Origin of the sequence: Streptomyces sp. NPDC007896 (assembly GCF_042959425.1) — a bacterium.
GTDB lineage: Bacteria > Actinomycetota > Actinomycetes > Streptomycetales > Streptomycetaceae > Streptomyces.
Genome location: NZ_JBIBKX010000013.1, coordinates 114011 through 170787 on the forward strand (window position 1 = coordinate 114011; position 56777 = coordinate 170787).

The 56777-nt window shown below is 71.2% G+C and carries 51 protein-coding genes and 1 pseudogene (2 of these 52 running past the window's edge); 26 read left to right on the forward strand and 26 right to left on the reverse strand.

Features of this window, described 5'->3' with window-relative positions; all coding sequences use genetic code 11:
* The 4 genes in view from ACFZDJ_RS35410 to ACFZDJ_RS35425 are tightly spaced (at most 7 nt apart) and all read right to left on the reverse strand, a layout consistent with a single transcriptional unit that may run on beyond the window.
* Positions 1-1073, reverse strand: the 5' portion of a protein-coding gene (locus ACFZDJ_RS35410) for a biotin carboxylase N-terminal domain-containing protein (RefSeq protein WP_391065122.1). 775 nt of this gene lie to the left of the window's left edge; 1073 of the gene's 1848 nt are visible here — the first part of the coding sequence; the start codon lies at positions 1071-1073; its stop codon lies off the left edge, out of view.
* A gap of 7 nt (positions 1074-1080) precedes the next feature.
* A complete protein-coding gene (locus ACFZDJ_RS35415) occupies positions 1081-2679 on the reverse strand; it encodes an acyl-CoA carboxylase subunit beta (protein WP_101404405.1) in 1599 nt (532 codons plus the stop codon).
* Positions 2676-4373, reverse strand: coding sequence for an acyclic terpene utilization AtuA family protein (locus ACFZDJ_RS35420; RefSeq protein WP_391065126.1), 1698 nt, complete (start codon positions 4371-4373; stop codon positions 2676-2678). Before ACFZDJ_RS35420 ends, ACFZDJ_RS35415 begins: the two co-directional genes overlap by 4 nt.
* Positions 4370-5164, reverse strand: a complete 795-nt coding sequence (locus ACFZDJ_RS35425) for a TIGR03084 family metal-binding protein (RefSeq protein WP_391065129.1) — start codon at positions 5162-5164, stop codon at positions 4370-4372. The genes ACFZDJ_RS35420 and ACFZDJ_RS35425 overlap by 4 nt, the downstream gene beginning before the upstream one ends.
* 181 nt (positions 5165-5345) lie before the next feature.
* Here ACFZDJ_RS35425 and ACFZDJ_RS35430 point away from each other — a divergent pair.
* The 5 genes and pseudogenes from ACFZDJ_RS35430 (at position 5346) to ACFZDJ_RS35450 (ending at position 9548) form a co-directional block, all read left to right on the forward strand.
* Positions 5346-5703 (forward strand): annotated as a pseudogene (locus ACFZDJ_RS35430) (helix-turn-helix domain-containing protein).
* On the forward strand, positions 5663-5872 hold the full coding sequence (locus ACFZDJ_RS35435; RefSeq protein ID WP_391065132.1) for a DUF397 domain-containing protein: 210 nt from the start codon (positions 5663-5665) through the stop codon (positions 5870-5872). Before ACFZDJ_RS35430 ends, ACFZDJ_RS35435 begins: the two are co-directional and overlap by 41 nt.
* Before the next feature lie 67 nt (positions 5873-5939).
* Complete coding sequence (locus tag ACFZDJ_RS35440; protein WP_168509312.1) at positions 5940-6083, forward strand: hypothetical protein; 144 nt, start codon at positions 5940-5942, stop codon at positions 6081-6083.
* A 1067-nt stretch (positions 6084-7150) separates the two neighbouring features.
* Positions 7151-8560, forward strand: a complete 1410-nt coding sequence (locus ACFZDJ_RS35445) for a YncE family protein (protein WP_391065135.1) — start codon at positions 7151-7153, stop codon at positions 8558-8560.
* A 271-nt stretch (positions 8561-8831) separates the two neighbouring features.
* Positions 8832-9548 carry a peptidase gene (locus tag ACFZDJ_RS35450; protein ID WP_391065138.1) on the forward strand — a complete coding sequence of 239 codons (717 nt, stop codon included), beginning with the start codon at positions 8832-8834 and terminating at the stop codon, positions 9546-9548.
* Here ACFZDJ_RS35450 and ACFZDJ_RS35455 read toward each other — a convergent pair.
* Genes ACFZDJ_RS35455 through ACFZDJ_RS35465 form a run of 3 tightly spaced genes read right to left on the reverse strand, consistent with a single transcriptional unit; the run spans position 9473 to position 10862 of the window.
* Positions 9473-10051 (reverse strand): DUF6245 family protein, encoded by a 579-nt coding sequence (locus ACFZDJ_RS35455; RefSeq protein WP_391065415.1) that lies wholly within the window; start codon positions 10049-10051, stop codon positions 9473-9475. The two genes, ACFZDJ_RS35450 and ACFZDJ_RS35455, sit on opposite strands and share 76 nt — an antisense overlap.
* Positions 9937-10740: an SDR family NAD(P)-dependent oxidoreductase gene (locus ACFZDJ_RS35460; RefSeq protein WP_391065140.1), complete on the reverse strand. Its 804-nt coding sequence runs from the start codon at positions 10738-10740 to the stop codon at positions 9937-9939. The genes ACFZDJ_RS35455 and ACFZDJ_RS35460 overlap by 115 nt, the downstream gene beginning before the upstream one ends.
* Positions 10725-10862, reverse strand: a complete 138-nt coding sequence (locus ACFZDJ_RS35465; RefSeq protein WP_391065143.1) for a hypothetical protein — start codon at positions 10860-10862, stop codon at positions 10725-10727. The genes ACFZDJ_RS35460 and ACFZDJ_RS35465 overlap by 16 nt, the downstream gene beginning before the upstream one ends.
* A gap of 131 nt (positions 10863-10993) precedes the next feature.
* On the opposite strand from ACFZDJ_RS35465, the gene ACFZDJ_RS35470 reads away from it, so the two are divergent.
* Positions 10994-11575, forward strand: coding sequence for a TetR family transcriptional regulator (locus ACFZDJ_RS35470; protein ID WP_390930574.1), 582 nt, complete (start codon positions 10994-10996; stop codon positions 11573-11575).
* On the opposite strand, the gene ACFZDJ_RS35475 is transcribed toward ACFZDJ_RS35470, so the two are convergent.
* The 4 genes from ACFZDJ_RS35475 to ACFZDJ_RS35490 form a co-directional block, all read right to left on the reverse strand.
* Complete coding sequence (locus ACFZDJ_RS35475) at positions 11561-12586, reverse strand: EamA family transporter (RefSeq protein ID WP_391065146.1); 1026 nt, start codon at positions 12584-12586, stop codon at positions 11561-11563. The two genes, ACFZDJ_RS35470 and ACFZDJ_RS35475, sit on opposite strands and share 15 nt — an antisense overlap.
* An 89-nt stretch (positions 12587-12675) precedes the next feature.
* The gene (locus tag ACFZDJ_RS35480; protein ID WP_391065149.1) at positions 12676-14814 is read right to left on the reverse strand and encodes an ABC transporter transmembrane domain-containing protein; all 2139 of its coding nucleotides are present in this window, start codon (positions 14812-14814) and stop codon (positions 12676-12678) included.
* Between the two features lie 125 nt (positions 14815-14939).
* Positions 14940-15071, reverse strand: coding sequence for a hypothetical protein (locus ACFZDJ_RS35485; protein WP_256258009.1), 132 nt, complete (start codon positions 15069-15071; stop codon positions 14940-14942).
* Between the two features lie 242 nt (positions 15072-15313).
* Positions 15314-18364, reverse strand: coding sequence for an FAD-linked oxidase C-terminal domain-containing protein (locus ACFZDJ_RS35490; RefSeq protein ID WP_391065153.1), 3051 nt, complete (start codon positions 18362-18364; stop codon positions 15314-15316).
* Between the two features lie 329 nt (positions 18365-18693).
* Here ACFZDJ_RS35490 and ACFZDJ_RS35495 point away from each other — a divergent pair, with 329 nt between their 5' ends.
* The 7 genes from ACFZDJ_RS35495 to serC all read left to right on the forward strand — a co-directional run bounded on the left by ACFZDJ_RS35495 (position 18694) and on the right by serC (position 26102).
* Positions 18694-20517, forward strand: coding sequence for an ATP-binding protein (locus tag ACFZDJ_RS35495; protein ID WP_390930583.1), 1824 nt, complete (start codon positions 18694-18696; stop codon positions 20515-20517).
* Positions 20514-20921, forward strand: coding sequence for a roadblock/LC7 domain-containing protein (locus ACFZDJ_RS35500; protein ID WP_391065156.1), 408 nt, complete (start codon positions 20514-20516; stop codon positions 20919-20921). Before ACFZDJ_RS35495 ends, ACFZDJ_RS35500 begins: the two co-directional genes overlap by 4 nt.
* Complete coding sequence (locus ACFZDJ_RS35505; protein WP_101404396.1) at positions 20918-21265, forward strand: DUF742 domain-containing protein; 348 nt, start codon at positions 20918-20920, stop codon at positions 21263-21265. Before ACFZDJ_RS35500 ends, ACFZDJ_RS35505 begins: the two co-directional genes overlap by 4 nt.
* Positions 21246-21890 (forward strand): ATP/GTP-binding protein, encoded by a 645-nt coding sequence (locus tag ACFZDJ_RS35510; RefSeq protein WP_390930586.1) that lies wholly within the window; start codon positions 21246-21248, stop codon positions 21888-21890. The genes ACFZDJ_RS35505 and ACFZDJ_RS35510 overlap by 20 nt, the downstream gene beginning before the upstream one ends.
* Positions 21887-23110: a cytochrome P450 gene (locus tag ACFZDJ_RS35515; RefSeq protein WP_390930588.1), complete on the forward strand. Its 1224-nt coding sequence runs from the start codon at positions 21887-21889 to the stop codon at positions 23108-23110. Before ACFZDJ_RS35510 ends, ACFZDJ_RS35515 begins: the two co-directional genes overlap by 4 nt.
* Positions 23107-24327 (forward strand): cytochrome P450, encoded by a 1221-nt coding sequence (locus tag ACFZDJ_RS35520; RefSeq protein WP_390930590.1) that lies wholly within the window; start codon positions 23107-23109, stop codon positions 24325-24327. Before ACFZDJ_RS35515 ends, ACFZDJ_RS35520 begins: the two co-directional genes overlap by 4 nt.
* Positions 24328-24983: 656 nt before the next feature.
* On the forward strand, positions 24984-26102 hold the full coding sequence (gene serC / locus ACFZDJ_RS35525) for a phosphoserine transaminase (protein WP_384917257.1): 1119 nt from the start codon (positions 24984-24986) through the stop codon (positions 26100-26102).
* Between the two features lie 55 nt (positions 26103-26157).
* On the opposite strand, the gene ACFZDJ_RS35530 is transcribed toward serC, so the two are convergent.
* Positions 26158-26352, reverse strand: a complete 195-nt coding sequence (locus tag ACFZDJ_RS35530; RefSeq protein WP_391065159.1) for a cellulose binding domain-containing protein — start codon at positions 26350-26352, stop codon at positions 26158-26160.
* Between the two features lie 29 nt (positions 26353-26381).
* Positions 26382-27371 carry a WD40 repeat domain-containing protein gene (locus tag ACFZDJ_RS35535; RefSeq protein ID WP_391065162.1) on the reverse strand — a complete coding sequence of 330 codons (990 nt, stop codon included), beginning with the start codon at positions 27369-27371 and terminating at the stop codon, positions 26382-26384.
* Between the two features lie 138 nt (positions 27372-27509).
* Here ACFZDJ_RS35535 and ACFZDJ_RS35540 point away from each other — a divergent pair, with 138 nt between their 5' ends.
* Positions 27510-28184 carry an SGNH/GDSL hydrolase family protein gene (locus ACFZDJ_RS35540; RefSeq protein ID WP_168509326.1) on the forward strand — a complete coding sequence of 225 codons (675 nt, stop codon included), beginning with the start codon at positions 27510-27512 and terminating at the stop codon, positions 28182-28184.
* On the opposite strand, the gene ACFZDJ_RS35545 is transcribed toward ACFZDJ_RS35540, so the two are convergent.
* Positions 28172-28321 (reverse strand): hypothetical protein, encoded by a 150-nt coding sequence (locus ACFZDJ_RS35545; protein WP_391065166.1) that lies wholly within the window; start codon positions 28319-28321, stop codon positions 28172-28174. The two genes, ACFZDJ_RS35540 and ACFZDJ_RS35545, sit on opposite strands and share 13 nt — an antisense overlap.
* 84 nt (positions 28322-28405) lie before the next feature.
* Between ACFZDJ_RS35545 and ACFZDJ_RS35550 the strand changes: the two genes are divergently transcribed.
* Both ACFZDJ_RS35550 and ACFZDJ_RS35555 read left to right on the forward strand, forming a co-directional pair.
* Positions 28406-28984 carry a Uma2 family endonuclease gene (locus ACFZDJ_RS35550; protein ID WP_390930599.1) on the forward strand — a complete coding sequence of 193 codons (579 nt, stop codon included), beginning with the start codon at positions 28406-28408 and terminating at the stop codon, positions 28982-28984.
* Positions 28985-29044: 60 nt separating this feature from the next.
* Positions 29045-30037, forward strand: coding sequence for an aldo/keto reductase (locus tag ACFZDJ_RS35555; RefSeq protein ID WP_390930601.1), 993 nt, complete (start codon positions 29045-29047; stop codon positions 30035-30037).
* A 253-nt stretch (positions 30038-30290) separates the two neighbouring features.
* Here ACFZDJ_RS35555 and thpR read toward each other — a convergent pair whose 3' ends face one another.
* The 3 genes from thpR to ACFZDJ_RS35570 all read right to left on the reverse strand — a co-directional run bounded on the left by thpR (position 30291) and on the right by ACFZDJ_RS35570 (position 33413).
* Positions 30291-30863, reverse strand: coding sequence for an RNA 2',3'-cyclic phosphodiesterase (gene thpR, locus ACFZDJ_RS35560; protein WP_391065169.1), 573 nt, complete (start codon positions 30861-30863; stop codon positions 30291-30293).
* A gap of 484 nt (positions 30864-31347) precedes the next feature.
* On the reverse strand, positions 31348-32631 hold the full coding sequence (locus ACFZDJ_RS35565; protein WP_385370935.1) for an MFS transporter: 1284 nt from the start codon (positions 32629-32631) through the stop codon (positions 31348-31350).
* Between the two features lie 344 nt (positions 32632-32975).
* Positions 32976-33413 (reverse strand): MarR family winged helix-turn-helix transcriptional regulator, encoded by a 438-nt coding sequence (locus ACFZDJ_RS35570; RefSeq protein ID WP_054235179.1) that lies wholly within the window; start codon positions 33411-33413, stop codon positions 32976-32978.
* Between the two features lie 143 nt (positions 33414-33556).
* Here ACFZDJ_RS35570 and ACFZDJ_RS35575 point away from each other — a divergent pair, with 143 nt between their 5' ends.
* Positions 33557-33739 carry a ribbon-helix-helix protein, CopG family gene (locus ACFZDJ_RS35575; protein WP_168509331.1) on the forward strand — a complete coding sequence of 61 codons (183 nt, stop codon included), beginning with the start codon at positions 33557-33559 and terminating at the stop codon, positions 33737-33739.
* Positions 33740-33778: 39 nt separating this feature from the next.
* Here the strand turns inward: ACFZDJ_RS35575 and ACFZDJ_RS35580 are convergent, their stop codons facing one another.
* Positions 33779-35230, reverse strand: coding sequence for a solute carrier family 23 protein (locus ACFZDJ_RS35580; RefSeq protein ID WP_390930606.1), 1452 nt, complete (start codon positions 35228-35230; stop codon positions 33779-33781).
* 321 nt (positions 35231-35551) lie between these two features.
* On the opposite strand from ACFZDJ_RS35580, the gene ACFZDJ_RS35585 reads away from it, so the two are divergent.
* Complete coding sequence (locus ACFZDJ_RS35585; protein ID WP_101404378.1) at positions 35552-35830, forward strand: DUF2530 domain-containing protein; 279 nt, start codon at positions 35552-35554, stop codon at positions 35828-35830.
* Positions 35831-35942: 112 nt separating this feature from the next.
* Positions 35943-38342, forward strand: a complete 2400-nt coding sequence (locus tag ACFZDJ_RS35590) for an HAD-IC family P-type ATPase (protein WP_390930608.1) — start codon at positions 35943-35945, stop codon at positions 38340-38342.
* A 25-nt stretch (positions 38343-38367) separates the two neighbouring features.
* Here the strand turns inward: ACFZDJ_RS35590 and ACFZDJ_RS35595 are convergent, their stop codons facing one another.
* The 4 genes from ACFZDJ_RS35595 to ACFZDJ_RS35610 form a co-directional block, all read right to left on the reverse strand.
* Entirely contained in the window at positions 38368-39132 is a 765-nt protein-coding gene (locus ACFZDJ_RS35595; protein WP_390930610.1) for a calcium-binding protein, read from the reverse strand.
* A gap of 110 nt (positions 39133-39242) precedes the next feature.
* Positions 39243-40022: a calcium-binding protein gene (locus ACFZDJ_RS35600; protein WP_391065173.1), complete on the reverse strand. Its 780-nt coding sequence runs from the start codon at positions 40020-40022 to the stop codon at positions 39243-39245.
* Between the two features lie 232 nt (positions 40023-40254).
* Positions 40255-43488: a sacsin N-terminal ATP-binding-like domain-containing protein gene (locus ACFZDJ_RS35605; protein WP_391065176.1), complete on the reverse strand. Its 3234-nt coding sequence runs from the start codon at positions 43486-43488 to the stop codon at positions 40255-40257.
* A gap of 575 nt (positions 43489-44063) precedes the next feature.
* A complete protein-coding gene (locus ACFZDJ_RS35610; RefSeq protein WP_391065179.1) occupies positions 44064-44990 on the reverse strand; it encodes a DUF3027 domain-containing protein in 927 nt (308 codons plus the stop codon).
* Positions 44991-45466: 476 nt separating this feature from the next.
* On the opposite strand from ACFZDJ_RS35610, the gene ACFZDJ_RS35615 reads away from it, so the two are divergent.
* From ACFZDJ_RS35615 to ACFZDJ_RS35630, 4 genes are read left to right on the forward strand one after another with little or no spacing between them, the layout of a single operon-like run.
* Positions 45467-46897, forward strand: coding sequence for an MFS transporter (locus ACFZDJ_RS35615; protein ID WP_390930618.1), 1431 nt, complete (start codon positions 45467-45469; stop codon positions 46895-46897).
* A gap of 59 nt (positions 46898-46956) precedes the next feature.
* Positions 46957-47442 carry a DUF2771 domain-containing protein gene (locus ACFZDJ_RS35620; RefSeq protein WP_390930620.1) on the forward strand — a complete coding sequence of 162 codons (486 nt, stop codon included), beginning with the start codon at positions 46957-46959 and terminating at the stop codon, positions 47440-47442.
* A gap of 26 nt (positions 47443-47468) precedes the next feature.
* Positions 47469-48206, forward strand: coding sequence for a futalosine hydrolase (locus tag ACFZDJ_RS35625; protein WP_248296758.1), 738 nt, complete (start codon positions 47469-47471; stop codon positions 48204-48206).
* Positions 48184-49047 carry an MqnA/MqnD/SBP family protein gene (locus ACFZDJ_RS35630; RefSeq protein WP_390930625.1) on the forward strand — a complete coding sequence of 288 codons (864 nt, stop codon included), beginning with the start codon at positions 48184-48186 and terminating at the stop codon, positions 49045-49047. The genes ACFZDJ_RS35625 and ACFZDJ_RS35630 overlap by 23 nt, the downstream gene beginning before the upstream one ends.
* A gap of 91 nt (positions 49048-49138) precedes the next feature.
* On the opposite strand, the gene ACFZDJ_RS35635 is transcribed toward ACFZDJ_RS35630, so the two are convergent.
* Positions 49139-49522: a cold-shock protein gene (locus ACFZDJ_RS35635; RefSeq protein WP_067371847.1), complete on the reverse strand. Its 384-nt coding sequence runs from the start codon at positions 49520-49522 to the stop codon at positions 49139-49141.
* Positions 49523-49729: 207 nt separating this feature from the next.
* On the opposite strand from ACFZDJ_RS35635, the gene ACFZDJ_RS35640 reads away from it, so the two are divergent.
* Positions 49730-49996, forward strand: coding sequence for a hypothetical protein (locus ACFZDJ_RS35640; protein ID WP_384917199.1), 267 nt, complete (start codon positions 49730-49732; stop codon positions 49994-49996).
* On the opposite strand, the gene ACFZDJ_RS35645 is transcribed toward ACFZDJ_RS35640, so the two are convergent.
* Together ACFZDJ_RS35645 and ACFZDJ_RS35650 are read right to left on the reverse strand one after the other, a co-directional pair.
* Complete coding sequence (locus ACFZDJ_RS35645) at positions 49972-50643, reverse strand: HAD family hydrolase (RefSeq protein ID WP_384917197.1); 672 nt, start codon at positions 50641-50643, stop codon at positions 49972-49974. The genes ACFZDJ_RS35640 and ACFZDJ_RS35645 overlap by 25 nt on opposite strands.
* A gap of 55 nt (positions 50644-50698) precedes the next feature.
* Complete coding sequence (locus ACFZDJ_RS35650) at positions 50699-51736, reverse strand: hypothetical protein (protein ID WP_390930630.1); 1038 nt, start codon at positions 51734-51736, stop codon at positions 50699-50701.
* 196 nt (positions 51737-51932) lie between these two features.
* Between ACFZDJ_RS35650 and ACFZDJ_RS35655 the strand changes: the two genes are divergently transcribed.
* Entirely contained in the window at positions 51933-54521 is a 2589-nt protein-coding gene (locus ACFZDJ_RS35655; protein WP_390930632.1) for a helicase-associated domain-containing protein, read from the forward strand.
* A gap of 75 nt (positions 54522-54596) precedes the next feature.
* Entirely contained in the window at positions 54597-56240 is a 1644-nt protein-coding gene (locus tag ACFZDJ_RS35660; RefSeq protein WP_384917190.1) for a DNA repair helicase XPB, read from the forward strand.
* Here ACFZDJ_RS35660 and ACFZDJ_RS35665 read toward each other — a convergent pair.
* Positions 56198-56777, reverse strand: the 3' portion of a protein-coding gene (locus tag ACFZDJ_RS35665; RefSeq protein ID WP_391065417.1) for a glycosyltransferase 87 family protein. It continues 509 nt past the right edge of the window; the window shows 580 of its 1089 coding nt (coding positions 510-1089); the start codon falls outside the window, past its right edge; it ends in the stop codon at positions 56198-56200. The genes ACFZDJ_RS35660 and ACFZDJ_RS35665 overlap by 43 nt on opposite strands.

The window sequence follows — 56777 nt, forward strand, 5'->3', positions numbered from 1 at the left end:
TGGACGCCGATCGGGTCGCCGTCGGTGTAACCGGTGTCCAGGCGGACGCCCTCCGGGACGGCGAGGCGGTGCAGGGTGCCGGTCTGCGGCGCCCAGGCCCGCGCCGGGTCCTCGGCGTACAGGCGGGCCTCGATCGCGTGCCCACGCGCGCGTGGCGGGTCGTTCGCGAGCGCCGTGCCCTGCGCCACCTGGATCTGGAGCGCGACGAGATCGACGCCGAAGACCGCCTCCGTCACCGGGTGTTCGACCTGGAGTCGGGTGTTCATCTCCAGGAAGTGGGCCTTGCCGTCGGCGACCAGGAACTCGACCGTTCCCGCGCCCACGTAGTCCACGGCTCGGGCGGCCCGCACGGACAGGTCGTAGAGGGTTTCCGTCAGGCCTCCGAGACCGGGGGCCGGGGCCTCCTCGACGACCTTCTGATGGCGGCGCTGGAGGGAGCAGTCGCGGGTGCCGAGCGCCCAGACCGTGCCGTGCGCGTCGGCGAGGATCTGCACTTCCACATGCCGGCCGCCCTCTACGTAGGGCTCGACGAAGACCTCACCGTCACCGAAGGCGCTGAGGGCCTCGGCGCGGGCGGCGGTCAGTTCGGCGTCGAGGGCGTCGAGTTCGCGTACGACGCGCATGCCGCGTCCGCCGCCGCCCGCGGCCGCCTTGACGAGCACCGGGAGATCGGCGGCGGTGACCGTCTCCAGCGGTTCGAGTCCCATCAGTTTCTTGGCGCGCGTCTTGGAGGCCATCGCCTCGATGGCCTCGGGCGGCGGCCCGATCCAGACGAGGCCCGCGTCGAGGACGGACCGCGCGAAGTCTGCGTTCTCGGAGAGGAAGCCGTACCCGGGGTGCACAGCGTCCGCGCCGGCGCTCAGGGCCGCCTTCACGATCAGGTCGCCGCGCAGATACGTGTCCGAGGGCGCCGCCCCCGGCAGCCGTACCGCCTCGTCGGCCACACGCGTGTGGAGGGCGTTCTCATCGGCGTCCGAGTACACGGCGACCGTCCGGATCCCCGCCTCACGGCAGGTGCGGAAGACCCGGCAGGCGATCTCGCCCCGGTTGGCCACGAGGACAGAAGTAATCACTGGGACCTCACATCCGGAAGACGCCGAAGCCACCGCGCGCACCCTCATAGGGGGCCGTGTGGATCGCGGACAGGCACAGGCCGAGGACGGTGCGCGTGTCTCGGGGGTCGATGACCCCGTCGTCGTACAGCCGCCCGGACAGGAACATCGGCAGGGACTCCGACTCGATCTGCTGCTCCACCATGGCGCGCAGGGCCGCGTCGGCGTCCTCGTCGTAGGGCTGCCCCTTGGCCGCGGCCGACTGCCGGGCGACGATCGAGAGGACGCCCGCGAGCTGCTGGGGGCCCATGACGGCGGACTTGGCGCTGGGCCAGGCGAACAGGAAGCGCGGGTCGTAGGCGCGCCCGCACATGCCGTAGTGACCGGCTCCGTAGGACGCCCCCATCAGGACGGACAGATGGGGGACCTTCGAATTGGAGACGGCGTTGATCATCATCGCGCCGTGCTTGATGATCCCGCCCTGCTCGTACTCCTTGCCGACCATGTAGCCGGTGGTGTTGTGCAGGAAGAGGAGGGGGATGTCGCGCTGGTTGGCGAGCTGGATGAACTGGGCGGCCTTCTGTGACTCGGCGCTGAACAGCACTCCCTGGGCGTTGGCCAGGATGCCGACGGGATAGCCGTGGAGGGTCGCCCAACCGGTCGTGAGGCTCGTCCCGTAGAGGGGCTTGAACTCGTCGAAGTCGGAGCCGTCGACGACGCGGGCGATGACCTCGCGCGGGTCGAAGGGGTGTCGGAGGTCGCCGGGGACGATCCCCAGGAGCTCGTCCTCGTCGTACTTGGGGGGCGCGGCCGGACCGGGATCGCCGAACGCCTTGCGGTGGTTGAGCCGGGCGACCACGCGCCTGGCCTGACGGAGGGCGTCCTGTTCGTCGACGGCGAAGTAGTCCGCGAGACCCGACACGCGCGCGTGCATCTCGGCGCCGCCCAGGGACTCGTCGTCGCTCTCCTCGCCGGTCGCCATCTTCACCAGCGGCGGCCCGCCCAGGAAGACCTTCGCCCGCTCCTTGACCATGATCACGTGGTCGGACATGCCGGGGATGTACGCGCCTCCGGCGGTGGAGTTCCCGAAGACGACGGCGACGGTCGGGATCCCCGCCGCCGACAATCTGGTGAGGTCGCGGAAAATCGCTCCCCCGGGGATGAAGATCTCCTTCTGCGACGGCAGATCGGCGCCGCCCGACTCCACCAGGCTGATGCAGGGCAGCCGGTTGGCGAGGGCGATGTCGTTGGCCCGCAGGGCCTTCTTCAGGCTCCAGGGGTTGCTGGCGCCGCCCCGTACGGTCGGGTCGTTCGCGGTGATCAGGCACTCCACGCCCTCGACGACCCCGATCCCGGTCACCAGCGACGCGCCGACCGCGTACTCGCTCCCCCAGGCCGCGAGCGGCGACAGCTCCAGGAACGGAGTGTCGGGGTCGAGCAGCAACTCGATGCGTTCACGGGCGAGCAGCTTGCCGCGCTTGCGGTGCCGGGCCACGTACTTCTCGCCGCCGCCCGCGAGCGCCTTGGCGTGCTCGGCGTCCAGCTCGGCGAGCTTGGCGAGCATGGTCTCGCGGTGGGCGGTGTAGTCGGGGGCGGCGGTGTCCAGGGCGGACGCCAGGACCGTCACAGCAGGGCCTCCGGGATGTCGAGGTGGCGGGAGCGGAGCCATTCGCCCAGGGCCTTGGCCTGGGGGTCGAAGCGGTGCTGGGAGGCGACGCCTTCGCCGAGGATTCCTTCGACGACGAAGTTGAGGGCGCGGAGGTTCGGCAGAGTGTGACGGACAACTTTCAGATGACAGCTTTCAGTTATCAGATTCTGAAATCTGTCAGCTGTCAGCTGATGAACCAACCAGCGCCACGCGTCATCCGATCGCACCCACACCCCGACATTCGCGTTCCCGCCCTTGTCCCCACTGCGCGCACCCGCGACCACGCCCAGAGGAGCGCGTCTCGTCGGCCCCGGAGGGAGCGGTTCGGGCAGGACGGGCTCGGACGCGGGTTCGAGTACGAGGGTGTCGATGGCCGGAGCGAGCGGCACCCGGCGCCCGTCATGGAGGACAGCCACATGCTCCACGGAGTCTTGGGGGACGTACACGTCCTCGAAGACCCCGTACGGGGAGCCCTTTCCCGGCGGCGCGATCACGTGGAAGCCGGGGTAGCTGGCCAGCGCGAGTTCGATGGCGGCGCCGCTGAGGGTGCGACCCACCGCGTCCTGGTCCCGGTCGCGTACGACGAGGCGCAGGAGGGCGCTCGCGGTCTCCTCCGTGGGGGCGTCGGGGTGGTCGGTGCGGGCGAGGTCCCAGCGGACCTCGGAGGGACGGGACTTCGCGGCATCCAGCGCGGCTTCCATCTGGTCCCGGACGAGGGCGGCCTTCGCCTCGATGTCGAGGCCGGTGAGGACGAAGACGACTTCGTTGCGGTAGCCGCCGAGGCGGTTGAGGCCGACCTTGAGGGTGGGGGGCGGGGCCTCGCCGCGTACACCGGAGATGCGGACGCGGTCGGGGGCCTCCTGGGTGAGGCGGACCGAGTCGAGGCGGGCGGTGACGTCGGGGCCCGCGTACCGGGCGCCGGATGTCTCGTACAGGAGTTGCGCGGTGACCGTGCCGATGTCCACGAGGCCGCCGGTGCCGTCGTGTTTGGTGATGACGCTGGTGCCGTCCTCGTGGAGTTCGGCGAGCGGGAAGCCGGGGTGGCGAAGGCGTGCCGGGTCGTGGTCGGTGAAGAAGGCGTAGTTGCCGCCGGTGGCCTGGGTGCCGCATTCCAGGACGTGCCCGGCGACGACGGCGCCGGCGAGGCGGTCGTACGCGTCCGGCGCCCAGCCGAAGTGGGCGACGGCGGGCCCGGTGACCAGCGCCGCGTCCGTGACCCGCCCGGTCACCACGATGTCCGCGCCCTCGCGCAGACAGGCGGCGATCCCGGCACCGCCGAGGTAGGCGTGCGCGGCGAGGCTCCTGGGGTGGCCGGCGGTCAGGTCGTCGCCCTCGACGTGGGCGACGCGCGCCGGTATGCCGAGGCGGTCGGACAACTGCCGTACGGCGTCGGCGAGTCCGGCGGGGTTGAGACCGCCCGCGTTCGCCACGATCCGCACGCCCCGCTCGTGCGCGAGGCCGAGGCATTCCTCCAACTGGCCCAGGAAGGTGCGGGCGTACCCGCCGGAGGGGTTCTTGAGGCGGTCGCGGCCGAGGATGAGCATGGTCAGTTCGGCGAGATAGTCGCCGGTGAGAACGTCCAGGGGGCCGCCGGTGAGCATCTCGCGCATCGCGTCGAAGCGGTCGCCGTAGAAGCCGGAGGCGTTGCCTATACGGAGGGGCGCGACGGTCACTTGGCGTCTCCCTTGGACTCGCGCCCCTGTCCCGGTGGCCCCGCGAAGGCCTGCGCGATGTCCAGCCAGCGGTCGGCGTCGGGGCCGTCCGCCCGTACGGCGAGGTCGTCGCGGTGGGCCCGTTGGGTGACCAGGAGACAGAAGTCCAGGGCGGGGCCGGTGACGCGCTGGGGTGCCTCTTCGGGCCCATACGCCCACAACTCGCCCTTGGGGCCGACCAGTTCGACGCGGAACTCGGTGGCGGGCGGAGTGAGCCCCCGTACGTGGAAGGCGAAGTCGCGGGCCCGTACGCCGATGCGTGCCACGTGGCGGAGGCGGTCGGTGGGAGTGCGCGCCACGCCCAGCGCGTCCGCCACGTCCTGGCCGTGGGACCAGGTCTCCATCAGGCGGCCGGTGGCCATGGAGGCGACCGACATGGGCGGGCCGTACCAGGGGAATCGGGTGCCGACGGGGGCCGCGCGGAGGGCGTCTTCCAGCTCCGTTCGCCCCGCCCGCCAGTCGGCGACCAGCGTGGCGGGCGGCAGCCCGGCCCCCTCCTCCGCGCCCTCGTCCACGAATCCGCCGGGCGAGGCCATCGCCTTCTCGACCAACTTGGCGAAGGCCTCGGCGTCCGTCACGGCGAGCAGGGCGGAACGGTCCGTCCAGGCCAGGTGGGCGATCTGGTGAGCGACGGTCCAGCCGGCGGCGGGGGTGGCGAGTGCCCAGCGGCTCTCCGCCAAGTCCCTCACCAGCAGGTCGAGTTCTTCGCTCTCCCGGTGCAGATCGTCGATCACTGACGACGGGTCGGACACGATGGAGCTCCCCTCGGGGCACGGCGGTGTGCGGGGTCTTTCCGGGTGCGTTCTGGAGCATGGCAGCGGGCGCAGAAACAAGCAAGCATGCTTGCATTATTGATTCTCATACCTGAGAGCACTCAAATCGCTACTCTCGGCTACGGCACGTGTGTTGTTCCCACCGAGAGGTGACCGCCTCATGGTCCATATCCGCACACTCGATCCCAGCGCCTCGCCGTTGGACTACTTCGGTGCGGAGTTGCGCCGCAAGAGGGAGGAAGCAGGGCTCAAACAGAGCGAGTTGGGTGCATGCATCTTCTGCACGGGGTCTCTGGTCGGGCAGATCGAGACGGCGAAGAAGGTTCATCGTCTACACGGAGGACTTCGTACAGGGCCACATGACGGCCAATCCGGAAGCTGTCAGGGAAGGGGCGCTCCCTTACGATCAACTGCAGGCCATCGCGCTCTCCGTGGAGAACTCGGCGGCCCTGATCGCCCGCGTGATGGAGGAGCGTTATGGCAACGAACCGGGACCTGACCAGCGCGACGTGGCGTAAGTCGTCGTACAGCGGCGACACCGGCGGTGATTGTGTCGAGGTCGCCGATCTCACCCCCCACATAGCCGTCCGCGACTCCAAAAACCCCGGTCACGGCGCCCTCACTCTCACACCGGAGGCCTTCTCCGCGTTCGTGGCGGGGCTCCGGCGTGAGGGTCGCGTCCGATAATTGACCTTGTGGCGGGTCGGGGCGGCTGACGTCGGAACTCCCCGGCCCCCGTCGGGGTCACGCCGGGGTGGAACCGCTCCTGCGGCGCCGCGCCGTGATCACCGCGCCCGTACCGGCCGCCAAGGCCAAGCCGCCGACTGCGGCGATCGTCGGCAGTGCGGGGGACGAACCCGTTTCCGACCTCCGGCCCGGGCGGACGAAGAGCGGCTGACCGCGTGGCCGGCCGCCGAGATTTGTGGGTCGAGCCGACCGAGGTCCAGTGCCGGACAGACCGCACTGAGCCCCCAGGCCGAGCTGGAGGAGCCGACTCCACCATCAGGTCACTTAAAGTGTGAATGATTAGCTATTGCCTCATATCGTGCATATATGACATGTCGTAATAGAAGTGGAATATCGCTGGCGAGAGGTGTCATCGTCGCGGCAGGGGTGGTTGCCGCGCTGGGTGCTGTGCCGGCCCACGCCGATGAGAGCTCGGACAGCGCGGACACCCGGGTGAGGTTTGAGGTGGTCGCGCCGGGGGGCCTGTACATCTCTGCCCCCTGCGCGGCTGCGCTGTCCGGTGCGCCTCCAGGGGGTACTGCCTCCGGTCGCCTCGGCGAGGTCCGCGTCACCGACGAGCGGGCCGCACGGGATGCCACGTGGGTAGCCGCCGTCACCGTGAGCCGGGACTTCACGACCGCCGGTTCACATGGCCCCGAGGCGGCGATCTCCGGAGGTCATGTGGTTTACCGTCCCGGAGCGGCGATCGATTCGTTCAACGGTCCGTTCACCCCCGGCCGTCCCGGGCCCGTCGCCACTTTCCGTATGGCGTTCAGCCATCCGAGTGGTTCCGGCAGCAACTCCGTCGCCTGGAACCCCGCATTGAGCGTCCACGTGCCTGCCGCCGGGGTGGCCGGCGTCTACCGAGGAGTCGTGGTGCATTCAGTGGCGTGAGCCCCACCCAGGAGGCCGCCCCCCGCCTCCCGCCTCCCACGGATCACGGGATTTCATCTCCAGGTCGGCGAGGAGCGTCGGAACTTATTAGGCATATACGAAAAAGGCGACACACGCCATTTCAGTTAGGAATAGCGCAGTAGCAACGTTCATAAAGTGATCTTCGAGTTCATCTCAGATGATCTCGGCGTCTTGGCGTATGCCGGCGTCTTCATCGTGAACGCGGAGGTCTCCGTGCTCGGACGTTGGGTTTGTCGGCCGGAAGTGGGTGACCGCTCAGTAGAGCGGCCCGGCAGATGGTTCGGACGGCGAAGGGGGAAGCCCGTATCAGCCGGGCGGCGGTCCGTGCTGGGTTTGCTGGCGCTGGCCTCACTGGTCCTGCCCATGGTCGCTGCACCTCCCGCAGCCGCCGCCCCGTCGGACTTTCTCTATGTGGCCAATACCGCCGATGGCACCGTTTCGGTGATCAACACCACCAACGACACCGTCGGTGCCACGCCCATCACCGTCGGCACGAATCCGACATGGGTGGCGATCGTTCCAAACGGCACCAAGGCCTACGTCACGAACAACGGCTCCAACAACGTGTCGGTGATCAACACCGCCAACAACACGGTGAGCGCCACCATCACCGTCGGCACTGCCCCCCAGGGGGTGGCCGTCACCCCTGACGGCACGAAAGCGTACGTGGCCAACTCCGGCGATGGCACCCTCTCGGTGATCAACACCGCCACCGACACCGTCAGCACCACCATCAACGTCGGCAATACTCCCATCGGAGTGGCCGTCACCCCCAACGGCGCCAAGGCCTACGTTGCCAACCTCAACGCCGGCACCGTGTCGGTGATCGATACCGCCGCCGACACTGTCAGCTCCACCATCACGGTCGGCACCAATCCCGCCTCGGTGGCCGTCACCCCCAACGGCGCCAAGGCCTACGTCACGAACAACGGCTCCAACAACGTGTCGGTGATCAACACCACCACCGACGCTGTCAGCTCCACCATCACCGTCGGCACCGCCCCCCGAGGGGTGGCCGTCACCCGCAACGGCGCCAAGGCCTACGTCACGAACTTCGGTTCCAACAATGTGTCGGTGATCAACACCACCACCGACGCTGTCTCCTCCACCATCACCACCAACATCGGTACCGGCCCGAACGATGTCGTCACCACCGCGGATGGCGACAAGGCCTATGTCACGAACTTCACCACCAACAACGTGTCAGTGATCGACACCACCACCGACACGGCCAGCGCCACCCTCCTCACCGTCGGCGGCGGCCCGGCAGGAGCAGCCCCCTCCCCGGACCAGGGGGATATGGTGACCACCTTCCAGGTCACCGCCACGGGCGGCCTGACCATCGCCGTTCCCGCGTCGGCCACCCTGAGCGGGGTCGCTCCGGGCGGGACCGCCACCGGCCAGCTCGGCAACGTCACGGTGACTGACGAGCGCTCGCTTGCCGATGCCAGCTGGGTGGCCACCGCCTCCCTCACCGATCCCTTCACCACCCCCGGTGGCAGTCCCATCACCGGCAGCGCCGTGACCTACACACCCGGAGCCGCGATCAACCCGGTCAACGGGCCGTTCACCGCGGGCACGGCGGGAACGCTCGCCTCCGCCCGGACCGCGTTCAGCAAGACGAGTGGTTCGGGTGACAACTCAGTCGAGTGGAACCCCACCGTGGACGTCGCTGTGCCCGCCTCCGCGGTCGCCGGCACCTACACCGGGACGGTGACCCATTCCGTGGCGTAAACCGTCGCGCCCACACCGGGTCTTCACCCTGATCGCCGCCGCGGCTTTTTCCGCGGCGGCGATCGCCCTGGGCTGCCCTGCTTCGGCCGGCATCACCTCGGCGGCAGCAGCCGACACGGATCCGGGATCCATCGGTATCCGGCTCCTCGAAGCCCCTGTAGCACGGCGAAACGACCCACGCGCGCGGACGTATATCGTCGACCACCTCAAGCCGGGTACGACGATCAAGCGCAAGATCGAGATTTCCAACAAGTCGTCCGCCCCGCGTCGCATGGGCTTGTATGCGGCCGCCGCCTCCATCGAGAACAACGGGTTCACCTTCGCCTCGAAGCGCACAGCCAACGAACTGACCCGGTGGACCCGGGTCGAACCCCCTACAGCGAACCTGAAGCCGCACTCAACAGCCAAAGCCGAGATCACGATCAACGTGCCACGGACCGCCCAAGCCGGAGAGCGCTACGCCGTGGCATGGGCCGAAAGCGCCGCGGCAGCGGACGCCACCCACAACATCGCCAGCATCACTCGCGTCGGGGTACGGATCTACCTGGACATCGGGCCCGGTGGAGAGCCCCTCTCCGACTTCACGATCGAGAAGATGAACGGCACACGCGACAAACAGGGCCGTCCCAGCGCCACCGCCACCGTCCACAACCTCGGCAGGCGATCAGTGGACCTGAACGGGACACTCGACCTTCACCACGGCCCCGGCGGCATCAGCGCAGGCCCCTTCCACATGGCCTCCGGCATCACACTCGCCCCACACGAAACGGGCACCATCACTGTCCCTCTTGATCCAGGACTGCCCGACGGCCCTTGGAAAGCCACACTGAAACTACGGAGCGGGACAGTGGAGCGGACGCGCACAGCAACCGTGACGCTCACCGGCGAGAAGACCACATCTCACACACTCCTCTACGCCGGAGCCGCTGCCCTGGCCACTGCGGCACTCGCCCTGGCAGCCGTCCGACGCCATCGGCGAAGCCGGTAGGCCGGCCACCGCCACCAGAAACAACGACCAGTCAGGAGGCGGCCGTCGGGCGCGGAGCACGCCGCCGCGCCCGGCACGAGGGGGTACAGCGAGGTGCCGGCCAAGGTCTGTCGAGACAGGAACCCGGGGCCGTCCTGAGCCGCAGGTCGGCCTTCACCTCGGCGCACACCTCGCTCTTCCCCACCGCCGGCGGCGAGTCGGTTCTGCGCCACCAAGTTCTGCGCCATCAACCTCAGCGGGGTGCCGGCCCGCAGCACCTGCCGGCGGATGAACCCCACCCGCCGCACCGGATCATCCAGCCCGGCGTCGGCAGCCTTGAGCTGTTCCTCCCACGCCACGTGCCGCGCGTCACCTCGCGTCGAGTACGCCTTCCGTCGAGTACGCCTTCCTAGGAGTTGTCGCCGTGCGCGGACGCGCCCCGGCTCATCGCCAGGACCGCGTCGCGTCGGCTGAGCGCGCCGAACGGGGAACCGCCGGTCGGGGTGTCGCTGCCGTAGATCCAGGTGGGGCCGTCGGCGAGGTGGTCGAGGGCCTCCGCCGCGACGTCGTCGGGGTCGGCGAGCTCCCCGTACGCCCTGCCCTCGGCGTCGAACGCCCGGCGCATGGACGGGGTGTCGGTCTTGCCGAGGACGAGCCCCAGTACGTCGACCCCGCGGGTGCGCCACTCCGCCCACAGGCTCTCCGCGAGGATGAGGTCGAACGCCTTCGTGGCGCCGTAGGCGGCGAGCGTCGCACCGCCCGCCCAGGCCGCACCCGACGTCACCAGCACCACGGCCCCGCGCCCGCGCGCCACCATCGGACCGCCGAAGCGGTACGCCGCTTCGAGCGGTCCGACGCAGTTGCGGTGGACCAGTTCCAGGTGGGTGCCGAGGTCCTTGTCGAGGAAGGCGACGCTGCGGTCGTCGCCGCCCGCGTTGTAGACGAACAGGCCGACTTCCAGGTCGGAGGTGGCCCGCGTCAGTTCCGACAACGCGTCCGGGGCGCTGAGGTCGAGCGCGACCGTGCGGGTCTCGACGTCGTACTTCGCCCGGATCTCGGCGGCGGACGCCTCCAGTACGGGTACGCGCCTCGCCACCAGGACCACGTTCATGCCGCGGGCGGCCATCGCATGGGCGAACGCGGCACCGACGCCGTCGGATCCACCGGCGACGACGCCCCAGGGGCCGTACGTACCGGTCAGGGTTTCAGCCACTCCGCACACCTCATCCACTCGGCCTGCTTACCCTGCTGCGTGATCTCGACCCGGTCCTCCCGGGCGTGGACCTTGGCCACCAGTAACTCGACGGCGGCGCGCAGTTCTTCGGTCCCCGCCATCGGTCACAGCCCTTCCCCACGCGGACCCCTGCCCGGATCCCCACTCGGACTGTAGCGACGCCACGGCATTTACAGAAGAGGTCCTCCTATAATTGGCCTGCCGTGAACGGCCGCTCATTACGATGTCCGCCATGACAGAGCCGCGCCGTCGCCCCGGTCGTCCCCGGGACACGAGCATCGACGAACGGGCCCTCGCGGCGGCGCGCGAACTGCTCGTCCAGCGCGGCTTCGACGCGACGACGATCCAGGCGGTCGCCGAACACTCGGGCGTGCACGCCTCCGCGATCTACCGCCGCTGGCCGTCCCGGATCGAGCTGATCGAGGAGGCCACGTTCCCCGGGCTCAGCCCGCTGAGCGTGCGGCCGACGGGGGATCTCCGCCGCGATCTGGGCCGGTTCGTCCGCGCCTACTTGGCGGCCTTCAGCACTCCCGCGGCCCGCGCGGCCGCCGCCGGCCTGCTCGCGCACCACCAGACGTCGGACCGGACCGGCCCGCCGGAGGTGTATGTGCGGATGTCGGCGCGACCGCACTTCCTGGACATCCTGCGCGCCGCGCCACCCGGGACCGTCGACCCCACCGTGGACCCTGACGACGTGTTCGACATGCTGCTGGGCGCCGTCCTGACCCGCACCCTGCTGTTCGGCGCCACGGCACGCGCCCGCCCCGTCGAGCGGACGGTGGAGATGATCCTCCGGCTGCTACGACCCGCCTGAACCAGCCGAACCGCCGGACCCGATCGAACTTCCAGAACCGCCCGAACCGACGTTCTTCGCCCTGCCCCGCCCCACCTGCGTCCGTACCGCCCCCATGCTCGCGGCGATGACCAGGGCGATCGCGAGGGCCTCGGTGGTGGAGAGGGCCTGGTCCAGGACGAGGAAGCCGGCGGTCGCGGCAACGGCGGGCTCTAGGCTCATCAGGATGGCGAAGGTGGCGGCGGGCAGGCGGCGCAACGCGAGCAGTTCGAGGGTGTACGGCAGTACGGAGGACATCACGGCGACCGCGCCGCCCAGGGCCACGGTCGTCGGATTGATCAGCCGGGTCCCGGACTCGGCGATCCCCAGCGGCAGGAACGCCACCGCCGCGACCACCATGGCGAGCGCGAGCCCGTCCGCCTGGGGGAAGCGTCGGCCCGTACGCGCGCTGAAGACGATGTACGCCGCCCACATCGCGCCCGCGGACAGGGCGAACGCGACGCCGACCGGGTCGAGGGAGCCGAAGCCTCCACCGCCGAGCAGGAAGACGCCGCCGAGGGCGAGGCCCGCCCAGAGGAGGTTCAGGGCGCGGCGGGAGGTGAGGACCGAGAGGACGAGCGGGCCGAGGACCTCGAGGGTGACGGCGGGGCCCAGCGGGATACGGGCGACCGACTGGTAGAAGAGGCCGTTCATCGCGGCCATGGTGAGACCGAAGATCACGACCGTGCCCCAGTCCGCCCGCGAGTGCCCGCGCACCTTGGGCCGGCAGACGGCCATCAGCACGATCGCGGCCACCAGGAGGCGCAGGGTGACGACCCCGAGCGCGCCCGCACGCGGCATCAGGGCGACCGCCAGCGCGCCGCCGAACTGCACCGAGACGCCTCCGGCCAGGACCAGTCCCACGGGGCCGAGGGCACCCCTCCGACTCGGGGCGCCCCCACCCGGGGTGGGCGCGGGCGCCATCGCCGGGGCGGCTGAGGCCGGGGAGGACGGACCCGCCGGAAAGGACGGTGCGGCGCTGGGGGTGTTCACGGGGCCTTCCAGGGGCTCGACTCAAGAGTCGTGCATCAAGGTGCACTTCCCGGTCCACAGTAATGGACCAAGTCAGGCACGTGAACCCCTTATGCGCCTGTCCAGGGTGTCTCGTCGCGGAAGAGGGGCCGACCGTCGGGCAGATAGCCGTCAAGGGGGTCCCGCAGTGGATCGGGATCGGGGAGAGGGTCAGGGAGGGGGTCGGGGAGGGGGTCGGGAAACGCGCCGGGGTACCAGGCTCCCTCGGCCCCGTACTGCCCCGCGGCTCCGTAGTACGCGTACTGCGGAGCCGCTGCCGCCACAACGCCCCCCGCGTAATCCACCGGCACCGCGCCGCCCACCGGAACCTCCGCCTCCGTGAACAGCGGCAGCCGCAGCTCACCGGTGTCCATCAGCGCGTTGTTCTGCGATCCGTGCAGACGGGCGTACGCGCCGCCGCGGGCCAGGAGTTCGTCGTGGCGGCCGGTTTCGACCACACGGCCGCGGTCGACGACGAGGATGCGGTCGGCGTCGGGCGCCAGGTTGAGGTCGTGGGTGATCATGATCGTCGTACGGCCCTGCATCAGACGCCGCAGCGGCTTGATCACGCGGCGCGCGGCCATCGCGTCCAGGCCGGTCGTCGGCTCGTCGAGGACGAGGACCGGGGCGTCGCGCAGGATGGCGCGGGCGATGGCGAGCCGTTGGAGCTGGCCGCCGGAGAGGCGGGCCGAGTTGGGGTCGATCTTGGTGTCGTATCCGTCCGGCAGCTTCATGATGAAGTCGTGCGCGTCGGCTGCGCGCGCGGCCTCCACGAGCGCCTCGTCGCTCGCGCCGGGGCGCCCGCAGCCGATGTTGGCGCGGACGGTGTCGTGCAGGACGAGGGTCTCCTGCGGCAGCAGCGTGACGTACTCGCGCAGCCGGGCCAGCGGGAAGTCGCCCACCGGGACGCCGTCGAGGAGGACGGAGCCGGCGTCCGGGTCGTAGAAGCGCAGGAGGAGCTTGGACACGGTGGACTTGCCCGCGCCGCTCGGGCCGGTGACGATCACCAGCTCGCCGGGGCTGACCGTGAAGGACAGACCGCGCAGGGCGTCGCTCTCCGCACCGGGGTAGCGGAAGGTGGCGTCGCGGACCTCCACGGCGCCGTCGGGGCGGCCGAGCCGGCTCTCCGCCGAGCTCGTCGGGTCGGCGACCGCGGGCCGCACATCGAGAATCTCGATCAGCCGTTCGGCACCGGCGGTGGCGGCGGCGATGGTGAGACCGAGCTGGGCCAGGCCACGCACGGGCGGGTAGAGGTAGCCGAGGAACGCGGCGAAGGCGAGCAGTTGGCCGAGGGTCATCCGGCCGCCGGAGATCTCCCACACGCCGAGGCCGATGACCGCGAGCACGCAGATCGTCTCGATGACCTGGACGAGCTGCTCGTACAGCTCGTTGAGGCGCCCGGAGCGCACGGAGGCCCTGAACCAGGCGTTCGCCTCCTGGTTCAGCCGCCGCCGCTCGGCGTCGCGACGGTCGTACGCCTGGGTGAGGACGATGTTGCCGAGGGACTCCTCGACGACGGAGGTGATCGCGCCGTCGGCGACCCGGCCGTCGCGCGAGACGGACTTGATGGAGCCGGAGAAGCGGCGGGCGGCCAGCCAGAACAGGGGCGCGAGCACGAAGGTCGCCGCGGCCAGGTCCCAGCGCAGCCAGAAGGCGGCCGCCGCGTAGAACAGCGCGCTGAACGCCGCCGACGCCGCGCCCACGAGCCCGGACACGACCATCGTCTCGATCGACTCGACATCGCTGGTCAGCCGGGACAACAGGTCGCCCTGGCGGTGGCGTTGGAAGAAGTGCGGCGGCAACTGCTGTACGTGGTCGAAGACGTGCTCGCGCAGCCGCATCACGAAGCGCTCGGTGACCCAGGTGGCGAGGGAGTTGCCCGCGTAGGCGACGGCGGCGCCGAGCACGGCGACGGCCAGCCATTCGGCGGCCGGGGCCCAGAACGCGGCCAGTGAGCCCTGTTGCAGGGCGTGGTCGGTCAGATCGCCGAAGAGGAGGATCGCGGCGGTTTCGGCGAGTGCGGCGAGCACCGTGCACAGCCAGATGGCCAGCAGCCAGCTCCGCAGCCCCTTGGTCAGCGGCCAGAAGCGCCGGAAGGCGGTACGGGCGGGGATGGTCGGCGTGTCGTGGTCGAGTTCGTCCTCGTCCTCGTACTCGTCGTCCGCGTCCGTGTATTCCTCGTACTCCTGATTCTGCCTTTGCCGGGTCATGGCCCTCCTCATTTAAATTGCAGGCCGTGCCGTGAATTTTCTGTTCGCCGCCGGAATCATTTATGGCAGCCCCACCAAAAGAGAGAGGCCGACGGCGCACCGTCGGCCTCTCTGCTACCGCCCGATCAGCGTTCGTCGTTGGGGAACGGCTTGGGGAGCGGCTTGTGCGCCTTCTTGCGCGGCTTCGGCGCCGGCGGGGGCGGGAGCTGCTTCGACTTGGGCTTGGGGGGCAGGGGGGCAAGCTTCTTGAAGCTCATGCCAACTCCTTGAGGTTTCTGGCTACGCAATAGCGAGCGCAATAGTGCGATGGTGCGAGAATTCTCTACGGAAACGGGCGGGAATTCCTGGTCGTCACCTCGGTTTTCCCTGCTGCCCGACATGAAGGAACCTACACGCCCCGCTCCCCAAGGCACAGCAAAATGCAGCACATGACGACTGTGAATCCCCTTATGAAACCTGAGAGTTGCCTAAAAAACCTGGGTATTACTTATCCACGCTGTCAGTCCGCACCTTGGTCGCCCTCCAGGTCCACCCCTTGGTCCACCCCTTGGTCCGCCCGTTGGTCCGCCCCTTGGTCCAGCGCCTCGGCCAGCGCCTCTGCCAGATGGCGCCCCTTGCGCCCCGCCAGCTGTTCCAGCTGTGTGCGGCAGGAGAAACCGTCCGCGAGAAGCAGGGTGTCGGGCGTGGCGGCCCGCACGGCCGGGAGCAGCTGTTCCTCCGCGCAGGCCTTCGACACCTCGTAATGGCCCTTCTCGAAGCCGAAGTCGCCCGCGAGTCCGCAGCAGCCGCCCGCGAGGGAGCCGGTGAGGCCCGCCGCCTCGCGCAGCCGGCGGTCGGCGGCGTCGCCGAGGACGGCGTGCTGGTGGCAGTGGGTCTGCCCGGTCACCGGACGGTCGAGGTTCGGGGGTGACCAGTCCGGGGCGAGGCGCTCCAGGGCCTCGGCGAACGTCAGCACCGCCGAGGCGAGGCGCGCCGCACGCGGGTCGTCGTGGAGGAGCTCCGGGAGGTCCGTGCGCAGGGCGGCGGCGCAGCTCGGTTCCAGGACGACGACGGCGGGTGGCCGCGGGTGGACGTCCGGGTCCAGGAACACGCCCATCAGGTCGAGCGTGCGGCGCATCACCGCGCGGGCTCGGTCGAGTTGGCCCGTGGAGACGTACGTCAGTCCGCAGCAGACGTGGCCCCGGGCGCCCACCGACCAGGGGAGGTGCGAGAGCGACAGGCTCTCCCCGGCCCGCGGCGTCCGCTTGCGCATCGCCACGGTCGGCGGGAGCATCACGTCCACCCCGGCCGCCTCCAGCACCCGTACGGCCGCCTTCCCCACGGAGGGCGACAGGTGCTCGGTGAAGGTGTCCGGCCAGAGGAACGCCACCTGCCTCGGGGCCCTGTCGAGCTCCGCCTCGGGGCCGTACACCCCCTCCCGCATCATCCGCCGCACCCGCTCCTTGAACCGCCGCCCCCACCACCGGCTGAACGTCTCCGGCGCCAGGCGCGGGATCTCCCGCTCGGGGGCGATCCCGCCGAGCCGTTTGGCGAGCGCCGCGAACGGCCTCACGGACGCGAGGGAGTTGAGCAGCGGCGCCGTTCTCGTGCGGTCGGCCAGGCGCAGCCACACCGGCAGCCGGCCCATCGTGTAGTGCGCGGCGGGGCGCCTCCTGCCTTCGTAGTGGTGGTACAGGAACTCCGCCTTGTACGTGGCCATGTCGACACCCACCGGGCAGTCGGACCGGCAGCCCTTGCAGGACAGGCACAGGTCGAGCGCGTCCCGGACCTCGGTCGAGCGCCAGCCGTCGGTGACCACCTCGCCGGCGAGCATCTCGTGCAGCAGCCGGGCCCGTCCCCGCGTGGAGTGCTCCTCCTCGCCCGTCGCCCGGAACGACGGGCACATGACGCCCGCGTCGGCGGTCGTCGTACGGCACTTGGCGACGCCCACGCATCTGCGCACCGCGGCCGAGAAGTCCCCGCCGTCCGCCGGATATCCGAACGCCACGTCCACCGGCTCGCGCGGCAGAACCGCGAACCGCAGGTTCTCGTCCAGCCGGTGCGGGCGCACCAGCATGCCGGGGTTGAGCAGGTCGTCCGGGTCCCAGAGGTCCTTGGCCCGCTCGAAGAGGCCGACCAGCTCCGTGCCGTACATCCTGGGGAGCAGTTCGGCCCGTGCCTGCCCGTCCCCGTGCTCGCCCGAGAGGGAGCCCCCGTGGGAGACCACCAGTTCGGCCAGTTCCTCGGAGAAGCGGCGGAAGCGGCCGATGCCCGCAGTGGTCAGCAGGTCGAAGTCGATGCGGACGTGGATGCAGCCGTCGCCGAAGTGCCCGTACGGGGTGCCGCGCAGGTCGTGGGCGCTCAGCAGGTGCCGGAAGTCACGCAGATACGCGCCGAGCCGGGCCGGCGGCACCGCGCAGTCCTCCCAGCCCGGCCATGCCTCGCTCCCGTCCGGCATCCGGGTCGCCGTGCCGCTCGCGTCCTCGCGCAGCCGCCACAGGGCGCGCTGCCCGGCCGGGTCGGTGACCACGAGGGAGTCCAGGACGTCGGCGGCCCGGACGATCGCGTCCGCACGCGCGCGTGCCTCCGCCGGCTCCGCGCCCCCCGTCTCCACGAACAGCCACGCGCCGCCGCGCGGCAGCCCCGCGTCCGGCGGTACGAGGTCCGCGGCCATCCCCTCCACGGTGAGCGGCCCCAGCGGCAGCAACCCGGCCGCCGCCTGGGCCGCCGCGCTCTCGTCCGCGTACGCCAGCACGGCCAGCGCCCGCGCGCGCGGTGCCTCGACCAGTCGCACGACCGCCTCCGTGAGCACCCCGAGCGTGCCCTCGGAGCCGCAGAAGGAGCGGGCGACGTCGGCGCCCTTCTCGGGGAGCAGCGCGTCGAGCGCGTAGCCGGAGATACGGCGGGGCAGCTCCGGGAAGCCCGTGCGCAGGCGGGCCAGCTCGCCCTCGACCAGTGCCCGGAGGCCGTCCGGGGCGCCCTGCCAGTTCTGTCCCAGCCGTACGACGGAGCCGTTCCCCTTGACCACCGACAGTTCGCGCACGCTGTCCGCCGTCGTGCCCCAGGCCACCGAGTGCGAGCCGCACGAGTTGTTCCCGATCATGCCGCCGAGGGTGCAGCGGCTGTGGGTGGAGGGGTCGGGTCCGAAGCGCAGGCCGTGCGGGGCCGCGGCCTCCTGGAGACGGTCGAGGACGACACCGGGCTGGACGACGGCCGTGCGCGCCTCGGGGTCGAGCGCGACGATCCGGTTCATGTGACGGGTGAGGTCGAGGACGACTCCGGTGCCGGTCGCCTGTCCCGCGATCGACGTGCCGCCGCCGCGCGGCACGACCGGCACCCCGTGGGCCCCGCACACGGACAGGGCGGCCGCCACGTCGTCGGCGTCGCGCGGGCGGACCACGCCGAGCGGGACCCTGCGGTAGTTGGACGCGTCCATGGTGGTCAGCGCCCGCGCGGTCACGTCGAAGGCGACCTCGCCGCGCATCTTTGCCGCGAGGGCGGCCCGCAGCCCGTCCACGTCGGGCGGGTCCGCCGCGCCGTTCGTGCCGTCCTTCGCGCCAAGATCCGTCATGTCTCCAGGATGACCCCGCGCACCGACAACGGTCCGTAACCGTGACGCATCGATCACCGGCCGACCGTCGGCCGATCACTGACCGATCACTGACCGATCACTGACCGATCACCGATCGAGCGCCGACCGAGCACCGACCGATCGCCATCGAGATCACAGAACGATCACCGGCGGATTATGAGCTCGGATCCAGAACCTTCCCAATGCGATCACGAACTCTCATATAGTGACGGGAAATTGAGCAATCGGTGTCGGCTCTCGCCCAGGAATCTCCCCCCAGGAACCTCGCCCCAGGAACTTCGCCCAGGACACGACCGAGGACACGATTCATGACCGCGCCCATCCCCCCCGGCGAACGACCCACCCTCCGCGCGACAGCCCCCGCGCCCCTGCTCACCGCCGTCGCGGCGGCGGTCGCGGTCGTCGTCGCCGTCTCCCTGGCACCCGACTCGGCACGCGTCCCCCTCGCCTGGGGCGCGGGCGCCGCCGCCGTGCTCCTGTGCGTCGCCGTCGCGGTCGCCGCGCGCGCCCTGGGGACCGCGAAGCTCGCCCGCCGCCGCCTCGACGCCGTGGCCCAGGACGCCGGACGGCTCCTGCAGGAACGGGCCCGCATGGCCGAGGAGTTCAACCAGGAGCGGTCCCGGCTCGCGGAGGAGTCCGCCCGCGACCGCGCACGCCTGGCCGACGCCGACGCCCGCGAACGCGCCCTGCTCACCCAGGGGTTCGAGGAGGAGCGGCACCGCCTCGCCACCGAGATCGCCGAGGAGCAGCGGCGGTTCGCCGAACTCTCCGAGAAGAACGCCCGGCTGACCGAGCGCATGCGGCGTGCCAACAGTGACCGGGCGGCCGCGGTCTCGGCCACCGCCAACGCGGCCGGGCGGATGCAGGCCCTGTCCACCGGCATGCTCGCCGACCTGCGCGCCATGGAGGAGAAGCACTCCGACGAGGAGGTCCTCGCCGACCTCCTCCACCTCGACCACCGCACCGCGCAGGCGGGCCGCCTCGCCGACTCCGTCGCCGTCCTCGCGGGCGCCCGCTCCGGCCGCCGCTGGGCGCGCCCCATCGTCATGGAGTCGATCCTGCGCGGCGCCATGGGCCGCATCGGCGGCTACCAGCGAGTGCGCGTCCACTCCGCGAGCGACGCCGCCGTCGCCGGGCACGCCGCCGAGGGCGTGATGCACGCGCTCGCCGAACTCCTCGACAACGCCGCGAACTTCTCGCCGCCGACCGCCGAGGTCCACGTCTACGTCGAGGAGGTCCCGGCCGGTGTCATCGTCTCCGTCGAGGACAGCGGCCTCGTCATGGGCGACGTCCAGCTGCGCCGCGCCGAACGCGCCGTCTCCGCGGACACCGAGAACGCCGCCGGCCTCGGCGGCCTCACCGGCACCCGGCTCGGCCTCGCGGTGGTCGGCCGGCTCGCCCGCAAGCACGGCCTGAAGGTGTCCTTCCGGCCCTCCGCGCGCGGCGGCACGGGCGTCCTGGTGCTCATCCCCCAGGACATCCTGAGCCTGCCCTCAGTGTCGGCCCCGGCCGCCCCGGCGGCAACGGAACCCCAGGTCGAGCCCGCCGCGGCGACCCCGCCCGCCGAGGACAGCTCCCTCGCCGAGCCGCACCCCCAGGCGTCCTACGCCGCCGCCCGCGCCCCCGAGGACCTCGACCCGGACCCGGTCCCCACCCACGAGTCGCCCCGGCACGCCACCGACACCCCGCCGAACGGCACCCCCACGACCGGCACTCCCGCGACCGGCGGCCTCCCCAAGCGCCGCCGCGGCCGGACCCTCGCGCACGCCGAGCGCAGCCGCGCCCACCTCACGAACCAGGCCGACCCGGAGCCCCGTACGACCGACTCCAAGGCCACCGCCGCCCGCTTCAGCAGCTTCCGCCAGGCCGTCCGGGGCACCGCGCCGGACCAGGCGGCGGTGCAGGGAACGGTGCCCGAGGACGACGCCGTACGCGCCACCGCGTACACCGCCGAAGACGCTGTACGGGACGAATTCACACAGGCCGAATCCGTACGGGACGAATTCACGCAGGCCGAATCCGTACAGGACGAATCCGCGAACGCCGTACGCGGCGAAGAAGCCGTACGGGAGTCCGCCCCCGCGCATCCCTCGCACACCCCCTCGCATCCGGAAGGCGACACCACTTCATGACCGGCACCACCACCGCCGACGAGAAGCTCTCCTGGCTCATCGAGAGCCTCCTCGAGCGCACCCCGGGCGCCCGGCACGCGCTCGTGCTCTCCCGGGACGGCCTGAAGCTGTGCCGCACGCCGGAGCTCACCGTCGACCGCGCCGACCAGCTCGCCGCGATCGCCGCCGGCATCCAGTCGCTGTCCCACGGGGCGTCCGTGGAGTTCGGCGACGGCACCGGGGGCGTGCGCTCGGCGATGACCGAGTTCCACGGCGGGGTCCTGTTCATCGTGGAGGCGGGCGACGGCGCCCACCTCGCCGTGGTCACCGCCGAGGACGCGGACGCCGGCCTGGTCGGGCACAACATGAGCGAGCTCGTGGAACAACTCGGCGAACACCTGAGCGCGCAGCCCCGGACGTCATGAGCCGTCCGGGCAGGGACGACGCGCCCGACCGGCTCTACACCCTCACCGGAGGGCGCAGCCGGTCCGCGCCCGACACCCCGTTCGACCTGGTGACACTCGTGGTCGCCGAGTGCGATCCGGTGGTCGGCATGCAGTCGGAACACGCGGCGATCCTGCGGTTGTGCGAGCGGCCGACGGCGGTCGTGGAGATCGCCGCCGTGCTGAAGCTGCCGGTGTCCATCACCCGCATCCTGCTCTCCGACCTGCTCGCCGCGGGTCGCGTCAGCGCCCGCCACCCCCAGAAGGCCGCTCTTCCCGATCCCGACATCCTGGAGCAGGTGCTCGTTGGACTCCGTAACCTCTGATGCCCGTACGTCCCAGGGGGCCGACGCCCCTGCGCCCCTGGGGGCACAGGCCGACAACGGTCTGAAGATCGTCATCGTGGGCGGCTTCGGCGTCGGCAAGACCACCCTGGTCCGCTCCGTGAGCGAGATACGTCCCCTCAACACCGAGGAGACGATGACGCAGGCCGGAGCGGCGGTCGACGACATCAGCGAGGTGCGCGGCAAGTCCGCGACCACGGTCGCCTTCGACTTCGGGCGCATCACGCTGGACGCCCGCAATGTGCTGTACCTGTTCGGCGCGCCGGGCCAGGAGCGTTTCTGGTTCCTGTGGGACCGGCTGTTCTCGGGCACACTCGGCGCCGTCGTCCTCGTCGACACCCGGCGCATCGACGACTCCTGGTACGCGATCGACCGGCTGGAGCACCACGGGACGCCGTTCATCGTGGCCATCAACGACTTCGGCGGCTCCGCGCACACCCCCGCCCAGATCCGCGAGGCCCTCGACCTCGATCCGCGGGTCCCGCTGCTCGACTGCGACGCGCGTTCGCGGGAGTCCAGCAAACGGGTGCTGATCACGCTGGTGGAGCATCTGAAGACTTTGTACGCCGCCGAAAGCGCACTCAAATCACCGGAGTTGGCCCTGTGACCCCCGCCCCCGTGCCCCTGAGCGGGCCCCGGTTCCAGACCGAACCCGCCGAGCTGTACCGGGAGATGCGGCGCGACCACGGTTCCGTGACTCCTGTCGTCCTGGACGGCGACATCCCGGCGTGGCTGGTGCTCGGCTACCGCGAACTGCACCAGATCACCGGCGACCCCGTGCTGTTCAGCCGCGACTCCGAGCTGTGGAACCAGTGGGACCGCATCCCCGACGACTGGCCACTGCTGCCGATGATCGGCCGCAAGCAGCCCTCGATCCTCTACACCGTCGGCGAACGCCACCGCGAGCGCGCCGCGATGATCAGCGACGCCCTCGAAGCCGTCGACCCCTTCGAACTGCGCGCCCAGGCCGAGAAGTTCGCCGACGAACTCATCGACGCGGCGTGCGCCAAGGGCGAGACGGACCTCATCGGGGACTACGCCGCCCTGCTGCCCGTCCGCGTCCTCGCCACGCTCTACGGCTTCGCCGAGGAACAGGGACCCGGCCTCGTCACCGCCCTCAACGACATGATCAACGGCCGTGAGGGCGCGCTGGCCGGACAGCAGCACCTGGCCGGCTCCATGGCCCGGTTGATCGCCGACCGGAAGGCCGCGCCCGCGAACGACGTCGTGTCCCGCATGCTCGCGAACACGGCCGGCTTCACGGACGAGGAGATCATCCAGGACCTGATGGTCATGATGGCCGCCGGCCACCAGCCGACCGCGGACTGGATCGGCAACTCGCTGCGCCTGATGCTGACCGACGAACGCTTCGCCGCCTCCCTCTTCGGCGGCCGCAACAGCGTCGCCGAGGCCATGAACGAGGTCCTCTGGGAGGACACCCCCACCCAGAACGTGGCCGGCCGCTGGGCCTCCCGCGACACCCAGCTCGGCGGCCACCGCGTCCGCGCGGGCGATCTCCTCCTCCTCGGCCTCCAGGGCGCCAACTCCGACCCGCAGGTCCGCACCGACGGCTCCGCCCTCACCGGCGGCAACAACGCCCACTTCTCCTTCGGCCACGGGGAACACCGCTGCCCGTTCCCGGCGCAGGAGGTCGCGGAGGTCATCGCGCGGACGGGGATCGAAGTCGTGCTGGACCGCCTGCCGGACATCGACCTGGCGGTCCCGGCAGACACCCTGACCCGGCGCCCCTCCCCGTGGCTGCGGGGCCTGACCGAACTGCCCGTGCGCTTCACCCCGACCCCGGCCCTGGGAGGCACCCCCGCATGACCAGTCGTATCGTCCTGGACCCGTTCGTGTCCGACCTGGACGGCGAGAGCGCTCGGCTCAGGGAGGCGGGACCGCTCGCCGCCGTCGAACTGCCCGGCGGCGTCCCGGTCTGGGCCGTCACCCACCACGCCGAGGCACGCGCCCTGCTCACCGACCCCCGGCTGGTCAAGGACATCAACGTCTGGGGTGCCTGGCAGCGCGGCGAGATAGCCCCCGACTGGCCGCTGATCGGGCTCGCCAACCCCGGCCGCTCCATGCTCACGGTGGACGGCGCGGACCACCGCCGGATGCGCACGCTGGTCGCGCAGGCGCTCACACCGCGCCGGGTGGAGCAGATGCGGGAGCGCATCACGAAACTGACGGAGGGTCTGCTGGACTCCCTCGCACCGGGCCCGGACGGGGTCGTCGACCTGAAGGCCGACTTCGCCTACCCCCTCCCCATGTACGTCGTCGCCGACCTCATGGGGATCGAGGAGTCCCGGCTCCCCCGCCTCAAGGAACTCTTCGAGAAGTTCTTCTCGACGCAGACCCCGCCCGCGGAGGTCATCGCCACGCTGACGGAGTTGGCCGGGATCATGGCGGCCACGGTCGCCGCGAAGCGGGCGGAGCCCGGCGACGATCTGACCTCGGCCCTGATCCTGGCCTCCGAGGACGGCGACCATCTCACCGACGAGGAGATCGTCTCCACCCTCCAGCTGATGGTCGCGGCGGGCCACGAGACGACGATCTCCCTGATCGTCAACGCGGTGGTCAACCTCTCCGCCCACCCCGAGCAGCGCGCCCTCGTCCTCTCCGGCGAGGCGGACTGGTCGGCGGTCGTGGAGGAAACCCTCCGCTACTCGACTCCGACCTCGCACGTCCTGATCCGCTTCGCGACGGAGGACGTACCCGTCGGGGACAAGGTGATCCCCGCGGGCGACGCCCTGATCGTCTCGTACGGCGCGATCGGCCGCGACGAGAACGCCCACGGTCCGAGCGCGGGCGACTTCGACATCGCCCGCACCACGAAGAACCGTCACATCTCCTTCGGCCACGGCCCGCACGTCTGCCCCGGCGCCGCCCTCTCCCGCCTGGAGGCGGCGGTCGCCCTCCCGGCCCTGTACGCCCGCTTCCCGGCCCTGGACCTGGCGATCCCCTCCTCAGAACTCCGCAACAAGCCGGTAGTAACCCAGAACGACCTGCACGAACTCCCGGTACACCTGACCCCGACCCCCTGACCACTCCCTCGCCCCCGCCGCCCCTACCCGTCCCATCCTCAACCTGGGGGCTCCGCCCCCAGACCCCCCGGGCGAGTTCTTCGGCTGCGGGCGAGTGGGGGCCGGCCGCGCAGTTCCCCGCGCCCCTGGAGCACGGGGCTGCGCCCCGGCGCCCCAGGCTTTCAGGTGCGCGGGGGATGCGGGGCGAAGCCCCGTCTTGGGGGCGCGAGGAACTGCGCGACCAACCCCCACCCACCCGCAGCCAACCGAAGCCGGGCGGACGGAGGATGCGGGGCAAAGCCCCGTCTCAGGGGCGCGAGGAACTGCGCGACCAACCCCCACCCACCCGCAGCCAACCGAAGCCGGGCGGACGGAGGATGCGGGGCAAAGCCCCGTCTCAGGGGCGCGAGGAACTGCGCGACCAACCCCCACCCACCCGCAGCCAACCGAAGCCGGGCGGACGGAGGATGCGGGGCGAAGCCCCGTCTCAGGGGCGCGGGGAACTGCGCGATCAGCCCCCACCCACCCGCGGTCAAAGGACGGCTTACGGGGTCCGGGGTGGAGCCCTGGGGATGGGTCGGGTAGGGGCGGCGGGGGCGAGGAAACATGGCCTCCGCCCCGTCTCACCCGCCGGACGAGGTTTCCACCACGTTTCGCATAACGGATACCCTCCCACCGTGGCTGATATCCAGATCCCCGCTGACATCAAGCCCGCCGACGGACGTTTCGGCGCGGGCCCCTCCAAGGTGCGCACGGAGGCGCTCGACGCGCTGGCCGCGACCGGTACCTCCCTCCTCGGCACCTCCCACCGCCAGGCCCCGGTCAAGAACCTGGTCGGCAAGGTCCGCGAAGGCGTGCGCGACCTGTTCTCGCTCCCCGACGGCTACGAGGTCGTCCTCGGCAACGGCGGCTCCACCGCCTTCTGGGACATCGCGACCCACGGCCTGATCGACAACAAGTCCCAGCACCTCACCTTCGGCGAGTTCAGCTCCAAGTTCGCGAAGGCCGCCAAGCTCGCCCCCTGGCTCGCCGAGCCCACCGTCATCTCCTCCGACCCGGGCACGCACCCCGAGCCGACGGCCGAGGCGGGCGTGGACGTCTACGCCTACACCCACAACGAGACCTCCACCGGCGTCGCCGCCCCCCTCAAGCGCGTCAACGGCGCCGACGAGGGTTCCCTCGTTCTGGTGGACGCCACCTCCGGCGCCGGCGGCCTCCCGGTCGACATCACCGAGACGGACGTCTACTACTTCGCCCCGCAGAAGTCCTTCGCCTCCGACGGCGGCCTGTGGATCGGCGTCTTCTCCCCCGCCGCCATCGAGCGCGCCGAGCGCATCCACGCGAGCGGGCGTCACGTGCCGGAGTTCTTCTCGCTCCCCACGGCGATCGACAACTCCCGCAAGAACCAGACGTACAACACCCCGGCCCTCGCCACCCTGTTCCTGCTCAACGAGCAGCTGGAGTGGATCAACGGCCAGGGCGGTCTGGAGTGGTCCACGGGCCGTACGAAGGACTCCTCGACCCGCCTCTACACCTGGGCCGAGGAGAGCAAGTACGCGACCCCGTTCGTCGCCGACCCCGCCAAGCGCTCGCAGGTCATCGGCACGATCGACTTCGCCGACGAGATCGACGCCGCCGCCGTCGCCAAGGTCCTGCGTGCCAACGGCATCGTCGACACCGAGCCCTACCGCAAGCTCGGCCGCAACCAGCTCCGTATCGCGATGTTCCCGGCGATCGCCCCGGCGGACGTCGAGGCGCTGACGAAGTGCATCGACTACGTGATCGAAAAGCTGTAACAGCTACGGCGAGGAAGGGCGCCCGGTGCACGGACGAGCACCGGGCGCCCTTTTCTCATGCGGCCGCGCACGTGACCGCCGGCACACCCCCGCCACCGGGCGCTCCTGCGAACCCGAAGCTCGCCGAACCGCCCACCGGAATCGCCCCGTTGTGCGCGGCGTTCACGGCCGTCACCGTCGTTCCGCTCTGGGTGTACGCCGCGTTCCACATGTTCGTCACCTGCTGCGACCCGCTCCACGTCCAGGTCATCCCAACGGAATCCATGGGCCATGGGGCGACTACGACTTGCGCAACAACCTCCGCAGCCCGAACCCCGCCACCAGAACCGCGGCGACGGCGAGCGCCCCCTTGGCACCGGAGCTCATGCCGCCGCCGTCGCTCCCACCGGCCGACGCCGATCCCCCGCCCTCCGAAGGCGACTTGGAGCCGGAGCCGCCCCCGGCAACCGAACCGGGCTGGACCGGACTGTCCTTGCCCTCGCTGCCGTACATGAGCTCGGCCCCGTCGGGGGTGTACGTGACCGACTCCCCCTGCCGCTGGAGCGGCACGTTCAACCGCCCCTGCCGCTTGGGCTTCCCGTCGTTCCAGGCGTACGCGATCCCGCCGAAGTACCCGCGTACGACGAGCTGTTCGCCGTCGGGCGAGAAGGCGCCGTCGGTGACCCAGAGGTCGATGGTGGCGACGGGACGGAAGATGTTGGTGCCCGACGTGGAGAGCCGGACGGGACCCTCGTACAGGTGGCCGCCGTCCTCGTTCTTGTCGGCGATGTAGACCCGGCCGGTCTTCGGATGGACCATCAGCGCCTCGGCGTTGCGGGGGCCGTCCGCGTACTTCACGACGTACTGCGTGGCCCGGATCGTCTGGTCCTTGAGCACCTTCGGCTCGGGCAGCTTGTAGATCCACACGTAGGACCACTTGCCGCCGAGGTTGTCGCCGATGTCGCCGACGTAGAGGTCGCCGTCGGGCCCGAGGGAGATGGCCTCGACATCACGCGGCGCGCCCACCCCCTTCATGGTGATGGTGGCGACGGTCTCGCCGGTCCTGCTGTCGACGGCGTAGAGGTAGGGACCGTCGTCGCTGTCGTTGTGGGTCCAGTAGATGCCGGGGTGGAGATGCGAGGCGGCGAGTCCGCTCGACTCGGTGATCCGGGAGTCCTTGATCGTGAACCCCCCGTCCCCGTCGGCGGCGAGGGCCGGAGCCGGCAGCGCGAGGGCGAGAACGGCAGCGGCGGAGGCGGCTCCGGCGAGGAACGAGGACGATCGGCGCATGGCCCAAGCCTGCCATCCCGGCGCCACCGGGACCCGGGTGCGCCCGCGGGGAGCCGCGGCCGACGGCGTGTCCATCCTCACACCTCACACCCCACACGGCCCTTACTGATCGCCCGCCCGATCATCCATGATGAGCGGATGCTCAGGTTCATGCCCGTCGGCGACTCCATGACGATCGGAAGCGCGGGCGAACACACATGGCGTTACCGGATGTGGCAGCACCTGCGCGCGACGTACGGGGGCCCGTTCCGGATCGTCGGCCCGCGCGAGACGCTGTACGACAAGGCGACGGAGTCCGCCGACTCGCACGAGTACGCGGACCCGGACTTCCCGCGCGCCCACCTCGCGGGCTGGGGCGAGGGCTGGCAGCACATGGTGCCCCTGATCGGTGAGGCGGTCCGCACCCAGCGCGCGGACGTGCTCCTGGTCTCCCTCGGCCTGATCGACCTGGGCTTCTACACGAACGCCGAACAGACGGCGGCGAACGCCCGCGCCTTCGTCGCCGAGGCCCGTGCGGCGAACCCGCGCATCCACCTGGTCCTCCTCCCGGTGATACCCAACGTCCGCGCGGAGACCGACGCGCCCTTCGCCGCCGAGGTCGCCGCCTTCAACGAACTCCTGGCGAAGGCGGTGGCCGACCTGGACGAACCCCGCTCCCCCGTCCTCCTCGCCTCCCCGCCCCCCGGCTACGACTTCCGCCACGACACGTACGACGGCACGCATCCCAACGCGACCGGCGAGCACAAGATCGCGGAGGCCTTCGCGGAGGCGATGTACCAGGCCTGGGACCTGGGCGAGCCCTACTCCGCCTGACCGCCGACATCGGCCGGCACGGCGTTGCGCGCTTCGCCGGCACCGATGGGAGTCCGCTCCCGCACGTCTTGCGTGAAGTACTCCCGTGCCCACTCCTCGTCGATCTCCCGCACGTCACCAAGGTTGAGGTCAGGCATGCCCCCACGTAACCAGGTCACCGTGCGTATCGTTGTACCGCGCGGCTGCGCTCGACCGGGTTGCGGCCGGGGAGGAGCGCCACCATGACCGTCGTAGAGAACGACAGGATCGCCATGGCCACCATCAACGAACAGACCTTGGACGAGCTGTTCGCCCAGATGATCGTCCCCGAGGGCTTCAAGGCCGAGATCGTCGAGGGGGCCATCTACATGTCGCCGCAGCGGGATGTCCACTGGGAGACCATTCTCCTGATCGTCGAGATGCTCAGGGATCACTTCAAGCGGCGCGCAAAGGTGCTGTCCGACGTGCGCGTCGACTTTCCCGGTCACCTCAACGGCTTCTGCCCAGATGTAGCGAAGTTGCGCGACGGCTCCGAGAAGGACGCCGAGGGCCGTTGGCGCTACCAGGACGTGGAGTTCATCGCCGAGGTCATCTCCAAGGACACCGCCAGGAACGACTACGGCCCCAAGAAGACCGCCTACGCGCTCGCCGAGGTCCCCGTCTACCTCATCGCCGACCCGTACCAGGGCCGGTGCCACGTCTACACCCAGCCCAAGGACGGCGAGTACGTCACGGAGACGACGGTCTCCTTCGGCGGAGACGTCGACCTGACCGCCACCCTCGGACTCACCCTCAAAACGGACGAGTTCCCCCGCGACTGAGCCCCCGTCCCGCACGCCTCCCTTGCCTAGAGCGCACTCCACCCCGTTGGCTAGGGAGTCATGAAGTACACGCAGCTCGGACGCACGGGACTCAAGGTCAGCCGACTCGTCCTCGGCACCATGAACTTCGGTCCGCAGACCGACGAAGCCGACAGCCACGCCATCATGGACGCGGCGCTGGACGCAGGGATCAACTACTTCGACACCGCGAACGTGTACGGCTGGGGCGAGAACAAGGGCCGTACGGAAGAGATCATCGGAAACTGGTTCGCGAGGGGCGGTGAGCGGCGCGACAAGGTCGTGCTCGCCACCAAGGTGTACGGGAACATGGCCGCCGACGGCGACGCCTGGCCCAACCACGACAAGCTGTCGGCCCTCAACATCCGACGGGCCGTGGACGCCTCCCTCAAGCGGCTGCGGACCGACTACATCGACGTCTACCAGTTCCACCACGTCGACCGCCGCACTCCCTTCGAGGAGATCTGGCAGGCCGTCGACGTACTGGTGCAGCAGGGCAAGATCCTCTACGTGGGGTCCAGCAACTTCCCCGGGTACAAGATCGCCCAGGCCAACGAGATCGCCGCCCGGCGCCACGGCACCATCGGTCTCGTCAGCGAGCAGTGCCTCTACAACCTCGCCGAGCGGCGCGCGGAGATGGAGGTCATCCCGGCCGCGCAGGAGTACGGCCTCGGGGTCATCCCCTGGTCGCCGCTGCAGGGCGGACTGCTCGGCGGCGTCATCAAGAAGGAGGTCGAGGGCGGACGCAGGGCGAGCGGCCGGGCCGCCGACTCCCTCGCCAACACCACCATCCGCGCGCAGGTCCAGTCGTACGAGGATCTGCTCGACAAGCACGGGATCGAGCCCGGCGAGGCCGCCCTGGCCTGGCTGCTGACCCGCCCCGGCGTCACCGGCCCCATCGTCGGCCCCCGTACCGCCGCACAGCTCGACTCGGCCCTGCGCGCGGTCGAACTGGAGCTGTCGGACGAGCTGCTGACCGGCCTGGACGAGATCTTCCCGGGTCCGGGCCCGTCCCCGGAGGCCTTCGCCTGGTAGCGCTCCCCAGGGGGCGCCCGCCAGGGCGCCCCCTCAAGGGGCGTGAGGAACCGCGCGACCGGCCACGACCTGCCCGCGGGCAGACGAGCTGCGCGGTGTTCCGGCCGACCCGGCAAAGCGGTCCGGTCGGCTCTACTTGACCGCCGCCGCCAGCGCCACCACGACGAACATCAGCACGAGCACACCGGCCATGATTTGGTTTCGGGTCTTCGGGTTCACGCCATCGAGGTTAACCGGCCGTCCCCGGGCGCCTTCAGCCGCCCGCCCCGTCCAGCGGCCAGCGCGCCACCGTCTCGTAGCGGGGCTGCTCCCCCCGCACTCCCGACCTCGGCAGATTGCTGCGTACGAGACACAGTTCCCGGGCCGTCCAGTCCCGCCCGGCGAAGGCCTCCAGGGCGGCGACGTACGGGGCGAAGTCCGCGGCGTCCCGGCTGCGGGCCAGCGTCAGGTGCGGGCGGTAGCGACGGTGCTCGCCCGTATCGACGCCCGCCTTCCGCGCCGCCGCCTCCGCCCGGTCGGCCAGCAGCCGCATCGTGGGAACGTCTCCCGACACCCCGGTCCACAGCGCCCGGCCCCCGAAGTGGCCGCCGCCATGGAGGGCGAGAGGGAAGGAGGGGGTGCGGTGGGCCGCGCGGGCCAGGCGGTCCGACAGGGGCTGGACGAGTTCCTCCGCCACCTCGCCGTAGAAGGCGAGGGTGAAGTGCCAGCCGGGGCGGCCCGTCCAGCGCAGTCCGTCCGCGCCCGACAGGCGGCGCAACTCGTCGACCACCGTGGCGAGTTCACGCACCGCGGCCTCCGGTGGCAGCACGGCCGCAAAGAGTCTCATGCACATCACCCTTCCAGGGAATGGATCACCGGGCCACCTTCGCCCACGATGAATGCAGGTGCGTGCGTACGTCGACGGGGGGCGCCACATGCGGAGCAGCACACGCGCACGGTGATGTACGACGAGTGGCCGCTGCTCGGCGAGCAGCGGGACGATCCGGCGGCCTGGCGGCAGTTCACCGAGATCCGCCAGATCATCAACACGCAGGAGCCGGAGAGCGGGGCGGGGCAGGCCCGGTATCAGGGCGCGCTGGACGCCGTCGCGCGGCTCGGCGACGCGCGCCGGGAGAGGGTGAACGAGGCCGCCACGGCGGGGGGCCGCCGCTCCTGTGGAGCGCCCTGCTCATCGGCGCCCGCGTCACCATCGGTTTCGTCTGCCTCTTCGGTATGGAGAGCCTGCGCGCCCACGCGGGCGTGGTCGGATACGGGCACTCGGATAGCCGTACGGCCGTCGTCCGGATGGCTGGACAGCCGTACGGCCGTCGTCACACCGCCGTGGCCAGCTGCTCCCTCTGCTCTTCCGCTTCCTTCGGTACGAAGCTGACCTGCGGGTGGCCGTGATGCCAGCCCACCGACAGGCGCAGCCCGCCGACACGGGCCAGGACCAGGCCGACGGTGGTCGCGGCGACGGCCGAGACCAGGCCGCCGAGGGCGAAGCCGACGCGCGGACCGTAGGCGTCGGTGACCCAGCCGACCAGGGGCGCCCCCAGGGGCGTACCGCCCATGAAGACCATCATGAACAGCGCCATCACCCGGCCGCGCATGGCCGGGTCGGTGCCCATCTGCACGGCGGTGTTCGCCGTGACGTTGACGGTGAGGCCGAAGATCCCGATCGGGACCATGAGGAGGGCGAAGAGCCAGAAGGACGGGGCCAGGGCCGCCACCACTTCCAGGATGCCGAAGGCCATGGCCGCCGCGATCAGGATGCGCAGTCTCGCCGTGCCGCGGCGGGCGGCGAGCAGCGCGCCGGCCACCGAGCCGACCGCCATCAGCGTGTTGAAGAGGCTGTACCCGCCGGCGCCCGCGTGGAAGATGTCGTCCGCGTACGCCGAGAGCCAGACCGGGAAGTTGAAGCCGAACGTGCCGATGAAGCCGACGAGGACGATCGGCCAGATCAGCTCGGGGTGGCCGGCGACATAGCGCAGGCCCTCGCGGAGCTGGCCCTTGCCGCGCGGCGCCCGCTCGACCGGGTGCAGGTCGCGGCCGCGCATCAGGAGCAGGCCGACGATGGGCGCCACGAAGGACAGGCCGTTGAAGAGGAACGCCCAGCCCGTGCCGACGCCGGTGATCAGGACGCCCGCGACGGCGGGGCCGACCAGGCGGGCGGACTGGAAGTTGGCGGAGTTGAGGCTGACCGCGTTCTGCAGCTGGCCCGGGCCGACCATCTCGGAGACGAAGGACTGGCGGGCCGGGTTGTCGACGACCGTGGCGAGACCGACGGCGAAGGCCGCCAGGTAGACGTGCCAGACCTGGACGTGGCCGGAGAGGGTCAGGAAGGCGAGCGCGAGGCCGGTGACGCCCATGGCGGTCTGGGTGGCCAGCAGGGTGGGGCGCTTGGGGAGGCGGTCGACGAGGACGCCGCCGTACAGCCCGAAGAGCAGCATCGGCAGGAACTGCAGCGCGGTGGTGATGCCGACCGCGGCGGAGGAGCCGGTGAGGCTCAGGACCAGCCAGTCCTGCGCGATGCGCTGCATCCAGGTGCCGGTGTTGGAGACGACCTGGCCGAGGAAGAACAGCCGGTAGTTCCTGATCCTCAGCGAGCTGAACATCGAGGAGCGGGGGGAGCGGGGGGAATTCTCGGGGGCGGGCGGGGAGTCGGGGGTGGCTGGTCCGGGGGCGGAAGGTATTCCGGATCCCGTACTCAAAGGGATTCGCCTCCTAGCGTGGGACGTCATCGCACGCGGGCGCGGCCGCGTCTGTCACGGTGAGGTTCGGGCACGGCGGAGCGTGCAAGGCAGTGCGCACGGCCGTCACGGCGTGCCCCTGGCGGTGCATGGGACGCCGTGGCCGGCGCACATCCGGCGCTCTGCCGTGCGCGGCTGCGACCGCCGCGCGGCGCCCGCGCCGAAGCCGCGCCTGGCGCGGGTGCGCCCGAGCCGGGTGTGCGCCCCTGTCACAGTTGCGCGAGTTTTTCGAGGACGGGCGCGGCCTCGCGGACCTTCGCCCACTCGTCCTCGTCGAGGGCCTCGACCAGTCCGGCAAGGAACGCGTTGCGCTTGCGGCGGCTCTCCTCGAGCATCGCCTCGGCCTTGTCGGTCTGGGTGACGACCTTCTGGCGCCGGTCCTCGGGGTGCGGCTCCAGTCTGACCAGGCCCTTGGCTTCCAGCAACGCGACGATGCGGGTCATCGACGGTGGCTGCACATGCTCCTTACGGGCGAGCTCGCCGGGCGTGGCGGTGCCACAGCGGGCGAGGGTACCGAGCACCGACATCTCGGTCGGGCTCAGCGACTCGTCGACCCGCTGGTGCTTGAGTCGACGCGAGAGCCGCATTACTGCGGAGCGCAGGGCGTTCACGGCGGCAGCGTCGTCGCCATGGGTGAGGTCAGCCATGTCTTTAGGGTAACTCATTACTCTCGCTAAAGAGCCACAGAATGCCCGTGACACGGGCCACTGAACCTTTACGTCACCCATACGAGTGAGTCGCATCCAGAAAGTGACCCCTCGTCCACCCGGCGCCCGCGACCCTCGACTGCATGGGGACCAGCGTGCTCAGCCTGCGGATAGACGGGGAGCTGCTCGACCGGCTCCGACACCATGCCGCCAAACGCCAAATGAGCGTCCAGGACTATGTCGTCCGGACGCTCATTCGCGATGACTTCGACGAGCGGTTCCAGACCGCGGTCGAGGAGACGGAGAAGTTCTACGGGGTCACGTGAGACCCCGTGGGGCCGCCCGCGTGACCCCCACGGGGCCGCTTACGTCAGGCCCAGGGCCGGCATCAGGTAGTAGAAGGCGAACACCGCCGAGACGACGTACATCGCGACCGGGATCTCCCGGGCGCGGCCGGCGGCCAGGCGCAGTACCACGAAGGTGATGAAGCCCATGCCGATGCCGTTCGTGATCGAGTAGGTGAACGGCATCATCATCATCGTCACGAAGGCCGGGATGGCGATCGTGTAGTCCGCCCAGTCGATCTCCTTGACCGAGTGGGACATGATCAGGAAGCCGACCGCGATGAGCGCGGGCGTGGCGGCCTGGGACGGGACCATCGTGGCGACCGGGGTGAGGAACAGCGCCACGGCGAAGAGCGCACCGGTGACGACGTTCGCGAAGCCGGTGCGGGCGCCCTCGCCGACGCCCGCCGTGGACTCCACGAAGCAGGTGGTGGCGGAGGAGGAGGTCGCGCCGCCCGCCGCAACCGCGATGCCGTCGACGAAGAGGACCTTGTTGATGCCGGGCATGTTGCCCTGCGCGTCGGTCAGCTTGGCCTCGTCGCTGATGCCCATGATCGTGCCCATCGCGTCGAAGAAGGTCGACAGCAGCACGGTGAACACGAAGAGGATGCCGGTCAGCACGCCGACCTTGTCGAAGCCACCGAAGAGACTGACCTTGCCGACGAGCCCGAAGTCCGGGGTGGCGACCGGGTTGCCCGGCCACTTCGGGGTGGTCAGACCCCAGGACGGGATCTTGGCGACGGCGTTGATGATCACCGCGACGACCGTCATCGTGACGATCGAGATCAGGATCGCGCCGGGCACCTTGCGCACCATCAGCGCGAGGGTGAACAGCGTGCCGAGGATGAAGACCAGGACGGGCCAGCCGTTGAGGTGGCCGTCGGCGCCGAGCTGGAGCGGCACGGTCGTCTGCGCGATGTCCGGGATGCGCGTGACGAAGCCGGAGTCGACCAGGCCGATCAGCATGATGAACAGGCCGATACCGATCGCGATGCCCTTGCGCAGGCCCAGCGGCACGGCGCTCATGACGCGCTCACGCAGACCGGTGGCGACCAGCAGCATCACGATGAAGCCCGCGAGGACGACCATGCCCATGGCGTCCGGCCAGGACATCCGCGGGGCGAGCTGGAGGGCGACGACCGTGTTCACGCCGAGGCCCGCCGCCAGCGCGATCGGCACGTTGCCGATGACGCCCATGAGCAGCGTGGTGAAGGCCGCGGTCAGCGCGGTCGCGGTGACCAGCTGGCCGTTGTCCAGGTGGTGCCCGTACATGTCCTTCGCGCTGCCCAGGATGATCGGGTTCAGCACGATGATGTAGGCCATCGCGAAGAAGGTGGCGAGACCGCCGCGGATCTCGCGGGGCAGGGAGCTGCCGCGCTCGGAGATCTTGAAATAGCGGTCCAGCGCGCCCTGCGCGGGGCCGGGCCCGGGCTGCTCCGGGGCGGGGGCCTTGGTGGTGGCCGAGGTGGACATGGGTGACCTCATACGTGCGGGGCCTTGCGGGCCAGGACTGGCGCCGGGCGATGGGGGTACCCCCTGCTCGAGCGAAGCCGAGAGCTTGGGGGAAGGCGCCGGGCTGGGGGAAACATGATCGAGTCTGGCCGCTGCGCGATCACCAACAGGTTTCTCAGATGTTTCTGTTGGAGTTTCGTACGAACAGAAAGAGCCAGACTCAGACCGTTTCAGTATGAACATATGAGTCCGAAATCGCTATCTCCGCGCGTAGACCGTTGGTATACAAGGGGCCGCACGGGTCCGGCGGAGCCCGGGCGGACGGCCTCGTAAGCTGTGTCCATGGCGAAGTGGACCCCCAAGCACGAGGCGCCGGAGCCCCTGGAGGGCCCCGTCGTCGCCACCATCACGGGCGGCACGATCCTCTGGTTCGTCCTCTTCCTGGTGCAGCTGCCGTTCTACGGCTGGTTCGACGACCACGGGCACCTGTGGTGGGTGTGGACCTGCCTGGCCGGCGCGGGCCTCGGCCTGATCGGCATCTGGTACGTCCGCGGGCGCGACGCCGCCCTCAAGAGGGCCGCCGCCGAAGCGGAGCGACCCTCGTCCGCTGCTGCGGAGTAACCAGCTCCCCCTACAACCACGGCATCACTCACCCCCGCCCCGGTCCTCCCCTGGGCGGATCTTTGGGGCACTCGGCGGGTGAAGCCGTATTTCCGCACGTACCGTCGAATGCATGACGCACATCGACGCGGGCGCCGAACTCGACCCTGTTCACCCCGTACCCCTGCCCGCCCCCAAGCGGGCCCCGGGGCTGTCCGCCGCCGAAGTGGCCGAACGGGTCGCCCGCGGCGAGGTGAACGACGTCCCCGTACGCAGCAGCCGCTCCATGGGCGAGATCGTCCGCGCCAACGTCTTCACCCGGTTCAACGCGATCATCGGCGTGCTCTGGCTGATCATGCTGTTCGTGGCACCGTTCCAGGACAGCCTGTTCGGGTACGTGATCATCGCCAACACCGGGATCGGCATCATCCAGGAGTGGCGGGCCAAGAAGACCCTGGACTCGCTCGCGGTGATCGGCGAGGCGAAACCGACGGTCCGCAGGGACGGGGTCGCGAGCGAGGTCAGTACGTCGGAGATCGTGCTGGACGACGTGATCGAGATCGGGCCCGGGGACAAGATCGTCGTGGACGGCTCGTGCGTCGAGGCCGACGGTCTGGAGATCGACGAGTCACTGCTCACCGGCGAGGCGGACCCGGTGGTCAAGCACCCCGGCGACGACGTGATGTCGGGCAGCTTCGTGGTCGCGGGCGGCGGCGCGTTCACCGCGACGAAGGTGGGACGGGAGGCGTACGCGGCACAGCTCGCCGAGGAGGCGTCCCGCTTCACGCTGGTCCACTCCGAGCTGCGCAGCGGTATCTCCACGATCCTCAAGTACGTGACGTGGATGATGATCCCGACCGCCATCGGTCTGGTCATCAGCCAGCTCGTGGTCAAGCAGCACGGCTTCAAGGACTCCATCGCCCGTACGGTCGGCGGGATCGTCCCGATGGTCCCCGAGGGCCTGGTCCTGCTCACCTCCGTGGCCTTCGCGATCGGCGTCATCCGGCTTGGCCGGAAACAGTGCCTCGTGCAGGAACTTCCCGCCATCGAGGGCCTCGCCCGCATCGACACCGTCTGCCTCGACAAGACCGGCACCCTCACCGAGGGCGGCATGGACGTCACCGAGCTGCGGCCGATCCAGGGCGCCGACGAAACGTACATACGCAAGGCCCTCGGGTCGCTCGGCGAGTCCGACCCGCGCCCGAACGCCTCCCTCCAGGCGATCATCAACTCCTACCCGGACAGCGAGGACTGGCGCTGCACCGAGTCGCTGCCGTTCTCCTCGGCCCGCAAGTACAGCGGGGCGTCCTTCAGCGAGGGCAACGGAGAGTCGAGTACGTGGCTGCTCGGCGCCCCCGACGTGCTGCTGCCCGACGGGGACCCGGCGCTCGCCGAGACCGCGAGGCTGAACGAGGACGGGCTGCGGGTGCTGCTGCTCGCCAAGGCCTCGAAGGACCTCGACGATGCCAGGGTGACGGAGGGCGCCCGGCCCACCGCCCTGGTGGTCCTGGAGCAGCGGCTGCGCCCGGACGCGGCGGACACCCTGCGCTACTTCGCCGAACAGGACGTCAAGGCGAAGGTCATCTCCGGCGACAACGCGGTCTCGGTCGGCGCGGTGGCCGGGAAGCTCGGCCTGAGCGGCACTGTCGTGGACGCGCGCCACCTTCCCGACGAGAAGGAGGAGATGGCGAAGTCGCTGGACAAGGGCACGGTCTTCGGACGGGTCACCCCGCAGCAGAAGCGGGACATGGTGGGCGCGCTCCAGTCACGCGGCCACACGGTCGCGATGACGGGCGACGGCGTGAACGACGTGCTCGCCCTGAAGGACGCCGACATCGGCGTGTCCATGGGCTCGGGCTCGGAGGCGACCCGGGCGGTGGCCCAGATCGTGCTGCTCAACAACAGCTTCTCGACGCTGCCCTCGGTGGTCGCGGAGGGCCGCCGGGTCATCGGCAACATCACCCGCGTCGCGACCCTCTTCCTGGTGAAGACGGTCTACTCGGTACTGCTGGCCATCCTGGTGGTGTGCTGGCGGGTCGAATACCCCTTCCTGCCCCGGCACCTGACCCTGCTGTCCACCCTGACCATCGGCATCCCGGCGTTCTTCCTCGCGCTCGCCCCCAACACGGAGCGGGCGAAACCTCACTTCGTCCAGCGGGTCATGCGGTACTCGATCCCCGGCGGCGTCGTCGCGGCGGTCGCCACCTTCATCACCTATCTGGTGGCCCGTCACCACTACACCGGGCCGGGCGAGTTGGACGCGGAGACCAGCGCCGCCACGCTGACGCTGTTCCTGATCTCGATGTGGGTGCTGGCGATCATCGCCCGCCCGTACACCTGGTGGCGCGTCGCCCTGGTGGCCTCGATGGGCCTGGCGTTCCTCGTCGTACTGATCGTGCCGTGGCTCCAGCACTTCTTCGCCCTGAAACTGGTGGGCGTGGAGATGCCGTGGATCGCGGTGGGCATCTCGGTGGTGGCGGCAGCCACCCTGGAGTTCCTGTGGAAATGGGTGGACCGCCGCTTCCCCGCGTGAGGCGTGCCGACAGGTAAGTCGGTCACTACCTGACGTCGATGTAGTCACCGGTGGCGTTGACCGCCGGGGTGGTCGTGGTGCCCGCGAAGGCGTAGCGGTAGGTGCCGTCGACGGACGCCGTGACCGTCGTCTTCAGCGCGCCACCCGTGGTCGTCCTGATCGTCTTGACCGTGGTGTAGGCGCTGGCGCCCTTCTTCTTGAACTGCAGCTTCACGGGCTGACCCGTGTAGCCCACGTACTTCCCGTACTCCCAGCTCGCGCGCGTCAGGGCGCCGGTGACCGTGATGGTCCTGCCCTTCTTCACCGGCTCGGGGGCCGCGTTGACCGTCAGCTTGGAGAGGCGCTGGAGCTTGAAGCTGCCCGCCTTCTCCTTCCAGATGAAGTTGGAGTCGTCGCCGTTGGCGTCGACCCAGGCGTCCACGTACCAGGTGCCCGCCTGGTCGCTCGTGACGTCGTACACCCGGGGGTCGACGGTGAAGCTGGTGGAGCAGGTCGACGTCGTGGCGCTCGCGGCGACGCATGTCACCGAGGCCGTGGTGAGGATGCCGTAGCCGGGGCCGTTGAGGGTGATGTCGGCGCCCTTGATGCCCTGGTCGTCGGTGGCGGTGACGGAGACCGTGAACTTCTTGACGGTCGTCGCGCCGATGACGACGTCCTTGCCGCCGTTCACGACGACCTTGGTGATCTTCGTGTCCCCCTGGCTGCCGTCCGCGAAGGCCGCGGGCGCCAGAGCGGCTCCGGCGGCGGCGAAGGACGCGAGCAGGGCGACGGTGGTGGTGCGCTTGCGCATGGATTCCCCCCTGGGTTGATGTGCCGGTTGACGAACCGAACGAGGTGCCAAACGACGAACCCGCGCCCCTGGATGGGACGCGGGGAAAAGCACGAAACAGCTGGTGGTGACTACTGCACGTCGACGTAGTCACCCGTGGCGTTGACCGCCGGGGTGGTCGAGGTGCCCGCGAAGGAGTAACGGAAGGTGCCGTCGACGGACGCCGTGACCGTCGTCTTCAGCGCACCGGTGGTGGACGTCTTGATCGTCTTGACCGTGGTGTAGGTGGTCGCGCCCTTCTTCTTGAACTGCAGCTTCACCGACTGAGTGCCATAACCGGAGTACTTGGCGGCGTCCCAGTTGGCACGGGTCAGAGCGCCCGTGACCGTGATGGTCCTGCCCTTCTTCACCGGCTCCGGCGCGGCGTTGACCGTCAGCTTCGACAGGCGCTGCACCTGGAAGCTCTTGGCGTTGTCCTTCTGGACGTAGTCGGCGTCCTTGCCCGTGGCGACCGCCCAGACCTTCCAGCCGCCGGCCACGGAGTTGATCAGGTTGTAGGCCGGCTTCATGTCGAAGGTCGACGTGCAGGTCTTCGTCGTGGCGTTGACCACGGTGCAGGTGGCACGGCCGTCACTGCTGTTGGCGACGGCACCGCTGTCGGCCGCGTCGATGTTCGCGCCGTGGTACAGGATCGCCTGTGCCCAGTCGACGCCCGAGGCGTCCTTGACGGTGAAGCTGACGGTGATGGTCTTCTTCGCGGTCGCGCCGACGACGACCGGCTTGCCGCCGTTCACCACGACGTTCGAGATCGCGGTGTCTCCGTGGACCTCGTCGGCCTGCGCGGCAGGCACGGCGAAAACGGAGAGGGCCAGGGCGCCGGTGACAACGCCGAGGGTGGCACGCATACGCATGTGTTCCCCAGGTCAAGAAGGGGCCCCGACGCTCCTCGTTCCACAGCTCGCGGTCACGTACGGGGCCCAAATGATCGTGGAGTCTGTTGACTCGGGTGATCAGATCCGCGACGGGAGCGAATGGTTGTACGAGTGAGGAAACCTTCGTGCGTGTATGACCAAGGTCACAGCATGGCCCGCCGGAGGGGTCGCACACCCTGACCGTGGGCGACCCCGGGGCCCGGCACCGACCTCAGTCGAACCAGCGGTCCCGGGCCAGTTCCTCCGTGCGGGACGGGTCCTCCAGCAGGGCCGCGACCTCGAAGCGGCGCGGCCACTGTCCGGCCGCCCAGGCGAGACCGGCCGCCACGCCCTCCAGGGTGGCGGCGTGCAGCACCCCGTCCCGGGTGCGGCGCCAGTCCAGTTCGGTGCCGTCGACGACGAGTTCCTCGTGTTCGACGTACGTGGTGGGGGTCGAGGGACCCAGCAGGAGCCGCACGGACTCCGGTACGTCGTGCTCGGAGCCCTCCGAGGTCACCTCTCCGGTCACCGACTCGCTCAGCCGCCGCACCTGGAACAGTTCGGCGAGATCGGCGGCGCGCGCGGGCCGTACGGGGAGCAGCGGCATGCCGCCGGTGAAGGGCAGCAGGTCGGGCGAGTCGACGACCACGGCGTCGGCGGCGTTCACGACGACCACCTCGCCGTCCACCACGGCCCGCAACTCGTCCGGCAGGGTCACCTGTTCGGGTTCGAGGTCGGCCAAGGCCCCGTAGAGAGCGTGGAGTTGCGCTCCGGAGACCTCGCGGTCGGGGTCGGCGAGCCGGTCGAGGAGTTCGGCGGCGCCGCCGGGCTCGTCCAGGAGGGCGGCCACGGAGGTGCGTACGCCCAGGGCCCGCAGGACCTGCTCGTCGTCGAAACCGGTGGCGTCGGCGGCGTCGTACAGGCCGTGCAGGAGGGGGTCGCTGCCCTCCGCCCGCAGACCGGCCGGGCGGCGGCCGTCGAGGACGGGGTGGTCGCGCAGCCACCAGGCCGTGTACGCCCGGACGATCTCGTGCGTGCCGTCCGGGAGGAGGATCCGCACCGGCTGGGTGAGCGCGTCCCGCAGGGGCGGCTGGGAGAGCAGGGCGAGTGCCTGCGGCCAGCGGTCGTCGTCGACCAGGTCCAGGTCCCGTACGGCGACGATCTCCGTCGCGACCGGCGGCACCGGCGTGTCGGGCAGCCGGTCGAGGACGTCCTCGCACCACACGTCGACGGCGTCCAGCAGACCCGCGTCGTCGGGTTCGGCGAAGTCCGAGTCGCGGGGCTCCAGTTCGTCCGGGTCGAGGACGACGTCGGTGGCGCGGACGAGGGTGAAGTTGGCGAGCACGCCACAGGCGGCGAGCGGCTGTTCGCCCCAGCGGTCGGCCAGCTCGCCGTCGACGAAGGCGAGTTCGTCCTCGCGCATGACCTGCGCGAAGGGGCTGCCGGGCAGGACGAGTTCGCCCGCGGGGAGGAGTTCGCCCTCCTCGTCGGGCAGGGCGAGGGCGCCGAGCCAGGGTTCGTCGCCGGGTTCGAGGCTGGCGTCACGGACGAGGGCGAGGACGGTGTCCGCCAGTTCCTCCGCGTCCGGGGCGTCCTCGTCCCACGCCCCGCCCCCGTCGTCGAGCGAGGCGGCGACAGCGGCACGCACCTGGGGGGTGGTGAGCACGGCGCGAGGCGTGGCCGGGAGGGCACCCAGCTTCTCCAGTAGGGGGTGGGCGGCGTCCGGGTGGGCGACCTTGAGGCCGAGGCGCGCGAGGGCCTCGGAGGTGGCGGCCCAGGTGTCGTCGGGAGTGGGCCCTTCGGGGACCGGCAGCAGGATCTGGCGGGGGCCGATGGTCGTACGGCCGTCGGCGAGCGGTACGGGCAGGCCGGAGAGCCGGTCCGGGTCGACGCCGGCGAGGCTGTCGTACAGCCGCCGCCACCAGCCCGGGTCCTTCTCGAGGCCGGCCAGCCGGTCCACGGCCTCGGTGAGCGGGACGCGGGCGACACCCAGCGTCCGCAGCTCCACCCGGCGTTCCAGCCCGGCGGGCAGCAGGCTGGGGATCACCTCGGCGAGGACGCGGACGGTGTCGGCACCGGCGCCCTCGACGACCTCGGCGTCGCGCGGCCGCAGGGCGTCCGGGTTCTCCGCGATCTCCGCGATCTCCGCGATCTCCGCGAGACCGATCCCGGCCCCGGCTGCGTCGCTCTCGCCCTCGGGCCAGTCCGCCGGAGTGTCCTGGTCCTTGGCCCGCGGGACGGCGGGCGGCAGGAAGGCGGTACGCGGCAGCCGGTCCAGGATCGCCCGGCGCAGGGTGCCGTCCAGCTCGCCCTTGCCGAGGGGGCCGGGCACCAGGTCGATGATCCCGGTGTCCACCGGGCGCCAGGCGGCGAGGAGTTCGGCGTAGGCGTCCGCGGCGCGCTCCACCAGGAACTCGGTGAGCGGGCCGGGTGCGGCGTGGCGCCGGGTGGTGTCGAGCGGGAGGGAGGCGATGAGGAGGGCCGGCACGCCGAGGGGTTCGTCGCTGGGCGTGGGCGCGTGCACGACGGGGCTGGTACGGGGCCGCGCGGGCGTGCCGTCCGCGTCCACCGGGACGGCCCAGGTCACCGACCAGTGCGGGCGCAGACGCTCCTCGACCGGGCGGTCGGCGAGGAGCGCGGGGTCGAGGGGGCCGTGGTGGGAGACGGTGCGGTAGGGCGTGGTGCCGTGGCGGGAGTCCTCGATGGTGACGCCGTGCTCGTCGTCGCGGCGTCGCAGCGTGCGTACGTCCTCGCCGCCCTCCCCGACCTCGACGATCACTTCCTCCAGGCCCGGGAGGGCGAGCAGGAGGGCGTCGTCGATGTTCTGCAGGAGGCGCTCGGCGAGGCCCTCGGCGGCGGGGTCGCGCAGCGGGAGGATCACGACGGTGTCGTACGGGTCCGGGGCGGTGCCCTCGGCCGCGAACGGCAGCCGGAGCAGCGGCACATGGCCGTCGCGCCGACGGATCTCGTCCCCGAGGCCCGGGCTGTGACGAGCGGTGTCCGCCGCCAGTTCGCGGGCCTCGGCGAGGGACCAGCGCACGCCGCCGTGCCGGCCGACCACGGCGGGCTCGTCGGTCACCGCGAGGACGGCCGCGAAGCCGACGCCGAAGCGGCCGACGGCGGTGTCGTGCGCGTCCCGCTTCGCGGAGGCGCGGAGGGTGGCGAGCGATTCGACGCCGGCCGCGTCGAGGGGGGCGCCGGTGTTGGCCGCGAGGAGTACTCCGTCGCGGAGGGTGAGGCGAAGACGGCCGGGGACGCCGGCGCGGGCTGCCGCGTCGGCGGCGTTCTGGGCGAGCTCGACGACGAGCCGGTCCCGGTAGCCGCCGAGGACGAGGTCCTCCTCGGCGTTGGCGTCCTCACGGAACCGGGCCGGGCTGGTGGCCCAGGCGTCCTGCACGCCGCGGCGCAGGCGGGCCGTGCCGAACGGGTCCGCGCCCTCGGCTGCCGGCCGCACGAACTTGCTCACGGTTCACTCTCCCTCTCGCTTCACGCGATCGCGAGCGCTGGGCTCGGCCGCGGCACGAAGGTACCGCGCGGCGGGAGGGGTTCCGGCCCGGCCCACGGTGTATCTCGGCCTGCGGCCCTCTTGCACCGGGGCCGGGGCCCCGAATTCCGGCCTGCCCGGATCCACCCGGCCGCGGGCTGCCGAGCCCCCTGAACCGGGGCTACGCCCCGGACCCCCACCCCCAGATCACCTGTCTGCGGCCCGGTGGGGGCTGGCCGCGCAGTTCCCCGCGCCCCTGAGGCGGGGGCTTCGCCCCGCATCCCCCGCCCGCCCGTCCGGTGGGGGCTGGGCGCGCAGTTCCCCGCGCCCCTGGGGCGGGGGCTTCGCCCCGCATCCCCCGCCCGCCCGTCCGGTGGGGGTTGGCCGCGCAGTTCCCCGCGCCCCTGAGGGGCGCTGCGCGCATCTTCAGCCCGTCCGGCGTTTGAGGACGAGCCCTTTGGGCGATGCGGGGGTCCAGGGGGCGGCAGCCCCCGGTGGGGGCGAAGGGGCGGAGCCCCTGGGGATGGGACGGGTAGGGGCGGCGGGGGCGAGGGAACCTACGAGTGGCCCAGTTCCGCTGTGGTTTCGTCGGGGGTGAGGGAGACCGAACCGGAGTCCGGGGACGGCCGCAGGGGGAAGGGGTCGACCCGGGTCTCGTCGATGACCGGAGGGGCCGGGCGGGGAGGCTTGGGCATGACCGCGGCCTCGGAGTGGCCACCACAGCCGTAGGAGAGCGAGACGACACGCCCGTCCGCCGGAGAGAACTCGTTCGCGCAGACACCGAACGCCTGCCCGAGCGAGCCCCCGATGGGGTTCAGGAACCCGCAGCTGACGCAGGACGCGGGGGCGGCCTGGGCCATCGCCGTCTTGGGGCCGTACGACTCCTCCCAGCGGTCGGCCGCGACATGCAGGCCGTACCGGGAGAGGACACGGGCCCGGCGCAGGCCGAGTTCCTCCGCGACGGCCGCGATCGAGCCGCGGCGCGGGGCGACCGGCAGGTGCGCGGGGGTGCCGGCGGTGACCTCGGCGTCCTCCGCCTCGACCAGTTCCGCCATGTCCTGGGAGACCGCGGAGTTCGGCGCGGGCTCGTCCTCGCCGGAGAAACCGGGCTCCAGACGGAGGTCCTCGGCGTCGGTGGGCAGCAGGTCGCCCGGGCCCATGTCCCCGGGGCGCAGCCGCTCGCTCCACGGCACCCACTCGGGGGCGAGCAGGGAGTCGGGGCCGGGCAGCAGCACCGTCTCGTCGAGGGTGACGACCTTCGCGCGGGAGGCACGGGCGACGGTCACGGCCCAGCGCCAGCCGCGGTACCCGAACTCCTTGCACTCGAAGTAGTGCGTGACAACGCGGTCCCCCTCGGAGACCAGTCCCACATGCCCGCCGACGATGCCGGGGGCGGCGGCCTCCCCGGCGGCGGTGCGCGCGAGGTCGACGGCCTCGGCGCACAGGCGGTCGGGGGTGCGGCTTCGCGTTGTCGCTGCGCTCACAGGTATCGCTTCTCTCCTACGCCGTCTCACGGGTGCGCCATTCCTCGGCGGGAGTGCGGACGGAGCGGACCGGTGGGCCGCGTCGACGTCCACGCCCGATCGCACTCGGGCGCACCTACGTCATCCATTCTGCGGGATGACCGAGAGGCGCGCGGCCGAGAACAACCGCCGCAGGCGCGCTACGCACGCTACCTTCTCCTGAGCCCTGGGCCCACACCGGCGGGGCGCTTCCGCACTCCGCGCCAGGTTTCCGGACCGCTCCCGAGCAGTGTTTTCCCACCCCATACCCCCTCTCGTACGGATCGAAAAGAACCTCGCACAACCGTCGCGGTCGGCCGGAAAACGCTCCTCGCCCCCGCCCCGGTCCGGTTCGGCACCCCGACACACGACCCGCGTACGGCCCGTCACCAGCCCACTCGGCCGCCATACGCGCGGTAACCGCACTACGTACGCACTTCTCGGGGCACTATTGCGGAGTGGCAGCCGCGAGGTCGCCCCAAGGAGCCGCCGGTGTCGGCGCTGCCAAGGGGGGCACCAGAAATGGCGGATCGGGCCGGATGACCGGTTCCGTCCGCGCGGTGGGCCGTGCCCTGCACTTCCCGGTGACCGGAACGGCGCGCGGCATCCGCAAGGCGACGCACGCGCACGGGGCGGGCGAATCCGGGCTCGGGAAACTGATCGAGCTGCACGCGGTGAACGGCGCCGGCGATGTCATGATCACCGTCGCGCTCGCCTCCACCGTCTTCTTCTCGGTGCCCACCGACGAGGCGCGCGGGCGCGTCGCCCTCTACCTCGCCATCACCATGGCGCCCTTCACCGTCCTCGCCCCGGTGATCGGCCCGCTCCTGGACCGTCTGCCGCACGGTCGCCGGGCCGCGATGGCGGGCGCGATGTTCGCGCGGGCCATGCTCGCGCTGCTGCTGTCGGGCGCGGTCGTGACCGGCAGCCTGGAGCTGTATCCCGCCGCGCTGGGCGTGCTGGTCGCGTCCAGGTCGTACGGGGTCGTACGAAGCGCCGTGGTCCCGCGGCTGTTGCCACCCCGGTTCTCCCTGGTGAAGGCGAACTCCCGGGTCACCCTGGGCGGACTCCTGGCCACCGGTGTCGCCGCGCCGATCGGGGCGGGGTTGCAGGCCCTCGGCCCGCGCTATCCGCTCTACGGCGCCTTCGTCATCTTCATCGCGGGCACGTTCCTGTCGTTCACGCTGCCGCCCAAGGTCGACTCGGCCAAGGGCGAGGACCGGGCGCTGCTGGTCGCGGACGAGGAGCATCTGCACGGACCGCAGCTCATCAAGGACAAGCTGCGGCGGCCGGGGCTGCGCACCGTCGGTACGGCCGTCACCCACGCCCTCGGCGCCAACGCCGCCCTGCGCTGTCTCTCCGGCTTCCTGATCTTCTTCCTCGCCTTCCTGCTCCGCGAGCACCCGCTCACCGGCGAGAGCGCGGCCGTCTCGCTCGGGATAGTGGGCGTCTCGGCGGGCGCGGGCAACGCGCTCGGCACGGCGGTCGGGGCCTGGCTGAAATCGCGCGCCCCGGAGATCATCATCGTGACGGTCGTCGCGTGTGTGCTGGGGGCCGCGATCATCGCCGCCATATTCTTCGGGGCCTTCCTGGTGGCCTGTCTGACGGCGGTCGCGGGGTTCTCGCAGGCGCTCGCCAAGCTCTCCCTGGACGCGCTGATCCAGCGGGACGTGCCGGAACTCGTCCGTACGTCGGCGTTCGCGCGCTCGGAGACGCTGTTGCAGGTGGCCTGGGTGTTCGGCGGCGCGATCGGCATCGTGCTGCCCCTCAACGGCACGCTCGGCCTGTCCGTGGCCGCCGCGATCGTCGCCGTCGGATGGCTGACCACCGTGCGAGGGCTGCTCGGCGCGGCGCGGCACGGGGGCGCGGTGCGGTCACGCGTGGCCTGAGGGCGGCACGCCGTACCCCACGTGGGGGGAGCGGTGGACGTGCCCGATAGCCTTCGGCCATGACCTCCCTGCCCCGCGGCAGAGCCGCCAATGGACATCGCCGTCGCGCCGTTGCCGCTCTCGGCGCCGTTTCCGCCGGACTTCTCGTCCTGTCCGCCTGTGACAAGCCGACGCCGCTGGCCACCATCACGGTCGGCAAGAACTCCGTGAGCTCCGAGACCGCCTGCTACAACGACGGCAAGGAGGTGAAGACCGCGGACCTGGCCAAGTGCCTCAAGGGCACGGACATCAAGTCCATCAAGGTCGACCCCGACGAGACCGTCCGGTTCGGTGTGGACCCGAAGATCGCCGACAACGGCTGGACGATCCTGATGAACGGTCAGCCGCTGACCGACTCCAGCAAGAAGACGTACCGCACGATCCCGGGCAGCGTGTTCTTCAACGCGCAGTACGGCGCGAGCGGCAACTCCACGCTGGTCTCCATCAAGGAGGGCGACAAGACGGTGACCGGACTGTGGACCTTCAAGTTCAAGAAGGACGCCTGATCGCTGCCGCTGGGCTGAAGGTGCTGGTGGCCACCGCCGTTCCCGTGGAGAGGGACGCGGTGGCCGGGGCGTTCGCTGCCACCGGCCGTTCGCTGCGGCTGCCCGGGACGACCCTGGAGCGGCTGTCCCCGGCCTCCCGCGACAGCACCGCCGCCCGCGTGACCCTCGATCTGCTGGCCGCCGGGGTGGGGCCCGCTCCGGCCGCCGCGTCCACGGCGGGCGCGCTCACCGCGGCCGCCCTGGACGGCGCCCCCTACGACCTCGTCGTCTCCACCGGGATCGGGGGCGGTTTTCAGCCTGAGGCCCCGGTGGGATCCCTCGTCGTCGCCGACGAGATCACCGTGGCGGACCTCGGCGCCGAGACCGCGGACGGGTTCCTGCCGGTCACCGAGCTCGGGTTCGGAACCGTCAGCCACCGTCCACCGCAATCACTCGTACGAGAAGTCGTGTCGGCCACCGGTGGACGCGCCGGAACCGTGCTGACCGTGTCCACCGTGACCGGCAGCGCCGAGCGCGCCGCCGAACTGCGGGCCCGCCACCCGCGCGCCCTCGCCGAGGCCATGGAGGGCTTCGGGGTGGCCGAGGCGGCCGCCGCGCACGGTGTGCCCGTGCTGGAGATGCGCGCGGTCTCCAACCCCGTCGGCCCGCGCGACCGCGCCGCCTGGCGCATCGGAGAGGCTCTCGCGGCCCTCACCGAGGCGTTCGGGAAGCTCGCGCCCGTCCTGGAGAGTTGGAACCCACATGACCCAGACCACCAGCCCTGACAAGACGCTGCAGATCGCGTACTCGCCCTGCCCGAACGACACCTTCGTCTTCGACGCCTGGGCCCACGGCCGCGTCCCGGGCGCGCCCGCGCTCGACGTGACCTTCGCGGACATCGACATCACCAACGGCATGGCCGAGCGCGGCGAGTTCGACGTGCTGAAGGTGTCGTACGCCGTCCTGCCGTACGTCCTCGACGAGTACACGCTGCTGCCGTGCGGGGGCGCGCTGGGCCGGGGGTGCGGGCCGCTGGTCCTCACCCGTGAGCCGGACGCGGACCTCACCGGGCGCACGGTCGCCGTGCCGAGCGAGCGGTCGACCGCCTACCTGCTCTTCCGCCTCTGGGCCGCGGACACCGTTCCCGGCGGGGTCGGCGAGATCGTCGTCATGCCCTTCCACGAGATCATGCCGGCGGTACGGGACGGGAAGGTCGACGCCGGACTCGTCATCCACGAGGCCCGTTTCACGTACCAGAACTACGGGCTGCACAAGCTCGCCGACATGGGCGAGCACTGGGAGCGCTCGACCGGACTGCCCATCCCCCTCGGCGCGATCATCGCCAAGCGCGCGCTGGGCGAGGAGCGTCTGAAGGGCCTCGCCGACGCCGCCCGCGCCTCGGTCCGCGCCGCCTGGGACGACCCGGAGGCATCGCGCTCCTACGTCCTCGAACACGCCCAGGAGATGGACCCGGCCGTCGCCGACCAGCACATCGGCCTGTACGTCAACGAGTTCACCGCCGACCTCGGAGAGGACGGCTACGCCGCGATCCGGGGCCTGCTCACCCGCGCCGCCGCCGAAGGACTGGTCCCGGCACTCGGACCCGACGCCCTGTCATTCCCCTGATCCCGGGCCGACGGCATGGACGAGGCCGAGGGACTGATCACGCCCCTCGGCCCGCCTACGCTTCCGGCGCTTTTGTCCGCCCGTCCGCGGGCTATACGTCGAGTTGGTCGGCGACCGCTCGCAGGAGGCCCGCGATCTTCTTGCCGGAGGCCTTGTCGGGGTAGCGGCCCTTCTCCAGCATGGGCGTGATGTTTTCGAGAAGGGTCGTCAGATCCTGCACGATGGAGGCCAGTTCGTCCGGCTTACGGCGCTGGGCGGCCGCGACGGAGGGGGTCGGATCCAGGATGGTCACCGAAAGCGCCTGGTCACCGCGCTGGCCGGCGACGACGCCGAACTCCACGCGCTGGCCGGGCTTGAGCACATCTACTCCGGCGGGCAGGACCGAGGAATGAACGAAGACGTCGCCGCCGTCGTCGCGGGAGAGAAAGCCGAAGCCCTTCTCGCTGTTGAACCACTTGACCTTGCCGGTAGGCACGTCTGTCCTCGTCCTCGTACTCGTCGGAAACTGCTCTGAAAACTGCACGGGCGCACACTCGGACCGTTGCACGGGCAACGGTCGGAAACTGCCCCGGATAGCACTACAGCGGGTCGTCGGACCCGCCGGTACCAAGGCTAATGGTCCCGGGGCCGGTGACAAGACGTCGCCGGATTGTTCCTTCGCGCTGGGAACTACCCTGGTCCGGTGCGTGACAAAACCCAACCGAATTCCGCCGAGCCCGGTGACCGGCTGATCCGTGCCGGTGCCATCGTGTTCTTCGTAGGAGCCGTGGCCACACTCGTCACCGTGGCCCCGCTACTCCTCCATACGACGCCTTTTCCGACGTACATGTTCGGCTTGAGCATGCTCATGGGCGTCGGGTTCCTGATCGCCGCGGCGGGGGTGCTGCGGTCCGTCGCCGCGGGGCGCCGTCAGGCCCGCGCGGTTCAGGCCCGTACGGCCTCCCGGTAGTCCCCGCGGTAGTCGCTCAACCACGCCGGGAACTCCGTCAGGTCGGCCAGCACGACATCCGCGCCCGCCGCGCGCAGCTCCGCCGCGTCACACGGGCCGGTGGCGACCGCGACGGAGTAGGCGTCCGCGGTGCGCGCGCCGCGGACGTCGCCGGTGTGGTCGCCGACGTACACGCTCGCGCCGTGCTCCCGCAGCGCCTGCGCCTTCTGCTCGGCCCACAGGTTGCCGACGACCGCGTCGGCGTCGATGCCCAGGTGGTCCAGGTGCAGCTTGGCGTTGGGCTCCCACTTCGCGGTGACGACGACCGCGCGCCCGCCCGCCGAGCGGACCGCCGCGACGGCCTCGCGGGCGCCGGGCATCGCGAGCGTGCCGGTGATGGCATGCATGGGGTACATCTCGCGGTAGAGGTCGGCGATCGCGGGCACCTGGTCCGCCGGGAACCAGTTGACCAGCTCCTCCGCCAGCGGCGGTCCGAGCCGCGTGACGACCAGGTCGCAGTCGATGTACGTCCCCGTGCGCTCCGAAAGTTCCTGGTAGCAGGCGTGGATGCCGGGGCGGGAGTCGATCAGGGTCATGTCGAGGTCGAAGCCGACGGTCAGCAGGCGGGGAGTCCGGGGGGTCGTCGATGCGATAGGCATATGGACCATTGTGCCCATGCGCCCACGTGCCCATGTGGTGGCCGGTGGCGGTCGGTCGCGCGGGTCAGCGGCGTCGCTGTGAGCGCCACACCAGGTACAGCGCCGAGGCCACGGCCGCGCCCCTGACCACCCACGGCCAGGTCTGCGCGACCGCCTCGTTCATGTGCCCCTTGACGAGGGGATCGCCCCAGCGGCCGTCCGTACGGCCCCACAGCCAGACGACGCCCGCCGTCACGGCCAGCCCCGGCATGCCGAGCACGGCCCACTTCGACTCGACGGGGCTCAGTCGGCGGGAGGCCCAGGCGATGAGCCAGCCGAGGCCGAGGGCGAACCAGTTGCCGAGGGCGGCGCCGACGACGAGGAGGACGGCGGCGAGCAGAAGGAGGGGGTTGCTCCAGTTGCCGGGGCGGGGGAGCCGGCGACGGGGCGCGACGGCGACGTCGGCCGCTTCGACGGGGGCGGCCTTCTCGGCCTTGGGCGCCTTGGAGAACCTGGAGGACTTGGCCGGCTTCGGCTCCGCTTCCTCCTCGGAGTCGGATTCGTCCTCGTCTGCGTCCTCGTGCCTCGGTGGCGGCTTGAGCAGTTCGGGGATCTCCACGCCGCCGACGAATCCCGGCACGCTGTCCCCCAGCCCGAACGGGCTGGTGTCCTTGCGCCACCAGTCCGGATCCGCGGAGCTGTCGCCCAGTTCGTGCGTGCTGGCGAGGTGCGGCGGGGAGGGGGCGTCGTCGGCCTCGGTGGGGCGGGGCGTGGGTTTCGGTTCCGCCGGGCGCGGCCTCGGGACGACTCGGCGCAGGCCCTTGGGGCGGTCGTCGTCCTCGCCGGCGCGCTGGGTGGGGACGGCGGCCCAGGTGTCCGTACCGGCCTCGGGGCCGCCCTCGCGGGCGGCGGCGACGATGTCGTCCGGGGTGCCGAGGCGGGAGAGGATGCGGCGGACGGCGGCCGGACTGTCGACGGGGGCCTTCGCCCGGCGTCGGTCGATCTCGTTGCGCAGCTCCGAGACGAGTCGCATGCGGGTGGCCGAGGGCAGCTGGCGCTGCTGGGCCAGGTCTCCGACGCGGCTCAGATAGTCGAATACGAGCTGGTCGCTCTCAATCCCCACGAAGTCCCCTCCGGGGCGCGCACGTTGTAAACCCCGCGGCCACGACGGTACCGCGTACACCCCGAGTTCTCCGCCCCCAGACCCCCGGGTGGGTCTGTCCGACCCCGGCCGGACAACACACCCGGGGTCCGGGGCGTAGCCCCGGGGATGGGGCGGGTAGGGGCGGCGGGGGCGAGAAACCACTACCGTTGAGCGGATGAGCACAGAGGAGCACTCCACGCCGGACCGCGCCCCGCAGGGCACCGCTCCGCGCTCCCTCGCGGAAGCCCTCCGCGCCCGGGACGACGCCTCCCTGTCGGCCCTCCTCCGCACCCGCCCCGACCTCATCACCCCCGTCCCCACGGACCTCACCCAGCTCGCCACCCGCGCCGCCACCCGCGCCTCGGTGGTCCGCGCCCTGGAGCGCCTGGACCGGTTCGCGCTCCAGACCGCGGAGGCCCTCGCCGTCGCGTCGGACCCGGCGACGTACGACGAACTGCTCGCGCTGCTGGCGGGCGACGACAACGACCCGGCGGTCACGGCGGCGTTCCCGCGCGCTGTGAGGACGCTGCGCGAGCAGGCCCTGGTGTGGGGCCCCGACGACCGCCTGCGTCTCGTACGGACGGCGCGCGAGCTGCTCGCGCCGTCCCCCCAGCACCCGTCCCCGACGGGCCTTGGACCGACCGTCGCCGAGGCCACGGCCGGGATGTCCCCTGGGCGTATTCAGGAGATCGTGGCCGAGGCCGGGCTGCCGACCACCCACGACTCCGTCTCCGCCATCGCCTCGCTCACCGGGCTGTTCACCGACCGGGCGCGGATGTCGGCGCTCCTCGACACCGCCCCGGCCGAGGCGGTGGACGTGCTGTCCCGGCTGGTGTGGGGGCCGCCGTACGGCCAGGTGACCGCCGACCCGGCACGCCATCTGCGCTGGCTGATCGACCGCGGGCTGCTGCTGCCGACGGCGCCCGGCACGGTCGTACTGCCCCGGGAGGTCGCCCTGCATCTGCGGGCGGGCCGCGCGCACCGGGCGACGGAACCGGTGGCCCCGGCGGTCGAGGCCACGCGGACGCACCGTCCACAGGTTGTGGACAGTGCGGCGGCGGGCCAGGCGTACACGGCGCTCGCCACCGTCGAGGAGCTGCTGAAGGACTGGCACGAGGGCGGGCCCGCCGTACTGCGCGCCGGTGGGCTCAGCGTCCGGGACCTGAAGCGGACGGCGGTGGCGCTGGACGTCGCGGAGCCGGTCGCCGCGTTCTGGGTCGAGCTCGCCTACGCGGCGGGGCTGCTGGCCTCGGACGGGGAGGACGACGAACGGTACGCGGCCACCCCCGCCTATGACGAGTGGCTGGAGAGGCCCGCCGCCGAACGGTGGGCCACGCTCGCCTCGGCGTGGCTGGCCGCGACCCGTACGGCGGGCCTGATCGGCGGGCGGGACACGAAGGACCGTACGTTGTCGGCGCTGGGCCCCGGCCTCGACCGCTCGGCGGCCCCCGAGGTCCGCCACCGCGTCCTCACCCTCCTCGCCACCCTGCCCGAGGGCGCCGCCGCCACCCCGGAGTCGGTCCTCGCCCACCTCCAGTGGGAGCGTCCGCCGCGAGGGGACCGGAGCACGGCCCAGGATCTGCGGACCCGGCTCGCCCGGTGGACGCTGTCCGAGTCGGAGTTGCTGGGAGTCACCGGCCGGGGTGCCCTCTCGGCGCAGGGGCGGGCGCTGCTGGGGCTGCCGGCGGCGAGCGTGCGGGAGACCGCGGCGCGCGCCCCGTCCGGTCCCGGCGACAAGCTCCCCGCCCACAAGCACCACCGCCCCGCCGTCGAAGCCCCCCTCTCCGAAACCCCGCACTCCCCCGCCGAACAGGCCGCTGCCGCCGCCCACGCCGCCCGGCTCCTCGCCCCGCTGCTGCCCGAGCCCCTGGACCACGTCCTCCTCCAGGCGGACCTGACCGCCGTCGCCCCCGGCCCGCTGGAGCGTCCCCTCGCCGACACGCTCGGCGTGCTCGCGGACGTCGAGTCGAAGGGCGGGGCGACGGTCTACCGCTTCACCCCGGGGTCGGTACGGCGGGCCCTGGACGCGGGCCGGTCGGCCTCGGATCTGCACGCGTTCCTCGCGGCCCACTCCCGCACGCCCGTCCCGCAGCCGCTCGCCTATCTGATCGACGACGTGGCGCGCAGGCACGGCCATCTGCGGATCGGGGCGGCCTCGGCGTACGTCCGCTGCGACGACGACGCGCTGCTGAGCGAGATCCTCGCCGACAAGCGCTCGCAGGGACTGCGGCTGCGCCGCCTCGCGCCCACCGTGCTCGCCGCCCAGGCCGACCCGGCGGCCCTGCTGGAGGGCCTGCGCTCCATGGGCTTCGCGCCCGCCGCGGAGTCCGCCGAGGGTGATGTGCTGATCACCCGTGCTCACGCCCACCGCACCCCGCCGCGCTCCGCCCCCGTGCCGGTCCCGGAGGGCCCTCCGGTGCCCGACGCCACGCTCCTCGGTGCCGCGATCCGCGCCATCCGCGCCGGTGACCTGGCCTCCACGACCCCGCGCAAGGACACGCAGGCACAGGCGCCGGGCAACGGCGAGCTGCCGCGCACCAGCTCCGCCGAGACCCTCGCCACCATGCAGGCCGCCGTCATGACCGGCGAGGCGGTGTGGATCGGGTACGTGAACGCCGAGGGCGCCGCCAGCCAGCGCGTGATCGCCCCGATCCGGGTGGAGGGCGGCTTCGTGACGGCGTACGACCACACCGCGGACGAGGTCCGCACCTATCCGTTGCACCGCGTGACCGGGGTCGCCGAGCTCGCCGACGACCAGCCGTGATCACCACCCCTTGAGGCACACTGGACGTTTGGCCGGTCATCCGCGCGGGGTGACGGCACGCAGAAAGGGACGGGTGTGAACGGACCCCTCATCGTCCAGAGCGACAAGACCCTGCTCCTGGAAGTCGACCACGAGCAGGCCGACGCCTGCCGTCGGGCCATCGCGCCGTTCGCCGAGCTGGAGCGGGCGCCCGAGCACATCCACACCTACCGGGTGACACCGCTCGGCCTGTGGAACGCGCGCGCCGCGGGCCACGACGCCGAGCAGGTCGTCGACGCACTCGTCGAGTTCAGCCGCTACCCCGTACCGCACGCCCTGCTCGTCGACATCGCCGAGACGATGGACCGCTACGGGCGTCTCACCCTCAGCAAGCACCCGGCCCACGGGCTGGTCCTGACCACCACCGACCGGCCCGTCCTGGAGGAGATCCTGCGGTCGAAGCGGATCATCCCGCTCGTCGGCAACCGGATCGACCCGGACACCGTGGCCGTGCACCCCTCCGAGCGCGGGCAGATCAAGCAGACGCTGCTGAGGCTGGGCTGGCCGGCCGAGGACCTCGCCGGATACGTCGACGGGGAGGCGCACCCGATCGAGCTGGCGGAGGACGGCTGGGCGCTGCGGCCGTACCAGAAGCAGGCCGTGGAGAACTTCTGGCACGGCGGGTCGGGCGTTGTCGTCCTGCCCTGTGGAGCGGGGAAGACGCTCGTCGGCGCCGGGTCCATGGCGCAGGCCAAGGCCACCACCCTCATCCTCGTCACCAACACCGTCTCCGCCCGGCAGTGGAAGCACGAGCTGGTGAAGCGGACCTCGCTGACCGAGGACGAGATCGGCGAGTACAGCGGCACGAGGAAGGAGATCCGCCCGGTCACCATCGCCACCTATCAGGTGCTGACGACCAAGCGGAAGGGCGTCTATCCCCACCTGGAGCTCTTCGACTCCCGGGACTGGGGACTCATCGTCTACGACGAGGTGCACCTGCTGCCCGCGCCCGTCTTCAAGTTCACGGCCGATCTCCAGGCGCGGCGGCGGCTGGGCCTGACCGCGACCCTGGTCCGCGAGGACGGGCGCGAGTCGGACGTCTTCTCCCTCATCGGGCCCAAGCGGTTCGACGCGCCCTGGAAGGAGATCGAGGCGCAGGGGTACATCGCGCCCGCCGACTGTGTCGAGGTCCGTGTCAATCTCACCGACTCCGAGCGGCTCGCGTACGCGACCGCCGAGACCGAGGAGAAGTACCGCTTCTGCGCGACGACCGCGACCAAGCGGAAGGTGACCGAGGCGCTGGTACGGAAGTTCGCGGGGCAGCAGATCCTCGTGATCGGCCAGTACATCGACCAACTCGACGAGCTGGGCGAGCACTTGAACGCGCCCGTCATCAAGGGCGAGACCAGCAACGCGCAGCGGGAGAAGCTGTTCGACGCCTTCCGGCAGGGCGAGATCAGCGTGCTCGTCGTGTCGAAGGTCGCCAACTTCTCCATCGACCTGCCGGAGGCGACCGTCGCCATCCAGGTGTCGGGCACCTTCGGCTCGCGCCAGGAGGAGGCCCAGCGCCTGGGCCGCGTGCTGCGCCCGAAGGCCGACGGTCACCAGGCGCACTTCTACTCCGTCGTCGCCCGCGACACCATCGACCAGGACTTCGCCGCGCATCGGCAGCGGTTCCTGGCGGAGCAGGGGTACGCCTACCGGATCGTCGACGCCGACGAACTCCTGGCCGACAACTGAACCAGCAGTACCAACCCCAGCAGGGGGTACGGCGAGGCGAACGGCTGCTGCCACCAGGGTAGACGGAGGTCCAGATCGCCCTGGTGCGGGACCAGCCAGAGGGTGCGGGCCGCGAACACCGCGGCGGTGGCGGCGGCCGTGCGCGGGCCGTGTTCGGCGTACAGCACGGCGATCAGCGGGACGCACCACACCCAGTGGTGCGACCAGCTGATGGGCGAGATCAGCAGGGCCGTGAGGGCGGTGACGAGGACGCCCTGGCGGTCGGTGCGCGCGCGGCGGGCCAGCCACAGTCCCGCCGACGCGAGGGCCAGCGCGGGTACGGCCCACAACGGACCCGGTGCCGGGTCCCCCAGCGTCCGGGCGATCAGCCCCTGGAGCGACTGGTTGTCGACGATCCACACCTTGCCGACGCGGCCGGTCTCGTAGAGCCGCCGGGTCCAGAAGTCGACGCTCGCGGCGGGAAGGACGAGCGTTCCCAGGAGTACGGTCCCGGCGAAGGCCGCCAGGGCGGTGGCCGCTTCCCCTCGCCGGCCCCTG

Excerpts from the sequence above, each read along its gene's own strand:
- ACFZDJ_RS35585 (WP_101404378.1), top strand. The coding sequence starts at position 35,552 with ATGGCGAAGTGGACCCCCAAGCACGAGGCGCCGGAGCCCCTGGAGGGC.
- ACFZDJ_RS35545 (WP_391065166.1), bottom strand. The coding sequence starts at position 28,321 with ATGCCTGACCTCAACCTTGGTGACGTGCGGGAGATCGACGAGGAGTGG.
- ACFZDJ_RS35595 (WP_390930610.1), bottom strand. The coding sequence starts at position 39,132 with ATGCGCAAGCGCACCACCACCGTCGCCCTGCTCGCGTCCTTCGCCGCC.
- ACFZDJ_RS35550 (WP_390930599.1), top strand. The coding sequence starts at position 28,406 with ATGACCGTCGTAGAGAACGACAGGATCGCCATGGCCACCATCAACGAA.
- ACFZDJ_RS35495 (WP_390930583.1), top strand. The coding sequence starts at position 18,694 with ATGACCGCGCCCATCCCCCCCGGCGAACGACCCACCCTCCGCGCGACA.
- ACFZDJ_RS35450 (WP_391065138.1), top strand. The coding sequence starts at position 8,832 with ATGGGCTTGTATGCGGCCGCCGCCTCCATCGAGAACAACGGGTTCACC.
- ACFZDJ_RS35505 (WP_101404396.1), top strand. The coding sequence starts at position 20,918 with ATGAGCCGTCCGGGCAGGGACGACGCGCCCGACCGGCTCTACACCCTC.
- ACFZDJ_RS35520 (WP_390930590.1), top strand. The coding sequence starts at position 23,107 with ATGACCAGTCGTATCGTCCTGGACCCGTTCGTGTCCGACCTGGACGGC.
- ACFZDJ_RS35435 (WP_391065132.1), top strand. The coding sequence starts at position 5,663 with ATGGCAACGAACCGGGACCTGACCAGCGCGACGTGGCGTAAGTCGTCG.
- ACFZDJ_RS35580 (WP_390930606.1), bottom strand. The coding sequence starts at position 35,230 with ATGTCCACCTCGGCCACCACCAAGGCCCCCGCCCCGGAGCAGCCCGGG.
- ACFZDJ_RS35530 (WP_391065159.1), bottom strand. The coding sequence starts at position 26,352 with ATGACCTGGACGTGGAGCGGGTCGCAGCAGGTGACGAACATGTGGAAC.
- ACFZDJ_RS35555 (WP_390930601.1), top strand. The coding sequence starts at position 29,045 with ATGAAGTACACGCAGCTCGGACGCACGGGACTCAAGGTCAGCCGACTC.
- ACFZDJ_RS35570 (WP_054235179.1), bottom strand. The coding sequence starts at position 33,413 with ATGGCTGACCTCACCCATGGCGACGACGCTGCCGCCGTGAACGCCCTG.
- thpR (WP_391065169.1), bottom strand. The coding sequence starts at position 30,863 with ATGAGACTCTTTGCGGCCGTGCTGCCACCGGAGGCCGCGGTGCGTGAA.
- ACFZDJ_RS35500 (WP_391065156.1), top strand. The coding sequence starts at position 20,514 with ATGACCGGCACCACCACCGCCGACGAGAAGCTCTCCTGGCTCATCGAG.
- ACFZDJ_RS35535 (WP_391065162.1), bottom strand. The coding sequence starts at position 27,371 with ATGCGCCGATCGTCCTCGTTCCTCGCCGGAGCCGCCTCCGCCGCTGCC.
- ACFZDJ_RS35470 (WP_390930574.1), top strand. The coding sequence starts at position 10,994 with ATGACAGAGCCGCGCCGTCGCCCCGGTCGTCCCCGGGACACGAGCATC.
- ACFZDJ_RS35600 (WP_391065173.1), bottom strand. The coding sequence starts at position 40,022 with ATGCGTATGCGTGCCACCCTCGGCGTTGTCACCGGCGCCCTGGCCCTC.
- ACFZDJ_RS35565 (WP_385370935.1), bottom strand. The coding sequence starts at position 32,631 with ATGTTCAGCTCGCTGAGGATCAGGAACTACCGGCTGTTCTTCCTCGGC.
- ACFZDJ_RS35480 (WP_391065149.1), bottom strand. The coding sequence starts at position 14,814 with ATGACCCGGCAAAGGCAGAATCAGGAGTACGAGGAATACACGGACGCG.
- ACFZDJ_RS35655 (WP_390930632.1), top strand. The coding sequence starts at position 51,933 with ATGAGCACAGAGGAGCACTCCACGCCGGACCGCGCCCCGCAGGGCACC.
- ACFZDJ_RS35490 (WP_391065153.1), bottom strand. The coding sequence starts at position 18,364 with ATGACGGATCTTGGCGCGAAGGACGGCACGAACGGCGCGGCGGACCCG.
- ACFZDJ_RS35590 (WP_390930608.1), top strand. The coding sequence starts at position 35,943 with ATGACGCACATCGACGCGGGCGCCGAACTCGACCCTGTTCACCCCGTA.
- ACFZDJ_RS35620 (WP_390930620.1), top strand. The coding sequence starts at position 46,957 with ATGACCTCCCTGCCCCGCGGCAGAGCCGCCAATGGACATCGCCGTCGC.
- ACFZDJ_RS35630 (WP_390930625.1), top strand. The coding sequence starts at position 48,184 with ATGACCCAGACCACCAGCCCTGACAAGACGCTGCAGATCGCGTACTCG.
- ACFZDJ_RS35645 (WP_384917197.1), bottom strand. The coding sequence starts at position 50,643 with ATGGTCCATATGCCTATCGCATCGACGACCCCCCGGACTCCCCGCCTG.
- ACFZDJ_RS35465 (WP_391065143.1), bottom strand. The coding sequence starts at position 10,862 with ATGGCGGGGACCGAAGAACTGCGCGCCGCCGTCGAGTTACTGGTGGCC.
- ACFZDJ_RS35575 (WP_168509331.1), top strand. The coding sequence starts at position 33,557 with ATGGGGACCAGCGTGCTCAGCCTGCGGATAGACGGGGAGCTGCTCGAC.
- ACFZDJ_RS35485 (WP_256258009.1), bottom strand. The coding sequence starts at position 15,071 with ATGAGCTTCAAGAAGCTTGCCCCCCTGCCCCCCAAGCCCAAGTCGAAG.
- ACFZDJ_RS35540 (WP_168509326.1), top strand. The coding sequence starts at position 27,510 with ATGCTCAGGTTCATGCCCGTCGGCGACTCCATGACGATCGGAAGCGCG.